This is a genomic window from Paraburkholderia sp. GAS38, assembly GCF_050434965.1.
Taxonomy (GTDB): domain Bacteria; phylum Pseudomonadota; class Gammaproteobacteria; order Burkholderiales; family Burkholderiaceae; genus Paraburkholderia; species Paraburkholderia phenazinium_A.
Genome location: NZ_JBNDJO010000014.1, coordinates 1 through 57671, shown reverse-complemented (window position 1 = coordinate 57671; position 57671 = coordinate 1). Strand labels below are relative to the sequence as shown.

The 57671-nt window shown below is 61.9% G+C and carries 48 protein-coding genes and 3 pseudogenes (1 of these 51 running past the window's edge); 18 read left to right on the top strand and 33 right to left on the bottom strand.

Annotation, left to right across the window (positions count from 1 at the left end):
* Positions 1-86, bottom strand: the beginning of a protein-coding gene (locus P3T42_RS27935; RefSeq protein WP_429307867.1) for a glutamate decarboxylase. The gene continues 1300 nt to the left of window position 1, outside the view; 86 of the gene's 1386 nt are visible here — the first part of the coding sequence; its start codon is at positions 84-86; its stop codon lies off the left edge, out of view.
* A gap of 374 nt (positions 87-460) precedes the next feature.
* Here P3T42_RS27935 and P3T42_RS27930 point away from each other — a divergent pair, with 374 nt between their 5' ends.
* From P3T42_RS27930 to P3T42_RS27915, 4 genes are all read left to right on the top strand, one after another.
* Entirely contained in the window at positions 461-733 is a 273-nt protein-coding gene (locus P3T42_RS27930) for a hypothetical protein (RefSeq protein ID WP_429307866.1), read from the top strand.
* A 60-nt stretch (positions 734-793) separates the two neighbouring features.
* Positions 794-1318 (top strand): universal stress protein, encoded by a 525-nt coding sequence (locus P3T42_RS27925; protein WP_074295986.1) that lies wholly within the window; start codon positions 794-796, stop codon positions 1316-1318.
* 233 nt (positions 1319-1551) lie between these two features.
* Positions 1552-3366 (top strand): methyl-accepting chemotaxis protein, encoded by a 1815-nt coding sequence (locus tag P3T42_RS27920; protein WP_074295987.1) that lies wholly within the window; start codon positions 1552-1554, stop codon positions 3364-3366.
* A gap of 200 nt (positions 3367-3566) precedes the next feature.
* Complete coding sequence (locus P3T42_RS27915) at positions 3567-3971, top strand: carboxymuconolactone decarboxylase family protein (protein WP_074295988.1); 405 nt, start codon at positions 3567-3569, stop codon at positions 3969-3971.
* On the opposite strand, the gene P3T42_RS27910 is transcribed toward P3T42_RS27915, so the two are convergent.
* Entirely contained in the window at positions 3968-4285 is a 318-nt protein-coding gene (locus P3T42_RS27910) for a LysR family transcriptional regulator (protein ID WP_074295989.1), read from the bottom strand. The two genes, P3T42_RS27915 and P3T42_RS27910, sit on opposite strands and share 4 nt — an antisense overlap.
* 20 nt (positions 4286-4305) lie before the next feature.
* On the bottom strand, positions 4306-4908 hold the full coding sequence (locus P3T42_RS27905; RefSeq protein WP_429307865.1) for an NADPH-dependent F420 reductase: 603 nt from the start codon (positions 4906-4908) through the stop codon (positions 4306-4308).
* A 154-nt stretch (positions 4909-5062) separates the two neighbouring features.
* On the opposite strand from P3T42_RS27905, the pseudogene P3T42_RS27900 reads away from it, so the two are divergent.
* From P3T42_RS27900 to P3T42_RS27885, 4 genes and pseudogenes are all read left to right on the top strand, one after another.
* Positions 5063-5976 (top strand): annotated as a pseudogene (locus P3T42_RS27900) (LysR substrate-binding domain-containing protein).
* Between the two features lie 472 nt (positions 5977-6448).
* Complete coding sequence (locus tag P3T42_RS27895) at positions 6449-7633, top strand: hypothetical protein (protein ID WP_429307864.1); 1185 nt, start codon at positions 6449-6451, stop codon at positions 7631-7633.
* A 228-nt stretch (positions 7634-7861) separates the two neighbouring features.
* Positions 7862-8203, top strand: coding sequence for a PadR family transcriptional regulator (locus P3T42_RS27890; RefSeq protein WP_074295993.1), 342 nt, complete (start codon positions 7862-7864; stop codon positions 8201-8203).
* Entirely contained in the window at positions 8200-9306 is a 1107-nt protein-coding gene (locus P3T42_RS27885; protein ID WP_429307863.1) for a DUF1700 domain-containing protein, read from the top strand. The genes P3T42_RS27890 and P3T42_RS27885 overlap by 4 nt, the downstream gene beginning before the upstream one ends.
* 53 nt (positions 9307-9359) lie before the next feature.
* Here P3T42_RS27885 and P3T42_RS27880 read toward each other — a convergent pair whose 3' ends face one another.
* The gene (locus tag P3T42_RS27880; RefSeq protein WP_429307862.1) at positions 9360-12470 is read right to left on the bottom strand and encodes a bifunctional diguanylate cyclase/phosphodiesterase; all 3111 of its coding nucleotides are present in this window, start codon (positions 12468-12470) and stop codon (positions 9360-9362) included.
* Entirely contained in the window at positions 12467-13261 is a 795-nt protein-coding gene (locus P3T42_RS27875; RefSeq protein WP_074295996.1) for a substrate-binding periplasmic protein, read from the bottom strand. The genes P3T42_RS27880 and P3T42_RS27875 overlap by 4 nt, the downstream gene beginning before the upstream one ends.
* 362 nt (positions 13262-13623) lie before the next feature.
* Here P3T42_RS27875 and P3T42_RS27870 point away from each other — a divergent pair, with 362 nt between their 5' ends.
* Entirely contained in the window at positions 13624-14544 is a 921-nt protein-coding gene (locus P3T42_RS27870; protein WP_429307861.1) for a LysR family transcriptional regulator, read from the top strand.
* Between the two features lie 86 nt (positions 14545-14630).
* On the opposite strand, the gene P3T42_RS27865 is transcribed toward P3T42_RS27870, so the two are convergent.
* Complete coding sequence (locus P3T42_RS27865) at positions 14631-15518, bottom strand: LysR substrate-binding domain-containing protein (protein WP_429307860.1); 888 nt, start codon at positions 15516-15518, stop codon at positions 14631-14633.
* Positions 15519-15615: 97 nt separating this feature from the next.
* On the opposite strand from P3T42_RS27865, the gene P3T42_RS27860 reads away from it, so the two are divergent.
* From P3T42_RS27860 to P3T42_RS27835, 6 genes are all read left to right on the top strand, one after another.
* Complete coding sequence (locus tag P3T42_RS27860) at positions 15616-16392, top strand: HpcH/HpaI aldolase family protein (RefSeq protein ID WP_429307859.1); 777 nt, start codon at positions 15616-15618, stop codon at positions 16390-16392.
* Positions 16393-16411: 19 nt separating this feature from the next.
* The gene (locus tag P3T42_RS27855) at positions 16412-17290 is read left to right on the top strand and encodes an amidohydrolase family protein (RefSeq protein WP_429307858.1); all 879 of its coding nucleotides are present in this window, start codon (positions 16412-16414) and stop codon (positions 17288-17290) included.
* Positions 17291-17306: 16 nt separating this feature from the next.
* Positions 17307-18458, top strand: coding sequence for a DUF5624 domain-containing protein (locus P3T42_RS27850; protein WP_429307857.1), 1152 nt, complete (start codon positions 17307-17309; stop codon positions 18456-18458).
* A 91-nt stretch (positions 18459-18549) separates the two neighbouring features.
* Positions 18550-19866: an MFS transporter gene (locus P3T42_RS27845; protein ID WP_074296002.1), complete on the top strand. Its 1317-nt coding sequence runs from the start codon at positions 18550-18552 to the stop codon at positions 19864-19866.
* Positions 19853-20959 (top strand): hypothetical protein, encoded by a 1107-nt coding sequence (locus tag P3T42_RS27840; RefSeq protein ID WP_429307856.1) that lies wholly within the window; start codon positions 19853-19855, stop codon positions 20957-20959. The genes P3T42_RS27845 and P3T42_RS27840 overlap by 14 nt, the downstream gene beginning before the upstream one ends.
* Positions 20960-21102: 143 nt before the next feature.
* Positions 21103-22206 (top strand): porin, encoded by a 1104-nt coding sequence (locus tag P3T42_RS27835; protein WP_429307855.1) that lies wholly within the window; start codon positions 21103-21105, stop codon positions 22204-22206.
* Between the two features lie 85 nt (positions 22207-22291).
* On the opposite strand, the gene P3T42_RS27830 is transcribed toward P3T42_RS27835, so the two are convergent.
* From P3T42_RS27830 to P3T42_RS27780, 11 genes are all read right to left on the bottom strand, one after another.
* Entirely contained in the window at positions 22292-22612 is a 321-nt protein-coding gene (locus tag P3T42_RS27830) for a hypothetical protein (protein ID WP_074296005.1), read from the bottom strand.
* 271 nt (positions 22613-22883) lie between these two features.
* Positions 22884-24089 (bottom strand): thioredoxin, encoded by a 1206-nt coding sequence (trxA, locus tag P3T42_RS27825; RefSeq protein WP_429307854.1) that lies wholly within the window; start codon positions 24087-24089, stop codon positions 22884-22886.
* 90 nt (positions 24090-24179) lie between these two features.
* A complete protein-coding gene (gene tldD, locus P3T42_RS27820; protein ID WP_429307853.1) occupies positions 24180-25664 on the bottom strand; it encodes a metalloprotease TldD in 1485 nt (494 codons plus the stop codon).
* Between the two features lie 89 nt (positions 25665-25753).
* Positions 25754-27112 carry a metallopeptidase TldD-related protein gene (locus tag P3T42_RS27815; RefSeq protein ID WP_429307852.1) on the bottom strand — a complete coding sequence of 453 codons (1359 nt, stop codon included), beginning with the start codon at positions 27110-27112 and terminating at the stop codon, positions 25754-25756.
* Entirely contained in the window at positions 27102-28892 is a 1791-nt protein-coding gene (locus P3T42_RS27810) for an ABC transporter ATP-binding protein/permease (protein WP_429307851.1), read from the bottom strand. The genes P3T42_RS27815 and P3T42_RS27810 overlap by 11 nt, the downstream gene beginning before the upstream one ends.
* Before the next feature lie 2 nt (positions 28893-28894).
* Positions 28895-29317, bottom strand: a complete 423-nt coding sequence (locus tag P3T42_RS27805; RefSeq protein ID WP_429307850.1) for an ExbD/TolR family protein — start codon at positions 29315-29317, stop codon at positions 28895-28897.
* Positions 29318-29327: 10 nt separating this feature from the next.
* A complete protein-coding gene (locus P3T42_RS27800; RefSeq protein ID WP_429307849.1) occupies positions 29328-30071 on the bottom strand; it encodes a MotA/TolQ/ExbB proton channel family protein in 744 nt (247 codons plus the stop codon).
* Between the two features lie 23 nt (positions 30072-30094).
* Positions 30095-30886 carry a TonB family protein gene (locus tag P3T42_RS27795; protein ID WP_429307848.1) on the bottom strand — a complete coding sequence of 264 codons (792 nt, stop codon included), beginning with the start codon at positions 30884-30886 and terminating at the stop codon, positions 30095-30097.
* Between the two features lie 271 nt (positions 30887-31157).
* Positions 31158-31622 (bottom strand): Lrp/AsnC family transcriptional regulator, encoded by a 465-nt coding sequence (locus tag P3T42_RS27790; protein WP_429307847.1) that lies wholly within the window; start codon positions 31620-31622, stop codon positions 31158-31160.
* 141 nt (positions 31623-31763) lie between these two features.
* Entirely contained in the window at positions 31764-32756 is a 993-nt protein-coding gene (locus P3T42_RS27785) for a FecR family protein (RefSeq protein WP_429307846.1), read from the bottom strand.
* Positions 32732-33283: a sigma-70 family RNA polymerase sigma factor gene (locus P3T42_RS27780; protein WP_429307845.1), complete on the bottom strand. Its 552-nt coding sequence runs from the start codon at positions 33281-33283 to the stop codon at positions 32732-32734. The genes P3T42_RS27785 and P3T42_RS27780 overlap by 25 nt, the downstream gene beginning before the upstream one ends.
* A 687-nt stretch (positions 33284-33970) precedes the next feature.
* On the opposite strand from P3T42_RS27780, the gene P3T42_RS27775 reads away from it, so the two are divergent.
* Positions 33971-36427 (top strand): TonB-dependent siderophore receptor, encoded by a 2457-nt coding sequence (locus P3T42_RS27775; RefSeq protein ID WP_429307978.1) that lies wholly within the window; start codon positions 33971-33973, stop codon positions 36425-36427.
* Between the two features lie 28 nt (positions 36428-36455).
* Here P3T42_RS27775 and P3T42_RS27770 read toward each other — a convergent pair whose 3' ends face one another.
* The 12 genes and pseudogenes from P3T42_RS27770 to P3T42_RS27715 all read right to left on the bottom strand — a co-directional run bounded on the left by P3T42_RS27770 (position 36456) and on the right by P3T42_RS27715 (position 52215).
* The gene (locus P3T42_RS27770) at positions 36456-40067 is read right to left on the bottom strand and encodes a CHAT domain-containing protein (RefSeq protein WP_429307844.1); all 3612 of its coding nucleotides are present in this window, start codon (positions 40065-40067) and stop codon (positions 36456-36458) included.
* Positions 40054-41049, bottom strand: a complete 996-nt coding sequence (locus P3T42_RS27765) for a hypothetical protein (protein ID WP_429307843.1) — start codon at positions 41047-41049, stop codon at positions 40054-40056. The genes P3T42_RS27770 and P3T42_RS27765 overlap by 14 nt, the downstream gene beginning before the upstream one ends.
* Before the next feature lie 161 nt (positions 41050-41210).
* A complete protein-coding gene (locus P3T42_RS27760) occupies positions 41211-43484 on the bottom strand; it encodes an FdhF/YdeP family oxidoreductase (protein ID WP_074296008.1) in 2274 nt (757 codons plus the stop codon).
* An 88-nt stretch (positions 43485-43572) separates the two neighbouring features.
* Positions 43573-43653: pseudogene (locus P3T42_RS27755) on the bottom strand (AAA family ATPase); the annotation flags it as partial.
* Between the two features lie 48 nt (positions 43654-43701).
* Positions 43702-44637 (bottom strand): SMP-30/gluconolactonase/LRE family protein, encoded by a 936-nt coding sequence (locus P3T42_RS27750; protein WP_429307842.1) that lies wholly within the window; start codon positions 44635-44637, stop codon positions 43702-43704.
* A gap of 9 nt (positions 44638-44646) precedes the next feature.
* Positions 44647-45615, bottom strand: coding sequence for an ABC transporter permease (locus P3T42_RS27745; protein WP_074296010.1), 969 nt, complete (start codon positions 45613-45615; stop codon positions 44647-44649).
* Entirely contained in the window at positions 45612-46544 is a 933-nt protein-coding gene (locus P3T42_RS27740) for an ABC transporter permease (RefSeq protein ID WP_429307841.1), read from the bottom strand. Before P3T42_RS27740 ends, P3T42_RS27745 begins: the two co-directional genes overlap by 4 nt.
* Positions 46541-48013 (bottom strand): sugar ABC transporter ATP-binding protein, encoded by a 1473-nt coding sequence (locus P3T42_RS27735; protein WP_429307840.1) that lies wholly within the window; start codon positions 48011-48013, stop codon positions 46541-46543. Before P3T42_RS27735 ends, P3T42_RS27740 begins: the two co-directional genes overlap by 4 nt.
* Before the next feature lie 67 nt (positions 48014-48080).
* Positions 48081-49121, bottom strand: a complete 1041-nt coding sequence (locus P3T42_RS27730) for a substrate-binding domain-containing protein (protein WP_429307839.1) — start codon at positions 49119-49121, stop codon at positions 48081-48083.
* A gap of 44 nt (positions 49122-49165) precedes the next feature.
* Entirely contained in the window at positions 49166-49918 is a 753-nt protein-coding gene (locus P3T42_RS27725) for an SDR family oxidoreductase (RefSeq protein WP_429307838.1), read from the bottom strand.
* A 35-nt stretch (positions 49919-49953) separates the two neighbouring features.
* Entirely contained in the window at positions 49954-50724 is a 771-nt protein-coding gene (locus P3T42_RS27720) for an SDR family oxidoreductase (protein WP_074296015.1), read from the bottom strand.
* A gap of 81 nt (positions 50725-50805) precedes the next feature.
* Complete coding sequence (locus P3T42_RS27715) at positions 50806-52215, bottom strand: MFS transporter (RefSeq protein WP_253190058.1); 1410 nt, start codon at positions 52213-52215, stop codon at positions 50806-50808.
* Positions 52216-52351: 136 nt separating this feature from the next.
* Here P3T42_RS27715 and P3T42_RS27710 point away from each other — a divergent pair, with 136 nt between their 5' ends.
* Together P3T42_RS27710 and P3T42_RS27705 are read left to right on the top strand one after the other, a co-directional pair.
* The gene (locus tag P3T42_RS27710) at positions 52352-53311 is read left to right on the top strand and encodes a 2-hydroxyacid dehydrogenase (protein ID WP_429307837.1); all 960 of its coding nucleotides are present in this window, start codon (positions 52352-52354) and stop codon (positions 53309-53311) included.
* 85 nt (positions 53312-53396) lie between these two features.
* Positions 53397-55220, top strand: a complete 1824-nt coding sequence (locus P3T42_RS27705) for an IlvD/Edd family dehydratase (protein WP_429307836.1) — start codon at positions 53397-53399, stop codon at positions 55218-55220.
* A gap of 16 nt (positions 55221-55236) precedes the next feature.
* Here the strand turns inward: P3T42_RS27705 and P3T42_RS27700 are convergent, their stop codons facing one another.
* The 4 genes and pseudogenes from P3T42_RS27700 to P3T42_RS27685 form a co-directional block, all read right to left on the bottom strand.
* The gene (locus P3T42_RS27700) at positions 55237-56298 is read right to left on the bottom strand and encodes a LacI family DNA-binding transcriptional regulator (RefSeq protein ID WP_429307835.1); all 1062 of its coding nucleotides are present in this window, start codon (positions 56296-56298) and stop codon (positions 55237-55239) included.
* 153 nt (positions 56299-56451) lie between these two features.
* Positions 56452-56595 (bottom strand): hypothetical protein, encoded by a 144-nt coding sequence (locus P3T42_RS27695; protein ID WP_429307834.1) that lies wholly within the window; start codon positions 56593-56595, stop codon positions 56452-56454.
* Positions 56592-57005: pseudogene (locus tag P3T42_RS27690) on the bottom strand (PDDEXK nuclease domain-containing protein); the annotation flags it as partial. The gene P3T42_RS27695 and the pseudogene P3T42_RS27690, both read right to left, overlap by 4 nt.
* A 417-nt stretch (positions 57006-57422) precedes the next feature.
* A partial coding sequence (locus P3T42_RS27685) for an electron transfer flavoprotein subunit alpha/FixB family protein (protein WP_429307833.1) occupies positions 57423-57671 on the bottom strand: 249 nt, incomplete at its 5' end.

Genomic DNA, 57671 nt, shown 5'->3' with positions numbered 1-57671 from the left:
TTCGGCAGCGAAGAACCCGATATGGTCGCGGCGTATTCGTCGGCAACGGCATCGGGCGTCGATGGCGGGGACTTGAGAAAGGTCATGGTGCGAGACTCCTGGAGTGAAATGGGTGCGGCGACGAGTACCGTGCCTGGCGCGGTGGCGATTCAAGCGGCAAGTGCGGTGAATGCGGCAGGTGCGGCGAGTGCGGCGGTTTCGCGAGCGAACACCGGAGCGAGTGAAATGGCGACGTTGAACAGACGGGAGAACTTCTGTGACCACGGTGCACGAAGGGCCGGACGAAGTCGGTACGGTGGCGTACCGCACTGCGACATTTCAGACAATCTGTTGATTGCATTACACCGCCATTGAGCGCATGGTGGTGTCATTCACTGCGCTGTTTTCCGATCGGCTGTCACGCCGTCGATATCCGGGCTGAGCTCAGCGGAACCCACCGCTCAACAAGGAGCCCATCATCATGATCATCCCCACCATGACCTACCACGGACACGAGTTGCGTGCCTACGCTCACCAGCAATTCCCGCCGTTCGACGATCCCTATGCCCCGGGTGCGCGGCGTTTTGCTTCAGTGGTGCGCATCGACACGATCCCCTCGAGCGAAACCGACGCACGGCGCTACGCAACGGTCTTCGACGCGGTGAGCCCCGCCAGTTTCGACGATGCGATCAACCTTGCGATGCAGTTCGGCAAGGACATTGTCGACGGCAAGGTGCAAGCTACGGCGCTGTGATCCCATCCCATCTCTTCGCGGGACAGGGCGCACCGTCCCCATGAATATTTCAAGGCCGATATGTATAAACGCATTCTGGTAGCGATCGACGGCAGCGAGACGTCTGAACATGCCTTCGACACCGCGCTGCAACTCGCACACGATAACGACGCGCAGTTGCAGCCCCTTTACGTGGTCGACAACCCGTTGATGGCATACGACGCGTCCGGCTACGACCCGACCATCCTGCGCGACGCCTTCGTTGAGGAAGGCCAGCGGCTGCTGGCGGATGCGCTCGCGCGGATGAAGCACGAGAACGTGGCAGGCGTACCGCGGCTGGTCGACGTAGCGCCGGTAGGCGAAGATATTTCGGAGCGGATCCGCATCTCGGCCAACGAGTTCAATGCGGATCTGCTGGTGCTCGGCACACACGGGCGACGCGGCTTCAAGCGGCTGTTTCTGGGCAGCGTGGCCGAGCGCGTGGTACGCAGCGCCAGCCTGCCGGTGTTGCTGGTGCCGAGCCGGCAAGCGCAAACCACACTCGCGGATGCGGCCATACCGGGTCACACCGAACTCGCCGCAGCGACCCAGGAGTTGCCGCGCTAACGGCGGCCCGTGAACACTTAGCCACTCCGCTGCACCGCCACTGCGCCGGTGCAGCGAAAGCCTATGCCGGTTGCCCGGACCGCCCCCCCTTCCCCCACACCCCTCAAGTTCTCGCGTTTTCCGCCGTAGACCGTAAAGGTGCTGCTAGAACCGTGACTCGGCTCGGGGTCATACCGAAGGGTCACCGTGAGTATTCCAATTCGTGCCACTCCGTTCCATTCTTCACGGAAACCATGATTTCCTCACTTCGAACCCGCATCCTGATCATTTCCTCTGCGACCGTCATCGGCGCGCTCGCGCTCTCGGGAGCGGCTGCTTATACCACCGTGCGCGCCAACACGATGGAGACCATCGCCCAGAACCTGAGCGCGATCGCCAGCGCCAATACGCTCGCTATCGACAAGTGGGTGGCGGCCAAGGCGCTGGCCGTCAAGGTGACCGCCGACGAGGTCGAGCACGGCGATCCGCAGGGCCTCGTCAAGCATATGAGCAACGCGGACGGCTTTCCGGTCACCACCGTCGGCTGGACCGACAAGACCTATTTCTCGACCAGCAGCACCACGCCCAAGGACTACGACCCGACCGCGCGGCCCTGGTACAAGGCGGCCATCGCGGCCGGCACGCTGCTGGTCACGAAGCCGTATGGCGACGTGGCGACGGGTGTGCCCTACGTTTCGTTTTCGGCGCCGATGATCCGCAACGGCGCGGCTACCGGCGCGCTGAGCGGCGCCGTGCCGCTCGACGGCGTGCGCGACGTGGTCGCCACCGTGCATCCGACGCCCTCGAGCCTCGCCTTCGTCGTGACGCGCGACGGCCAGGTGATCGCGCATCCGGATGCCAAGCTGATCCTCAAGCCGGCAACCGACATCTCCACCGCCCTCACGCCGGACGCGCTGGCCTCGCTCGCGCAAGCCGGCGCACCGATGGAGGTCAATCTGGGCGGGGTGGCGAAGCTGCTCAAGGCGCAGCCCGTGCTGGGCACCGACTGGTACATGGTGATCGCACTCGACAAGGCGGAGGCAACGGCGGGTCTCGCCAACGTCCTGCGCGCGCTCGGGGCGGCGATGGTCCTGCTGACGCTGGCCGCGGTGGGCATCGCCGCGTTCTTCACGTCGCATTCGTTCCGCAGCCTCTCGCGGGTGCGCGATGCAATGGACACGATCGGCTCGGGTAGCGGCGATCTCACGCATCGCCTGCCGGTGGTCGGCGGCGACGAGGTGGCGCAGATTTCGGCCTCCTTCAACGCCTTTGTCGACAAGATCGGCACCGTGCTGCTGGAAGTCCGCGCGGGCGTCGAAAACATGACGACCGCGACCAGCGAAATCGAAATGGGCAACCGCGATCTGTCGCAGCGCACGGAAACCTCCGCCAGCAATCTGCAGAACACCTCGGCCGCGCTCACGCAGTTGACCGCCAGCGTAAAGCAATCGGCCGAAGCCGCGATGGAAGCCACGCGGCTCGCGACCACGGCGAGCCAGGCGGCGGCGCGCGGCGGCGAAGTCGTGACGAGCGCGGTCGGCACGATGGACGAGATCGCCCGGTCCTCGGCGCGCATTACCGAAATCATCGGCGTGATCGACAGCATCGCGTTCCAGACCAACATCCTGGCGCTGAACGCGGCCGTCGAAGCGGCGCGTGCCGGCGAGAACGGCCGTGGATTCGCCGTGGTGGCCGGTGAAGTGCGCACGCTGGCGCAGCGCTGCGCGACCGCAGCGCGCGAGATCAAGGATCTGATCCAAGCCTCGGAAGCCAGCGTCGGCACCGGCGCGCAGCGCGTCCAGGCAGCCGGCGCGGCGATGCAGGAAATCGTCGCCGGGATCGATCGGGTGAATCGCGTCATCGGTGAAATCGACGGTGCGATGAGCGAGCAGAGCGCGGGCATCAGCCAGATCGACCGCAGCGTCGCCGAGATGGATCAGGCGACGCAGCAAAACGCCGCCCTCGTGGAGCAATCGACGGCGGCCTCCGCGACGCTGAACGAGCAGGCGCATGGGCTGTCGCGCATCGTGGGGCTGTTCAAGCTGCGTCACGGAGATGCCCTCGCGTAACGTGCGATGGCTGCGAGCTTGAGGGGCCACGCGACGCACACGAGCGCGGCCCCAAGATTTCACTGCGCAACGTTCATCGAACCGGCGATTGCACACTCACGGTGTGATCTGAACCTACCGGACAGGCATTCTTCGTCAAGCCTCAAGCGTGCACACTTTGGTTGCCGCCGATCTTTCGGCAATCATTGATGAGGATAGCGATGCCGCACCCCCTTCTACCCCGAGACGAATCCTACGCACGAGGCCTTGCGCTGTTCGAACGCTTGCATGGCGAACACAGCGGCAAGCAGTTGGCCCAGTCGCGCGAGCAACTGTGTCCCGACTTTTTGACGATGACCATGCAATGGGCGTTCGCCGGCGTACTCGACCGCCCAGGGCTCGACCTCGCGACGCGCGAACTGGTCGTCATCGGGTCTTGCGTCACGCTCGGCTATGCGCTTCCGCAGTTGCGTGCCCACATTGAGGCCGCGCTTGTCGCGGGGGCATCGCGTGAGCAGATTCTCGAAACCATCCTGCAGACGATGTTTTACGCCGGGGGCGCGGCCGTGAACAATGCGTTGGGCGTTGCCGCAGAGGTCTTCGGCGTGGCGGAAGAAAGCGCTTAGGCCGCTTGACCCAGGTTCGCTGCGGCGAAGTGGTCAAGCGCAAATTCGACGAATACGCGCAGTTTCGCGGGTGCGTCAGGATCGCGTGCGTAGAGCAAATAAAAATCTCTACCACGCGTTGCATATCCGGCGAGCAATCGATTCAACCGCCCCGTCATCATGTCCGTCTTCACAAGACCGAAGGGTTGCAGTATCACACCGAGACGCTCTTCAAGCGCATTGAGATGCTTGCCCACCATGCTTGGCGATAAATTCAATCGCTCAGCCGCAGCCACCAGGCTACCTGCAGTCACAATCTCGACGAATACGGTCATGCTTTCCAGACGGTCGTTAGCTATCCCAACTTGACGAGATTGAGCACCGGCAACGGGCCGCCTGGGATCTGGACCAACTGCCCCCCGCCGACGAGCGAACCCAGGTCGATGCCGAAGAAGCCGAGCCGCCCGATCAGTTCGCTCACCGCCGATTTCGCAGGCGCGTCGTCGCCCGCGAAGAACAACACGCGATGCCCGCCGTCGGCCTGGGGATCGTCGGAGATGAGATGCGCGGGTAGATGATTGAACGCCTTCACGACGCGTGCGCCCGGCACGAGGTCCGCGAATACTTCGCTCGAGGTCCGGCCATGAAGCTCGGCGGGTTCGAAGCGCGGCGCTTCGATCGGGTTGTTGGCGTCGATCACGATGCGTCCGCCGAAGTCCGGCAGGCCGTCCAGGGCGGACGGCAGCCGCGACCAGTTCACTGCGACGAGGACGATGTCCTGCGCGGCCGCCTGGTCGCGCGTTCCCGGGGTGATCGAGGGGCCGAGTTCGCGCGCGAGGTCCGCGAGCGAATCCGGGCCCCGGCTGTTCGAGATGATGGCTTCGAGGCCTTTGCGGGCCAGCGCTTTCGCGAATGCGGACCCAATGGCGCCTGCTCCGATGATTCCGATGGTGCTCATGACGATGCTCCTGGTGAAGGGTGATGACTCTGGTGATAAAGGCTGGTGACGTTCACGCCCCAAGGCGGGATGAGCGAATCTTGCCGCCTTAATTGCTCGATGATTAGCGGGTAATTGCTTGAATTATTTTCAAGTATTGCTTTAATATCCCAGCATGGAAACCTTGGCCAACCTCGAGTCGTTCGTGCGTAGCGCCGAAACGGGCAGCTTCTCCGCGGCCGCGCGGCGTCTTGCGCTGACGCCCGCAGCGGTCAGCCGGAACGTTGCGCTGCTGGAACGCAATCTCGGCGTGCGGCTGTTCCAGCGCTCGACGCGCAAGCTCACGCTGACCGAGGCGGGGGCGCGTTTTCTGGTGGAAATTGGCGGCAATCTGGACGCGCTGCAGGCCGCGATCGCGTCCGTCTCAACCGATCGCTGCGAGCCGGCCGGCGTGCTGAAAGTCAGCATGCCGCCAACCTTCGGCATCACGTACGTCATGCAGCTGCTGCCGGCGTTCCTCGCGCGCTATCCGATGGTTCGTCCGGATTGGCACTTCGAGAACCGGCAGGTGGACCTGATCGCAGAGGGATACGATGCGGCGCTGGGTGGTGGATTCGATCTCGCCCCGGGCGTCGTGTCGCGCGCGTTGACGCCGGCGCATCTCGTGGCCGTGGCGTCCCCGGCCTACATGGCCGGCCGCGCGCCACCGGCCGATCCTGGAGCGCTTGCGCAACTCGACGGCATCGCGCCGGCCGCATAAGCCAGCGGACGATGCGCGACGCAACGGGCGAGGAGATGCCCGCGCGGCTCAACGAAACCATTATGGTCAACGACCCGGGAGCGATGCGTGAAGCGGCCATTCTCGGACTGGGCGTCGCGTTGCTGTCCGTGTCGGACGTGCTGTCGTCGATCGAACGCGGGGAACTGGTCCGATTGCTACCGCACTGGTACACAGACGCCGGGGCGATCTCGATCTACTACGCGACGCGCGCGTTGCTGCCGGCGAAGACACGCGTATTTGTGGACTTCGTTGTCGAAGCGTTCGAGCGGGAGCGGTTGGCCGAGAGGTTTGCAGGAAGTGTCGAATGAGTGGAAGGTCAACAGGTTGATGCGGTTCGACCCGCACCAACATGGCGACCGCAGCGCCGTGCGCATCAGACGTTGCCCGAACGCCGGTCTCACGGTTCGCGCAAGTCGGCCACTACAGCATCGAAGACGCGCCGCATGAAATTGCCAGGCTGATCGTGCCATTCCTAACCGCTCACTGACGCCGGATAGCGGACGTTGCGGGCGCTCATCCATTGCGCTCTTGGCGTCCTTGTAGCAACCAGCGGCGCGCGCCATCACCGCCGGAGGAGGCAAAAATTTCCGGACCGACAACGTCGGGACTGCTATGGTTGTTCGACATATAGTCTTTCGCCTGGGTTATACCCGGAAACGTTATCCTGGGCCCTTCAGGACGTGCTAAAAAGAGTCGATATCCCGGATGCGCGATTGAAAGTCCCGTCCGGCGATTGGAGAATCCCACGCGGACCGTCGCACGGAATCCCGAGGTGAAAGTATGGAAAAAAAAGTGCTCGTCGCGGTAGCCGCCGCGCTGGTGTCTTCTGTGGGTGCGCTGCATCCCGAGTCCGCCCTTGCCGCTGATGCGGCAACCTCGGCCTACGAAGACTCGAATATCGACGCCTCTCTCGATCCCGGCGAAGAACGCGTCTCCGCCAACACCGACAATCAGACGCACCTGAAAGACCTGCGCTACGCGTATTTCATCGGCTATAACGCGCGCGCCAGGGAAGATTCGAAATCCTATGCAACCTTGGGTGACGAGGTAAAGCATCCGCAGAAGCAGCTTGCCGCGCCGGCCGTGCCCGCGTCGCCGAAGCCGGTTGCCGAGCGGATCGCGCCGCCAAGGCGGGTCGTAGCGCAGGCCGCGCCGCTGAGGCAGGTAGCCGCGCCGGTCGCACCGGCGAAGCCGTTGCCCGCGCCGCTCGCGTCGCCGAAGCGGGTGGCTGCTGCGCGAGCCATGCCACCCAGGCAGGTCGTTGCACAGGCCGCGCCTGTGCCGCTGAAGCGCATTCCCGCGCAAATCGCGCCCGCGCCCGCGCCGCAAAAGCATGTTTACGCGCAGATCGAGTCTGTGCCGCCGCGACGGATCGCTGCGCCGGTCGCGTCATTGAAGCAGGTGTCAGTGCATGTCACGCCACCTAAGCGGGCTGAAGTGCAACCCGCAGCTCTGAAGCAGGCCTCGACGCGGGCTACGCCGTTGAAGCTGCCGGGCACCGAGTCCGAGCCGCCCATACTGATTCCGACGCAAGCCGTGACGGCATTGCCGGACGAAAAATCGGACCATGACGACGACACGCAGGTGACGCAGAGCCGCGATTCGCAGAACGCTCAGCGGGCGGTGCCGGCCTACAACCAGGCGTCAACAGAGTCCCAGGCGTCAGGAGGATACGCCGGACGGGAATACGCACCGCCGCCCCCACCGCCTCGAGCCGTTCAGGCTAACCAGTACGCGCCTGCGCAGTATCCGCCCCCTCAGTACCAGGCGGCTTACGCGCAGTCCGCCTACGTACCTCGGCCGCCCGCTCAAGCGGCGGCACAGCAGGTCGTCATCGTGAACCGCCCGCCTGCCTACCCGGCCTATAACCAGAACCAGATGTACACGCCGCCTGAACTGCGGCGGCCGTACCCCGCCGGTTACGGCAATTCGGCGCAACCGGCCGGGTATCAGGGATGGGAATAGGCGCCCTCACTCGCATGCGCCGCCGGGCGCACTGACTCACGTATACAACGGGCCGCTACAAGCGGCCCGTTTCCATGATGGAAGCAGCATGCGTGCATTAAACAGTACCTTGCATAAAACGGTACAGGCTGCTAAAGTGCCGCCATGACATTCGGTAGGGCCTTATTGCGGCTAGATACCATGCATAACACAGTACCTGGCAACGTGTCGAATATGTTCTGAAATGCGATGAAAACCCAACTCAAGAAAGGCACACTCGACATGTGCGTCCTGGCTGTGCTGGCCCGCGGGGACAGCTATGCCTACGAGCTGGTGTCGACGCTGGCCGAAACCATGGAAATCAGCGAAGGCACCATTTACCCACTGATGCGGCGGCTGCAGGCCGAAGCGTGGGTGTCGACCTACCTTGTGGAGTCGACCTCAGGGCCGCCGCGCAAGTACTACTCGCTCACGGGCACCGGTCGTCGCAGTCTGCTGGAAATGGAAGACGAATGGCGTAGTTTCGTTGACGAAGTCAACGGCGTGCTGGCACAACAAGGCAAACAACAGGACACAGGGGAAAACCGATGAAGCAGGACGGATTCATTGAAGCGTTGCGGCGGGAACTCAGCAGTCTGCCCAAGGCCGCGATCGACGAGATCGTTGCGGATTACCGCGAATATATCGGCGATGCGCTGGCTGCCGGCCGTCACGAGGAAGAAGTGATCGCCGCGCTCGGCGACCCCGCCAAGCTCGCGCGCGAACTCACGGCTCAGGCCAACTACCGGCAGTGGGAAGCGCAGCGCTCGGTCGGCAACCTGATGCGCGTGATCGCGTCGGTCGCCCGGCTCGGGTTGCTGCAACTGCTGTTGCTTGGACCGTTCCTGCTGTATCTGCTGATGCTGACGGTGGGATATGTCGTCTCCGGCGCGCTGGCCGTGGCGGGGTTGGTCGCGATGCTCGTGCTCGGTAGTCATCATTTCTTCGGTACCGATTTCAACCTGAATCTCGGCAAAGAGACGCAAACCAAATCCACCGATCAGGTCGGCGATTTACACACCGACTTCGCCGGACTGCAGGTACTCGACAAGCGCTTCGTCTTGCGTCTGAACAACGGTGCCCGGGTCGATCTCGTCACCACGGCCGGGCCGATCGAACTTAAGCGCGACGCGCAAGGCCAACTCGAGACGGAGATACCCGATGACGCCGCGCGCAAATTGCTGACGCAAAACGCCGACGGTAGCTTCAGCATCGACCGCGACGCGGTGAACGCACTCGATTTCCGCGACACGGTGGACGGCCGGCTCTCGCTGGCGCGCAGCGGCGAGGATAAGCAGGCGCTGAGCTGGAACATCGTCGACACGGACGGCAGTCATGCGAGCTTCGACCAGGACGCAAACGGCGATACGCACCACCTGAGCGTGAACGACAACAGCGACGGCAGCCAGGTATCGATCGGCGACGGCGGGATCGCGGTCGACGACAGCCAGGATCATATCCACATCTCCGGGCTCGGCGGCAAAACGCTCGAATCCATCGCGCTACGCTACGCCGTTATCGCGTTGCCGATCGGCTTGCTCGGCCTGCTGCTCTGCATCTGGCTCACGCGCATCACCTGGCGTGCGCTGACGCGTTTCACGCAGCGCCAGATCGACGCGCTGTCGACAAGTTTCGGCCACACGCCGGCACGGTAACGTTTTAACGCCATGGAAACGCTGGTCGCGAAGACCCGCGTTTCCCCTTCCCCCTACTCGGCCACGCACTGCCCCGTCTCGAGCCGGCTCAAAAACGCTTCAAACCCCTCGACAGGAAGCGGACGGCAGAAATAGTAGCCCTGATACGCGTGACATCCCGCAGCCGCGAGGAAATCCCGCTGAGCCTCGGTCTCCACGCCCTCGGCAATCACGCCCAGCCCCAGGCTCTGCGCAAGCGCCACAATAGCTCTGGCAATCACCGCGTCATTCGGATCGACCAGGACATCGCGCACGAACGACCGGTCGATTTTCAACTGATCCAGCGGCAGACGCTTCAGATAGGATAGCGAAGAATATCCAATTCCGAAGTCGTCCAGCGAGAACACCACGCCACGCGCCTTAAGCGCCCCCATCTTGCGGATGATGTCCTCCGCGTTGTCCACCAGCACGCTTTCGGTCAACTCCAGCTTCAACCGGTCGGGTCTCGCGCGGGTTCGAGCAATGATGCTCAACACCTTGTCCACGAAATCCGGTTCGCGGAACTGCTGGACGCTAACATTGACCGCGATCGTGAGGTGCGCCGTCTCGGACCGCGTGGCCCATTGCGCCAGTTGCGCGCAGGCCGCCTCCATGACCCAGCTTCCCAGTGCAAGGATCAGTCCGGTTTCTTCGGCTAGCGGGATGAAATCGGCAGGCGGCACGATCCCGCGCGTGGGATGCTGCCAGCGCACCAGGGCTTCGGCGCCCGTAATGCAGGTGCCGTCGACCTGCGCCTGGTAGTGAAGCAGGAACTGGTTTTCCTCGATGGCATCGCGCAGGCCCGCCTCCAGCGCAGCGCGTTCCACCACCACGGTCTGCATGTCGGGGTCGAAGAAACACACGGCGTTGCGGCCTTTCTCCTTGGACTTGTACATCGCGAGATCGGCCTGCTTGAGGAGTTCGTCAATCGACGCCTGATGTCCCCTGAACACAGACGCACCGACGCTCGCCGTACTGCGGTATTCAATCTCGCCAAGTTGATATGGACTCCCCAGCACCGCGAGAATTTTCTCGCCGAGCGCTTCGGTCTGGCTGGCCGCCTCTTCCCAGTTTTCGTGCAGGCTCCCCAGCACCACCACGAACTCGTCGCCGCCCACGCGAGCCACGGTATCGCTCTCGAGCACGCTGGCAGCCAGACGTTGCGCCACTTGCTGCAGCAGCAGGTCGCCTTTGTCGTGGCCCAAGGTATCGTTCAAGGTTTTGAAGTGATCCAGGTCGATGAACAGCAAGGCGCCGCACGTTTCGCTGCGGGCACTGGCCGTGATCGCCTGCTTCAGGCGGTCCAGCAGCAAAGTGCGGTTGGGCAGGTGAGTCAGCGCATCGAAGAAGGCCAGTTCCTTGATTCTCTCCTCGGCGATCTTGCGCTCGGTGATGTCGTGATGCGTGCCCACAAAATGACTGACGACCCCATCCTCGCCCATCACCGCGGAGATCGCGAGCCACTTGGGGTAGACGTCGCCATTCTTGCGGCGGTCCCAGATCTCGCCCTGCCAGCCGCCGTCGCGCTGGATCGTTTCCCACATCTCACGGAAGAAGGCGGCGTCGTGGCGGCCGGACTGAAGCACGCGCGGCGTCAGACCCACGATCTCCTCGGGCGCGTAGCCCGTGCATTCGGTGAACGCCGAGTTGACGCGCAGGATCTTGGCGCTGGCGTCGGTGATCATCATCGGTTCCTGCGAGTCGAATGCGACGGCGGCAATCCGCAGCTCGGCCTCGACCTGCTTGCGCTCGGTGATGTCGCGCCCGCTCGTGCGAAAGCCGATGAAATCGCCCTTGGCATCGCTGATCGGCACCCACGAAACGGACAGCCAGATCAGCGATCCATCCTTGCGAATGCAACGAAATTCGAGGTCGTCGCCGCGAAAACCCTGCTGCCCTTTCCGAAACTCCGGCGCCACGCGCGGCAGATCTTCCGGATGGATCAGCGCGCCCGCGAAATCGGGCATGGCCATGCACTCCTCGACCGTATAGCCGATGTACTCCTCCACCGATGGGTTGATCCAGCGCGGCTTGCCGTCTTGCCCCCACCAGACCTCCCAGTTAACCGTGCAGTCGGCAATCGCGCGAAATTTCTCCTCGTTCTCGCGCAATTCTTTGGTCATCGCCGAGGCGAGCCGCATCGCGCGACCGCGGCCGGTCATGATGAGCCAGGTGAGGAACGCCAGCAGCAGGCTAAGGCCCGTGCCGATGCTGGCGATCAACCACGCCGCGTTACGACCGAAGCGCGCCTTGAAGTCGTCCTGGGCACTCATCGACAGGGTCCAGTCATGACCGTCGACGACCAGATATTCGTTGGCCGAAATATCCACGGGCACATGCCGCCCGGCCGCTTCAGGTGTCCGGTGCAGCAGCGCGGCGGGCGACGGTTCGACGCCATCGTAGATCGCGATGGACAGACCAGGCGGCTGCTCGCCATACAGACTGGCGATCACATCGTGCATGCGAAACGAGGCGTAGACCCAACCGACCAGGTGCGCGCGGCGCTGGGCGACGCTGTCCTGCGGTTGCCCTCGTGCGTAGATCGGCAGGTACATGATGAAACCGGGGTGAGCGCTGGCGTCGGGATCCACCGCCAGGCGGACCTTCCCGGAAATGGCGGCCATGCCGGAGTCACGCGCCTGCTCCATGGCGCTTCGCCGCACCGGGTCGGTCCAGGCATCGAAGCCGGGCGCCGCGCGATTCAGACCAATGCGCGGCTCGCGCTGGATGACCGGCGCGTAGTCTTCGCGCGAACCCTCAGGCTGAATCGCATAGCCGGACAGCCCTTGGCGCCGCATGGCGGCGACATGCTCGTCCTTTTGCGCGGCCGGCACCCACTCGACGAGGCCAATGGTCTGAATGCCCGAGAAGGCGGCGTCGAGATCGAGCGTGCCGACGTAGTCGCGAAAGTGCTCGCGGTCCACCTCGCCGGTGGCGGCGAACATGCTCTGCACGCCGCGTAGCAGGAGCTCATAGGTGCCCATCCGCTGCTCGATCCTGCTGACCGCGTCGCCCAGCGAGTAGTCGAACTGGGTGAGCAGTTCATGGCGGGCCGCTTGCCGCTCATGGTCCCACAGTATCCACGTAACACTCAGTGAAGCGGACAGGACCAGCAGCGGAAGGAGAACCAGGCGCGCCCAGCTCACGGTGGCGTCGGGAAATTGACCATCGACTCGGCGAGGTCGGGTTTGAAATACTTCTCGAAGATCCGCCGTACGGTACCGTCGGCACGCATTTCGTTGACCAGGGCGCGCCACTTGTCGCGCTCCGCGGGCGACAGCGCCTTCTTCGACATGATGAGGCCGTGCGGAACGGCGGGGTCGTTGAACTCCACGATCGCGGTCACGTCGCGGATTTGCTTTTCGTCGATGGCGGGGTAATCGAAGGGCTCGATGATCATCCCCTGGATGTGCCGGAGCAGCAGCGCCTGATACAGCGGATCCAGACCGCTCGCCTGGGTGACGCGGTTTTCGGCCGCCAGGTCGTCGACCAGCCGGTTGGCCGACTCGCTATAGCGGAAGCTGCGGATCACGCCGAGCTGGAACTGGTCGTTGTGCTCGAAATCGGCCAAGCGCTGAATGCCCGCATCCTTGCGTACCAGCAGATAATATTTATTGCTGAAGTACCACGCAAAATCGGCGTACTGATTGCGCTCGTCGTTAGCGATGCCGGAGAGGCTGAAGTCGAGTGCGCCGGATTCGATCAGCTTCCAGATCCGCGCGCGCGACATGAGGCTAACCCGGATCTGGCAACCGCTGCGGCGGATCAACTCGTCGGCGAAGTCTTTGTCGATGCCCGAATCGGTGTCGACCGAATACAGCAGACCGTGATCGTGCAACGCCAGCGTAAATGAACGCGAACAGGTGGGACCGGCCGCCATAGCGCTGCCCAGACAGCTTAACGTCAGTAGCAGACCCCCGAGGCTACGTCGAATCACAGCGTCTCCATCGTGCGAAGGTGACTAGGATACAGCCTTTAATATTGTCAAAAGTGTCGCTGACTACGCATTTCCCTGCCCTGCCCCTCTCACGGGTGCGAATAGGATACCGAGTTTCCGGCTTTTTTTTGGGCGGGTTTTTCGACGTTTTTTTCAGCTTGTCAGCTTACACCTGTGATCGAAGCCGTCGCAACCTTCAATCGGCAAGTACTCCATACGCACTATCGGCAGCGCGGCGCCGTTCTTAAGGGCGTTTGAATTTTTCCGTGCTGCAAGTCCTGGCCGATCCAGAGAGGGATGTCGCTTCCATGTACGCTTCGGCTTGTCGGTTGGCAGACTAACCCATCGTTAAAGGAAGAGTAATGGTCGAGCTGGATGATATGCGCCTGTTCCGCGCCCTGGGGGTGTCGCCCTCGCTCGCGGCAGCCGCCCGGCGCCTGAATCTCACCCCGCCCGCGGTGACGATCCGGCTGCAAAGACTGGAGGAACGCCTGGGCGTCCGCCTGGCCATCCGGGAAGCGCGCGGCTTTTCGCTCACCGATGAAGGCCGCCGCTTCCTCGACGAGGCGAAGGAACTGCTCGAACGGATAGAGGCCATCCCGGCGAGCGTATCGGGCAAAACAGACCATGTGAGCGGCAATCTGCGGGTCGTCGCGCCACTGGGCTTCGGTCGCGCGTATGTGTCGTCGATCGTCGGCGATCTGCGCCAGTCCCATCCCAGGCTCGCCATCTCATTGCATTTATCCGAGAGCCCGCTCACCGCCGCCGCGGGAGCCGATGTTGTCGTCAGCATTGGCAATCTCAGGGCGTCGTCATGGATCGGGCACTTCCTCGCGCCCAACGACCGTTTGCTATGCGCCAGTCCCGCGTTCGCGCACCGCCTCCGGCAGGTCAAGCATCCCTCCGAGCTTGCCCAGTTCGAATGCCTGTGCCTGCGGGAAAACGACGAAGACCTGCCACGCTGGCGGTTTACGCCGCGCGACGGCGGTGCAAAGCACGCACAAAAACCGGTCACCGTACGAATCTCCGGCGCGCTTTCCACCAACGACGGTACCGTCATCAGGGACTGGGCGATCGACGGGCTCGGCATCGCCGAGCGCTCCGAGTGGGATGTGTCCCATTTGATCGCGGAAGGTAAACTCGTCCGGGTCTTGCCCACGTGGAGCCTGGCGCCTGCACCGGTCATGGCCTTGCTGCCGACGCGCCAGGGGGTGTCGGTCCGGCAGCGGGTGTTCCTCGAGGCGGCCAAACGCGCACTGAATCCCGCTCCCTGGCGCGCCTGACGCGAGCGAAGCAAGCGCGCCCATGCGTGTGGCCATCAGCGCTTCACGATGGCCCGGCGAATACCTATCGTCATCCTAATGAAATACTAACGAAGCCCCAGGGCCAGCTCCACAAACTGCATGGCCCGGGCGTTGGCGTCACGATAGCGATGCTCGATGTACAGCGTGGTAATGGTGTCGGTCTCGTCCAGATGCCGGAACACGACGCCCGGCACCGCAATGGTCTGCAGCGTTGAGGGCACGAGGGCAATGCCGAGCCCCGTGGCGGTCAACCCAATCAGCGTGGAAGCCTGCTGCGCCTCCTGCACGACCTGCGGTTCGAAGCCGCGCTTCGCACACAACGCAACCGTCTGTTCGTACACGGCCACCCCTGCCTGGCGCGGATACGCAATGAACGGCTCGTCGCGCAGATCCGCCAGCTTGATGGAGGCCACCTCGGCGAGCCGATGCCCCGCGTGCATCGCCAGCAGCAGAGGTTCTTCCAGCAACGGCGTGAACACGACATCGGTGGGGAGCGCGCTTTCCGGCAGCCGCAGCAAGCCGACGTCGATCTCCCGCTGCTCGATGGCCTCGATCTGCAGGGACGACGACAACTCCAGCAGCGCGATGTTGACCTTCGGCCGTTGCGTCCGGTACGCATGAATCAGCCGCGGGAAAAACGGCGACAGCGTCGACGCATTGGTAAACCCGACACGCAGCCGCCCAACCTCGCCGCTGACGGTATCCCACACGCTCTCCTTCGCATGTTCGACGCGCGCCAGAATCGCCCGCGCGTCGTCGAGCAGCGCGAACCCGGCCTCGGTCAGCGCCACGCTGCGGCGCGTGCGGTGAAAGAGCCGTGCGCCGAGATCCGCCTCCAGCGCCTGGATCGCGAGGCTCAGCGGGGCCTGGGTGATGCCCAGCCGCTCGGCGCTGCGCCGGAAGTGCAATTCCTGGGCAAGGACGACGAAATACTCAAGATGCCGGATGTTCACTGATTCACTCTGCAAATCAATAAGTTGATTTCAGAGAATAGATCAAAACTGTTCCAGCGACGATACTGTATTCCACCAACACAACGATGGAGACAGCATGAACGGTGCGGAACTGGTCGAACGCCTGCGCGAGCGGCACAAGATCATTGCGCTGGGCATCCGGGCCTCGCGCACGACGGACGTCGTGCGCTGGGCCAAGGCGGCCGGCTACGACACGATCTGGATCGACATGGAGCACAGTTCGCTGCCCGTCGATACCGTCGCCCAGCTCGCCTCGTGCGCCGTCGACCTCGGCCTGATGCCGTGGGTGCGCGTGCCCGAGCGCGATTACGGCACGATCAACCGGGTACTCGACGGCGGCGCGCTCGGCATCATCGTGCCGCGTGTCGAAACGGCCCAGCAGGCGCGCGATGCGGTGATCGCCACGCGCTTTCCGCCGCTTGGACAGCGTTCGCAACTCGCGACGCTACCGTATGTGAACTTTGAAAAGCTCGCACCGCGCGAGATGAACCGGCGCCTCAACGAGGCGACCGTGCTCAAGGTGCTGATCGAAAGCCGCGCCGGCGTCGAGGCAGCCGACGCGATTGCCGCGGTCGAAGGCGTGGACGTGCTGGCGCTCGGTTGCAACGATTTGTCAGCCGATCTGGGGCACACCGGCGAATCGGCCCATCCCGAGGTGGTCGCCGCCTGCCGCCAGGTGATCGCGGCGGCGCAGCGGCACGGCAAGGTCGCGATCGTCGGCGGCATGCCCGAGTGCGAGGCGCTGAACGAGCTGCGCCGCGAAGGCGCGGCCCCGTTCATCTTCGGCGGCATCGACAGCGATGTTTTCCTTGCGGCGCTGCGCGAACGCGCGGACCAGGCCCGCGCTCTTTAAACTCCCCTACTTTCAGACCATGGCAGAGACTCCCCTGATCTCCACCCCGATGCGCGACTTTGAAACGCTGTCGCGCCCGTCGTTCACGATGCCGCCGCTCGCCTGCGATGCGCACATGCACGTATTCGGTCCGCTGGACAAATATCGACACGTCGAACATCCGCACTACACGCTGCCCGACGGCAAGCTCGCGTACTACCTGCAGTTGATGGGCCGCTTGCAGCTCAAGCGCTTCGTGATCGTGCAGCCGAGTTTCTACGGCACCGACAACCGCTGCATGATCGATGCACTGCATGTGGCCGGATCGATCGCACGCGGCGTGGTGATGATCGACGAAGGCACGGATGCCGCGACGCTCGACAGTTACCACGCGTCCGGCGTTCGCGCGGTGCGGCTGGACCTGTTTGCGCGCTCCGGCTTGCCGACCGCGGAGATCCAGCAATACATCACGCGCATGGCGCGCCTTTGCGCGAGTCTGGGCTGGCATGTGCAGTTCTATGCGCCGGGCTGGGTGGTGCGCAACCTGATCCCGTTTCTCGCGGACGTGCAGACCGACTTCGTGATCGACCACATGGGTTATATGCTCGAAGAAGATGGCCTGACGCCCGCCGATTTCGAACGCCTGCTGAGTTTGCTGAAAGACGGCCAGTGCTGGCTGAAGCTGAGCGCGCCGTACCGGATCGCCAAACATCGTGGCTATGAAGCTGTGGCGCCGATGGCCGAAGCCATCGTTCAAGCGGCGCCGCACAAGGTAATCTGGGGCTCCGACTGGCCGCACATTCCGGATTCGACGCGCGACACCGGCGAGTTGCTGAACCTGCTCGGCGCATGGACCGACGATCCGGCGGTGCGGAAGATGATTCTCTCCGACAATCCCGCACGCCTGTTCGATTACTGAGGCAGTCAAACCTATCATGCCCTACCAACCCAACGCAGCGTTTGCCGGTCTCTTTCGCGCGTTCACATCGGACCCGCAGAGCATCGGCGCGCACCTGACCGGGCAGATGACGCGGCAGGACGCCGACGCGCCGCTGCTCGTGTCGACCGGCAGCGATATCGTGCTGTTTCCCGGCGCAGGCCGTGCGCCGGCTATTGAGAGCTTTCGCAAATCGACGCGCGGCTTCATCGAACTGACGGCGGTGTCGCATCTGCCGCTGGCCGTCGCCTACCTGGCGCGCATGCGCGAACTGTCGCCAGAGGACGATAGCTGGCAAAGCGATGCGGCGCGCCTGCGGGGTCACGCGCAGGAAACCCGCGCGGCGAATTCGCTCGCGTTGTGGCGCGATCATGTCGCTGTCGCCAGCTTCGCGGGCCACGAGCAGAAGATCGCCGATCTGGTCGACTACACCTGCGGCGTCACGATCGACCTGCTCGAGCGGATCGGGAAGGATCACTCGCTGCTGAACTTCGCACGCCTGAACGACGAGTACTTCGCCGCGCCGCCCACGGACGCCTTTCCTGTGTCGATGAACGATGTGATGTTCGCCACCTTCGGGCTCGCCTTTCTCGACATCGTCTATCGCATCGGCAACTGGTTGCGCGCGCAAGCACTCGACTGGAGTCGCCTGATGGTGCTGGTCAGCGGACGATCGGGCCGGCCGACGGCCGGCGCCACGTGGGCGACCAACAACATGTGCTATCTGGTGTGGTGCGCGTCGAACCGCACGCTTCTGCCGGAGCGCGTGTTCGTCGCGCCGCATGCGCCGTCGTTCTCGGTCGCCGAACTGCCCGACGCGGCGGGACTCGCGGAACTCGAACGCAGCTACAGGGCGTTGTGGCTGAACACGCGCGCGAGTATCGACGTCGCACGCGCTCTCTTTCCCGAGCAGCGTCCGTACCGCTTCGATCCCGCGCCCGCCGACGGCATGCCGCCGATCAGATCGGTCGACGATCGCGAAGCCACCACGGCGCGGCTGCGACGCATCATGGAAGACCCGAGCCAACTCCTGTCGAATTGCGTCGCCGATTACATCGTCGATCAGTTGCACAGCAACGGCAACCAGCCGCAACAGGTGGAGATACCGGGCTTTACGAACGTGAGGTATCCGCACGCGGAACGGTCCTAGAGACGATCAAAGGCGAAAGCCGACACGACCCGCGCGGCAGGGCATCCGCGCGGACCATAAGAAAACGCCCTTGATGAAGGAGACAAGCTTCATGAACCTACTTGCACGAGAGCCTGCTGCAGGTCCACCGGTCAGCAACGTGCTGAGCATTACGCTGGTGTGCTTTGCGGTCTCGATGATCGACGGCTTCGACACGCTGATGCTGTCGTTCGTCGCGCCGTTGCTCGCGAAGTCGCTGCAGATCGATCACGCTACCCTGGGCCGCGTCTTCGGTGCGGGATTTATCGGCACGGTGCTGGGGTCGCTGATCGTCGGGCCGCTGGCCGACCGCTTCGGGCGGCGGCCAATGCTCCTGCTGGCGCTCGGTGTGACCGGCGTGTTCACACTCGGCTGTGCATTTGCCACATCGGCGACGATGCTGGCCGCGCTGCGCTTTATCGGCGGTCTCGGGATGGGCGGCGCCATTCCGCCGGTTGCCGCCATCACCGCGGAAAGCAGTTCGCCGCAACGGCGCTCATCCCTGGTCATCCTGATGTTCATCGGCTTTCCGCTTGGCGCGGTGGTCGGCGGCGCGATTACCGCGGCCTTGATGGTGCGCTTCGGCTGGCCATTCGTCTTCCTGATGGGCGGCGCCTTCGCCCTGCTCGTGCTGATCCCCGTGCTGCTCGTGATCCCGACGCACGCGCTCAGCCGCGACGAACGGGCCGCCGCGCGGCAGCAAGCGGCGGCACGCGGTCTGCATGTAGTGAGCGGCGTGTTCGCCGGCGGCCGGCTCCCGGCAACCCTGGCGCTGTGGTTCGGCGTGTTGTCGAGCATGATCCTCTCGGGCTTTCTCGTCAGCTTCATGCCTACCATGCTCAACATGAACGGCGTCGAACCGGGTCGCGCGGCGCTCGGCTCTGTCGTGCTCAACTTCGGCGCGATCGGCGGCGCGCTGGTGCTGTCGGCGATGGTCGGCAAACGCGGCCCCTTCGTGCCAGTGTCGCTGTCGTTCATTGGCGGCGCGCTGTTGACGGCGGCGCTCGGCCACCTCATCGGCGCGGGGAACCTCGCGCTGGCGATGCTGTTCGCGGTGGGCGCGTTTCTGGTCGGCGGGCAGTTGACGTTTCCGGCTATCGCCAGCCATCTCTTTCCCGCCGACGTGCGAGCGGCCGGCATCGGCTGGGCGCTCGCCATCGGCCGGCTCGGTTCGATCATCGGGCCGGTGGTCGGCGGCATCCTGCTGTCGCAGCATCTGGCATTCGACACGCTGTTCATGCTCGCGGCGCTGCTGGCGGTGGCCGCTGCGCTCGGCATCGCGCTCGCCAATCTGCTGCGTCCACGCGAAGAGAATGGGCCGCTCCCGCCGGCCCGGTCTTTTGCAATCCCAGGTTCTGAGTTAGGAGAAGCCGGTAATGGCAAACATTGAATCGGGCGGCGGCCTGCTGACGCCGCTGCAGCAATTGCCCACAAGCGGTGCGCGGGCGGCGGAAGTCTTTACGACCGACGAGGGTCTCTTTCTCGGCGTGCCGCAACTGGCCCGCGACGTAGCGGGCGAGCCGCCCTATATGAACGGTGGCGACAGCGACATTGAAGCGCCCATCTACCGCTGGCTGGACGGCCGCTTCGTCGAGCATGAAGCGCTGCCCTTACCCGGCGGCGAAGATCTGGAATACTTTGAAATCGACGGCCGGCGTTTTCTCGCGGCCGCCGGCATTCGAACCGGCAAAGGACCGTACGACCTCGACACCCACGCGGTTGTCTACGAACGCATCGCCCACGCATGGGTGCCGCTACAAGACTTCCCGGCATTCGCAGCGAAGCAGTGGGTCGCCTTCTCGTTCGACTCGCGACACTTTCTCGCGCTGGCGCAAGGCGTGGTGGTGGATGGCATGGTTCCCCGCCATCCACGCGACTCGCGCCTGTTCGAATGGAACGGCGAACGCTTCGAACCGTTTCAGACCCTCGACGGACAATGGGGCTACAACTTCGCGTTTGTCAGTTTCGAAGGCGAGCGCTATCTCGCGTATGCGGATCATGTGAGCGGTTCGTCGGTGCTGCGCTGGAACGGCGAGACCTTCGCGCCGCTGCAAAGCTTCGACGAAAACGGTGGACGTGCCTTCCGCTTTTTCGAAGCGAATGGCGCGCTATGGATGCTGCACGCCAATCTGCTCAAGCACACCACGCTTTATCGATTCGACGGCGCCCAGTTCGTCGCCACACAAACCCTGGGCGGCGCGGGTGGACGCGAGCTCTGTCTGATCGACGGCAAGCAGGGACGCTATCTGGTGCGCGTGTGCTTTATCACCGGCACGCCTAAAGCACCGGTTGTCGAGACGCGGTCGGAGATTTTCAGGTGGCGGGACGATCGCTTCGAGCGCGTCGGCCAGTTCGCCACCTCGGGCGCCACCGACGCCGCCACCTTCACCGTCGACGCGCAGCGCTACCTGGTCGTCAGCAATGCCCTGAGCGCCGGTGTGCGCTTCCGTACTGACTCGACGCTTTATCGCTTCGACGGCTAGCGGCCAAACACGGCCCGTACGACGGCCACGCAGCTATCGCATTGACGCCCGGCGGCCCGCCGGGCATTCCCCAACGGGAACCGATATCCCTTTAGCCAGGGAGGGCACCGTTTTGCCTGAAAAATAATGACTGGAGACTAGCAATGAAAAAGTTTGCCTTGAGTACCGCTGCCCTGCTCGCGCTGGCGAGCCCGTTAGCCCACGCGCAAAGCAGCGTGACGCTGTACGGCATTATCGATGCGGGTGTCACCTATTTCAGCAACCTGAACGGCCATTCCGCCTTCGTTGCCAACGACGGATCGATCCAGTCGAACCGTTGGGGCCTGCGCGGCATGGAGGATATCGGCGGCGGCTCGCGCGTCATCTTCGACCTGGAAAACGGCTTCAATCTTTACTCCGGGAGCATGGTGCAATCGGGCGTGCTGTTCAGCCGCCAGGCGTGGCTGGGCATCGCCAACGACCGATTCGGCCGGCTCACGCTCGGCAAGCAGTACGACTTCTTCTGGGACGATCTCACGCAGTTCGCGATGGGCTCAGTCGCCGGCCAATACTCCTGGCACCCCGGCGATTTCGATCACCTGGCCGGCACTTTGCACATCAACAACGCCGTCAAGTACACCTCAGCGAACTACGCGGGGTTTCAGGCCGGCGCACTGTACGCGTTTCCTTCGCAATCCGTATCGGCAGGAACAGGACGGGTGATTGCATTCGGGATGCACTATTCGAACGGGCCGCTGGATCTCGGCGCGGCGTACACCGATACGCACGACCTCGGTCTGAACGGACCCAGCCAGGCGGGCACCACGTTCTTCCCCAATCTCCCTGCCACGCCCGTGCTGGCGAACGACGTCAGCAGCGTCGGGGTGGGCGGCGACTATCACTTCGGCATCAGTACGACGCGGCTGCTGTTCACCGATACGCATTTCCGCATCGCCAACGACAACGGCTCGATGCCGACGTATGAAGTGAACGAAATCCTCCAGGTCACACCGGCGACCACGGTAATGGGCGGCTACTGGTACAGCAAGCTCGAAGCGCAGAAGTGGCAGAACGCGACGCTGCTGCTCGATTACGCCCTGTCCAAGCGCACCGATGTCTACACGAGCGCGACCTATCTGCGCGCCTCGGGCGGCGCCGCGCCGGTCTTCCTCGGCGGCGGGGCAGCGCCGGTGTTTGCCAACGGGATCTATGTCGGCACCGGCCAGTCTTCCACGGCGGTACGGGTCGGCATCCGCACGTTGTTCTAGTCCAGGCACACTACATATGTGAGCGCGGCGCGTCGGACGCCGCGGGCGGTTGCCCAACACAACCCGCTCGCGGCTTTAAACAGTACTACTGACTTGCGCCCTGACCGATCCCCGCCTTCTTCTGCGCGTTCTGCAGGTCTTGCGGATAGTTCGGATCGTTCTGCGCCGGGTGATAACCGGCATCTTCCAGCTTCTTCAACTCGGCGTTTTTCTTTGCCCGAGCCTGCTTGCGAGCGGCCTTCCGCTGGGCCTTGGTCGTCTTTGCCGCCGGAGCGGAGGCCGCCGGCGCGGCGTCGGCGGTACTGCCGCTCGCGCTGCTTTGCGCGAGTGCGGGAGTGATCGATCCGATGACGAGCGCGGCCGATGCAAACAACACAGCTATTTTCTTGGAAGGTGAGAAGGTCATAGGTTTATCTCCAGACGAATGCCAGGATTCGGGAGCATCGCCCATCAACGCGGCGCAGACAGCGAGGGCTGACGTGTCGGCTCATGGATCGATGCTTCGTTTGATTCCCAATGAAGACACAACATGGGAACCATGAATGTAGCCGAAGAAGCGGCATTCTGTCATTGAGGAGGCTACGCTGCCGCTATCGCGTCATCATCCGCGCCCCTGCACACTCGCGATGCGCCATTCGCCACGTCGCCTCAGTCCCCGGGTCGCCCAAGGGCAGGCTTCACGCTGCGGTGAGTTCGATAAGCGTCCGGCCAGTTGCCTGCCCGAACCGGCGTGCCATGAGCGAAGCCTCCTCGGACTGGGCTTCGTAACGCGCCGCCAACGCCGGCTCCTGTTCCCTGAACGTATCCATGACCCTCGCATCCTTCTGTGCGATACCGTTCTGCGCCGCGCGCTCGCAGATCTCCCCGATCGTCTTCTCAACCTTGTTGTCGTCTTCCGCGCCCCAGTGCATCGCGACCTTCGCACGCGTGCTGACCAGCAAGCCCAGTTGCAAAATCGCACCTTGAAGCATGGACTCGTCCGTGGCGAGGGGCCACGCAACGACACTAAGCATCTTGATGATGCCAGCGCGCCCGCTCCCGGTGTCATCGGACTCCGCCAACTTCGACCGAAACGCCGACCACTCGCGCTCGGCGGCGGGCTGTCCCGCAAGCGTGGCGCGATGCAAGCCGAGCAGTCCCTCGTAAATCGGCTTCAGGTCCTGTTCGACATCCACGATTTCGCGCAACCACGGACTATCGACAATCGCGACTAAAAACGCCTGTGCAAGCGCCGAATAATCTGCGCCGGCCCGCACAGTCTCGAGCCAGCGAACCGCGAACGCTGCACCTGCGATCGACGTTCCGTAGTAAGTGCTCAGTAGATCCACCGCGCCAATCAACGGAGGCGGCAAACCGAGCTCGTTCGCGCATTCGACCGGTTCGGACTTTCCGGTCGCGCATCCCATCGGACTGCCTTCCTTCCCGTCCCAGAAGGTCAAACCAGTGGCCCAAACAGTCTGGGCTGCGATATGGGCATGCAGTTGCGCAACGCAGGCAGTCTTCCTGTCCGGATTGCTGTCGAATGCGTTGCGCGGCGTTGCCGTGCGCGGCGGCTCGTCGGAAGCGAGTTCCAGATGGGTATTCAGGAACGACTTGATCTGAGCAGCGGGACGTGCCCCGGTCAAACGGGCAACGATCACGCCATTACGGATTAGAATCATCGTCGGGATGCCTCTTACGCCGTACTGCTCACGCACCTGCGGGTTTTCGTCGACGTTGAGCTTGGCGAAATCCACTACGCCCTCGAATTTCTCCGCGAGCCCTTCGAGCACCGGCGTCATTGCCTTGCACGGACCGCACCACTCGGCCCAGAAATCCACCATGACCGGACGCTCGCTGGCAAGCACCCGATCGTTGAAGTCAAGATCGCTTACGGATTTCATATGTATTTCCACCTTGTACGTTTTTGCGTTGCGGCAGGCTGGCGCTTCTTCGCCAGCCGCATGCCATTCATGAGACCGGTCGTGCCAGGACTAGGCGGTGCCTCCTACGGTCATTTCATCCACGCGCAGGGTGGGTTGCCCAACGCCGACCGGCACTGTTTGTCCGGCTTTACCGCAGGTCGCCATTCCGGTGTCGAGCGCAAGGTCGTTGCCGACGAGGCTGATTCTCTGAATCGTCTCCGGACCATTGCCGGTGATCGTCGCGCCTTTGATTGGCGCGGTGATTCTGCCGTTTTCGATCAGATAAGCTTCCGTGGCTGCGAAGACGAATTGACCGCTCGTAATATCGACCTGGCCTCCCTCGAGCCCCGCAACGTATATTCCATACTTCACCGACGCGACAATCTCTTCAGGGTCACGGTTGCCGTTTAACATGAACGTGTTCGTCATTCGCGGCATAGGCAGGACGGCATACCCTTCCCTGCGCCCATTGCCGGTCGCCTGCTGACCCATAATCCGCGCACTCAGCGAGTCCTGCATAAAACCGCGCAGCACACCGTTTTCGATCAGCATGGTCCGCTGGGTCGGGCACCCTTCATCGTCGATGTTCAGAGAGCCGCGCTGGCCGGTGAGTGTGCCATCGTCCACGATGCTGACGTCTTCCGGCGCGACCCGCTCGCCGACCCGGCCCGCGAATGCGGAGGTTCCGCGGCGGATGCCGTCGGCTTCGAGACCATGTCCCACTGCTTCATGCAGGAGAACGCCGTTCCACCCAGGTCCCACCACGACGCTCATGGTCCCCGCAGGGGCCGGCCGCGAATCCAGTTTCACGAGAGCGGCGTCCACCAGTCTGTTGACGAACGCGCTCAGTTCCTCGTCGCTCCACGACAGCGCGTGGTAGCGCCCGCCAATCCCCGCGCGAGCAGCTTCCACGTGAGTACCCGATTTGACGCGCACAAGGACCGACAGTGAGAGCAACGGACGCACATCGCCGGCATACAGGCCGTCGCAGCGCGCCACCCAAACCGTCTCGTGGGTTGCCGTGAGATTCGCATTGACCTCGGTGACCCGCGTGTCGCGGGCACGCGCGAACCGGTCGACTCGCTGCAAAAGTGCGATCTTGTCTGCCGCCTCGAGCATCCCGAGCGGCGGATCGGTCTCGTAGAGCGAGCGGCGCGCACGGGACGACGCGACGGGAAGCGCAACCGCCCGCCCAGGCTGCGAGCCGCCAACGGCGCTTCGCACCTGCCCGGCGACACGTCGCAGCGATTCGACGTCGATGACTTGCGAGCTCGCGAAAATCGCTTCCTCGTCGCGCAACACCCGAATCCCGAAGCCCTCGTCGCAGCGGTAGGAGCCGCTACGGACAGCGCCCCCTTCCAGCCCCCACGACTCGGCGATCGTGCCCTTCAGGTATACGTCCGCAAAACTGCCGCCCTCGCCCATCGCAAGCGTCAGGACCGACGACAGATGCGCCTGGTCGATGCCGTGTTTCATCAGCAAATCGATACTCGCGCGAAGATGGACCTCGTCGGTCGAGGGCAATTTCGTTCGTGGGTTGAAACCGTCGTTCATATCCTGCCTGCCTTCGAATCCTGGTATAGGTGCAACTGGGGAAACGCCGTTACCCTGGCGCAACGCCAGACTTGAGCGCGGTTTGAAAATCAGCTCCCACCAACTTTCATGGCTTCGATCAGCCACGTTCCCGACCGCGCGGAGCCCCGCGTGAGTGCGTCACTGCCGATTGCCTGCAGCCCATGGAACATGTCGTTCAGATTCGAGGCCAGCGTCACACCCGACACCGGAAACCGGATCGCTCCGTCCTCGACCCAGAAGCCCTTGGCCGCCCGCGAAAAACCGCCGGTCAAACGGTTCACTCCGCCGCCGATCATCTCGGTCACCAGCAACCCACGATTCAGCTTCTTGAGCATTGCTTCGAAGTCGTCGCTCTCCTCAGTGCGTGCACTGCGAATTTCCAGGTTGTGCGCACCATAACCGTTGCCCGTGGACTGCATCCCGAGGCGGCGCGCCGCGTAAAGATCCAGGAAGTACCCTTGCAGGCAGCCGCCGCCAATCACGTCACGCTGCAGACCGGCAATGCCGTCGAAATCGAAACAACGGCTCGCCATGGCGCGCTTGAGGTAGGGATCCTCACGAATCTCCACATGCTCGGGGAACAGCCGCTCGCCAAGCCGGTCGGCAAGGAACGAACCGCTTCGCCATAACGCGTCGCCTGATGCCGCGGCGACAAATTCGTCCAACAGGTCAAGCGCCGCGGTCGGCTCGAACAACACGGCACATTGCTGCGTGGGAATCTGTTTCGCGGCCATGGCGCCAACCGCCAGCCTGGCGGCGACGGCGCCTACATGCTCGGGCGCCGGCAGGTCGTCGAACGCGCGGGCCGAATCGCCCCAGAAGCCGGCCTGCATTTCGCTATCGCTGCTGGCCACGGGGGCGCATGAAATGGAATGAACCGACCAGGGCATACTCCCGGAGAAGCCGCGCGATGTCGCCACTAGCGATACGCCCGACGCGGTGCTGATACCCGCGCCATGGCTGCCGCGAATCGACCGGTCGAACGCGAACGCGGCCGCTTCGGCGCGCTGAGCGTACGACACCAGTTCGTCGAATGAGGCGTCCAGTTGATGGTGCAGGTCCAGGTTCACGATGCGCTGCGCCAACTGGTCGGCGTCTGCGACACCGGCCGCGGGATCGGGCGCGGTTACCGCTGCGATATCCAACGCTGCGCGTACCGCGCGTTCCAGTCCACCGCGAGTCAGGTCCGACGAACTCGTCGCCGCGCGTCGTCCAGCCCTGAACACCGTGATTGAAATCGCAGATGCGAGTCGAAAGCTCTTTTCCGTCGGCAACTGATTCCTGACCGTCGCAGTGCGCGTTTCGGATTGCGATAGCTCTACCCGTGCGTCATCTGCGCCTGCATCCCGTGCGATCGCCAGCGTCGTCGCCGCCGCATCCTGCAACCCGGATACCACGGCGTTCACGCACAAACCGTTAGCCTGCATAGTTTTGCTCCACGACTGAAAATGACCCACGCGAATCGAGTCCACTGTCTGACTGGAATCCGGCACCGCTCGCATCGTTCGAGAGATCGAGCGTAGAGTCGTGGAATTCCGCCACTTCCTTGCGATGCGCGACACTGATGATCGACGCGTACGGCAGGCGCTCGACCAGAAGCCGATAGAGTTCGCGCTCGCTCTGCGGATCCAGAGCGGAAGTGCATTCGTCGAGAAACAACGTCAGAGGCATGGACAGCAAGACGCGCGCGAATGCAACGCGCTGTTGCTCCCCTCCCGAAAGACGTCCGCTCCACCGGTCGATTTCATGCAGCGCACCGGCGTACGATGCGAGCCCGCATGCCTGCATGACTTCCTCGCACCGCGTATCCGCGTACAGGCTCTCATCGTGCGGATAGACAAGTGCAGCCTTCAGGCTTCCGGCCGGCATGTAGCTGCGCTGCGGAACGAAGACCACGCGGTCCGACGGACGTATCACGCTGCCTTCGCCGTAAGGCCAAAGCCCCGCTAGCGCGCGCAGCAGCGTACTCTTACCGCACCCTGAGCGGCCGCGAATCAGGCAACGCTCTCCCGACCCGACGACGAAATCGGGCACCGAGGCAATAACCGAACCCGCTGGGCTGTAAAGCACGAGACCTCTCGTGGCAACGATGCCTTCGCTGCCTGTCTCGACCCTCACGTTACCTGCCGGCCTGCGCTCCTTGACATGGAGAAACTCGCGCAGACGGTTCGCCTCGGCCCGCCATGCGGTGAACTGCGGATATACCTGCGGAAAGAAAGCCAGTTCCGAGGTCAATGCCCCGAATGCGTTGTTCGACCTCATCAAGCCACCCAGCGACAATCCACCCGTCATCAGTTGCGGCAAAACCAGCACCGTAGGGATGACGGAGCTGACCTGGCCTACGACATTCGAAAACATCGAGAGGCGGGTACTGACCCAGAGTACCGAGTAGAAGTTCGCGACGATGTTGCGAAATGCGTCGGCCAATCGAACGCGTTCCGCGCCTTGGCCCCTGAAGAACGCCACCTGTTCCGCCGATTCGCGGATGCGGACCATCGTGACGCGAAAGTCCGCTTCGAGCCGCAATTGGGCAGCGTTCAATACAATCAGCTTCTTGCCTAGAAGATGCGTCGCCGAAAAAATCACGGCCTGGTACACGAATGCCGCTAGCACCAGGTAACCTCTTACCGTGTAAGTCGATCCGAGCAGCGTGATGTGCAAAGGGCCGCCAACGTTCCAGAGCACGACTGCGAACGTCACAATGCTCACAGGTACCTGGAGTATCCCCATGAAAATGGTCAAGCTGTCGTTGACGAAAAGTTTGACATCCTCCGCAATACGCTGATCCACGTTTTCCAGAGAAGCGTCTCTCTCGACGCTGTAATAAGTGTCGTCGCTCAACCATGCCTCGGCGAGCCATGCAGTCAGCCATGTTCTCCAGCGGATCTCGACGACCGAGCGGCATAACAACGCGGCGATCTGAAGAGCCGCGCCCACCATGGCAACCAGCAGAAACATCAGTAACAGGTGGGGCAGCGCGCCGAACCTCTGTCCGCCAATGACGTCGTAAAACGTGCCCGTCCAGCGGTTGAGCCAGAACGCAAGATAGGTCGTGATCCACCCCACCGCGAGCACGAGCAAAAGAATCTGCAGCGAAACGAGCCCTGATCGGGTCTTCCAGTACGGCAGCAGCACCCTCGTGGTGGAGGGCAATATCCGGCTGGCATGGCTGTCCTCGGCCCGGTCTTCCGGGAAGGCGCGATTCATTGTCATTGCTCCGCCCCAGGAGGCCGCATCACGAAGTTGATCTTGTTGAGGCCGCCACCCTGCAGCGCTGCAAGCACACTCGCGACCTTCCCGTACTCGACATGCTGATCGGCGTCGATATTCACAGCGGGCGGTTCGGCCTCGGTGGCGGCCATTGCGATGTGCTGCTTCAAGGCGGCCTCGTCGACCACCGCCTTGTTCCAGGCCACGGTCCGGTCGGCAGTGATCGACAGGTCGACGTCCTGGGTCTTCGACTCCGCAGGCTGCGCAACCGCCTGCGGAAGATCGACCTTCACGGCCTTGTTGATAACGGGCAGCGTGACGATGAAGATGATCAGAAGCACCAGCATGACGTCGATGAGCGGCGTCATATTGATGTCGTTCATCAGGCCTTCGTCGCTGTTGCCATCCATGAGAATAGACATGACAAGCTCCTTAGCAGGCAGTCACGTTCGCGCTGGTTCGGTCGCCGGCGAGCCCAGCCGCAGACGTCTGGCGAGCATCGTTACGTGCTTTCGCACCGGTCACGAAGTACACGTGCAGTTCCTGTGCGAAGCGGTTCAGGCGCTGGCTCACCCGTTTGTTGCCGCGATTCACGTAGTTGAACCCGAGCACCGCCGGAATCGCCACAAACAGGCCAATTGCTGTCATCACAAGCGATTCGCCAACAGGGCCGGCTACGTGGTCAAGGCTCGCCTGGCCCGAAGCGCCGATTGCCATCAGCGCGTGATAGATGCCCCAGACCGTTCCAAAGAGCCCGACAAATGGAGCCGTACTGCCAATCGAACCAAGGATGGCGAGACCATTCTGCAAACGGGCAACTTCGTCGTCGCAAGCATTACGGAGACCGCGAGCGACCCACTCGCCCGCGCTAAGACCGCCCTGAAGCGATGCCTGGCTACTCGTCTGCTGTTCGTTCGCTTCGCGACCGGCCAGCGCAAGTGCGCGATACGGATTGTCGCCGCCGGTGCCAAGCGCTTCGATTCCTTCGTTTATCGACTGGGTCGACCAGAAACGTGTCTGCGCACGCTTTCCCAGCCTCTCGATCCGACGGTTGGTGAGTCCCTTCGTCAGAATCGCGATCCACGATACGACGGACATCCCCAGAAGGAAGACGAATATGAAACGGGTAATGAAGTCCCCCTGTTGCCATACGTTGGCAATGCCGTGCTGTTCCATGTGTTGCTCCAATTAGTGCTAAGTCAATCGTTCAGATTGAACGTGATGGGCTGGGTGGCCTCCACCGTGTGCGCAATGCCCGCCGACACGTATGACCGGCAGTGCCCCGCTCTTATGGCGTCGAGCGCGGACGCATCCAGTAGTGAAGAACCGCTGCTCTGGGCGACGCTCGCGGAAGCGACGGCGCCATCGGTTCCGATGATCAGCCGCACCACGACCGTGCCCTCCTGCTGGAGTCGTCGCGCCTTCGGCGGGTACTGAGGCTGTGGCATCTGGCATCCAAGCTCCTTGAGTTCGCCTGCGCCGATTTCCTTCGGTGCAGCGAGCAGGTTCGGTACGGGTGCCGCGTCCACCGGTGCAGCGGGCTGGACAGGTTGTGCGGATATATCCGACGGCGCGGCGACCGCAGGCGCCGCAGCCTGAGCGGCCGGCTTCGCTGGTTCGGGAGGCGCTGTCTCCAGGGAGCGACGGTCCGGCGCATGGGAAGACAGAATCAGGACCTTGGGCGGCTTGCGCGTCGGCGCCTCGATCGCCGGCTTCGGAGCCGTCTTTACTTCGGGCTTGAGCACGGACCGCGGTACCGGCGCCGCGACCAGATGCACCTGAACCGAGCCGTCGGCAGGCTTGCCGGACTCGAGGTGAAGCACGACTGAGCGCTGATGTACCCACTGATAGAGTGCGAGCCCGTGGGCCAGGACGACCGCAGCCGCCACCACCCGGTCGCGAACCCACCACCCCGCAGCCCAACGCGGTTCGGCCATGGCCTCGGCTTCCGGGTCACTCCATGACGGTATTTCTAGGGGTTCAGAGATCATAGATTGCTTTGTGTTCACGTCGAATCCATTCCATTCGCCGTTGTTGTCCGATACCGGTTTCATAAGGTCTACTACTGGTTTACCGGTAGCGTTGCCGCGTGTCATCGGGGTATTGCATGGTGCTGATCACCCACAAAAGGAGTCTATCGTTTGGCCCTGAAAAGTTTTTTTAAAATATTTAGTCTTTCGAGGAAGAAGCGGAATGCTTTTTCATCCGTGTCGATTCCATTGGAAAAATCGTTCGCCATGCACGCACAATCCTGGAACAACTTCATGAAACATAGCCTAGAGGCAGTTGCGTGGTGTGTTTGATGGTCTCCATCGAGAAGCTGGAACTGACGTCAAAAATGTCGACTTCGCTGATCAGGCGCTTGTATACGCCGTCGTAGGCCGCGATATGAGGCACAACCACCTTGAGCATGTAGTCGATATGGCCGCTCATCCGGTACACCTCCACAACCTCGGGGATATCGGCCACGACCTCGCAGAAACGCTTGAGCCAGCCCGCCGTATGCTGGGCAGTCTTGATCTCCACGAGGACCGTGACGCCCACATTGAGTTTCTGGGCGTCGAGAAGCACGACGCGGCGGGATATCACACCGTCCTGCTCGAGCTTCTGGATGCGTCGCCAACAGGGCGTCGTAGACAGATTCACGCGATCGGCAATATCCGCAACCGCCAGCGTGCTGTCCTCCTGCAGTAGGGCCAGGATCGCCTTGTCGATATGGTCAATCACACTTCCTCCTCTCGTACATGCTAGAAAGCGACTGCGCCAACGCGCCTCGCATCTACTTTGTGCAACGAGCGGAGAAAAGTGTCACCGCAAAAAAGAAAGTTTTTTGCAGGGAGAGAACGGCGCGGGAAGCGTCGGTGGCGCTCAACGCGCAGAGATGATGACCACGCAGTTGGCGTAAGTGGTGACGTCCACCGAGATAGTCTGGGATATCTGGTCCAACGCCTGACGTGCGTCGTCGAGCCGGAAGACCCCGCTCACGCGGCGTTGCCCCGCCTCGGGGCTGATGCGTATCAACCCGCGATAGTAAGGGCGCAGCGCGTCGATGACCGTCGAAAGCGGTACATCGGACGCAACGAACAGGCCCTTGATCCAGGCCGGCCCAGCCGACAGGGAGGTCGCGATCCGTCGAATCGAGTGACGGCCAAATTCGACAACGTCGCCGGGTTGCAGTATGGCCCGCAGGCCACCCAAGGTCTCCACCGTCGCGCGCGACCGGCGGACGGTCACACGCGTGCCGCCGGTCGCGCTCGCCACTTCGAGTGCGGCCTCTGCGGTGCGAACCCATCCGTCGCTGGTTTCGATACTGAAAAACGTGCCGTGCCGGTCCGGGGCGACGTCCGCGTAGAGCTTGCCGCTGCGCAACAACACCTGCCGCGCGACTCCCGCACGAACCTGAACAGCGCTTTTGGCATCGATAAACAGATGCGTCTGATCGGCCAGCACGATGTTGCGCCGCTCGCCGGTGACGGTTTGGAAATTCGCGGCAAATTGCGCGTTGCTGCGCCGCTGTAACACCAGGTACCCCGTCATGCCGGCCCCGCCGAGTGTCGCAACAACGCCTATGCCGTTGCGCAAAAGCTTGCGCCGGGCCCCGCTCGTGAGGACGAGCGCCTCCCGGGCGGCCTGTGCGCTGTGAGCCGCAGTGCGCGCAAACGGTGTCAGCACCACCTGGAGCCGTTGCCATGCCGCGCGATTGCGGTCGCTATCGCTCATCCAGCGATCAAAATCGCGCTGCTCGTCGGCACTCATTTCACCGGAACGGAGCAGGACTGCCCACTCGACGGCGCCGCGTGCGGCCTCGTCTAACTCCGGGGGCGTTGCCGGAGTCGTCATGCTCCTGCCGCCAGATAACACGCCGTGAGCGCCGTTATCATGTACTTGCGGACCATACTGGCCGACACCGACAAACGTGCCGCGATTTCTGCGTAGGTCAATCCGTCCAGCTGGCTGAGCAGGAACGCTTCCCGCGCTTTGGGAGAAAGGCCGGCAAGCGCCGCGTCGACGGCTAGCAGCGACTGGACAATCTCGTACAGGTCTTCAGTTGAAATACTCGCAGCTTCCGGCTTTAAGGCAAGGGATGCGAGGTAGTTGCGCTCAAGCGAACGCCGACGCCACAGATCGGACGTCAATCGCTGGGATATCGTGGTGAGCAGGGCCCGCGGCTCTCGAATGGACGCCTTGTCGCGAATCTCCGCGATCTCCGCGAATGTGGCCGAGGCGATATCTTCCGCATCGAACGAACAGCCCAACCGCCGCCACAAACGATTTAGCAGCCAGTCATAGCTGCGGCGAAACTCCGTGCTGAGAAAGTCCGTCTCGCGCGGCCCGTTCCCGGCCCACTCTGCCTGATCACTGATGGATGCGGCACTTCTGTCGTTCATCTTCTTCCCTGCCCCCGATGCCCCAATCGGTTCGCCACACCGAAAAATTGCCTGGCCAGAGATGGCTGCGCAGTTCATCGGTCTCCAGCGGCCGCTACGTCGCCGTTCCAATGATTGGGTTGATGATAGAAGCATATTGCGCAACAAGCGAGAAGAACAAAAAGCTCCCCCTGCTGAAGCGTGGGGGCGACTTTAACAAACGAAGACGATGTCGGCAAAGCATCAAACGTCTGAAGGATATATGGCTGAAGAATGGGGGCAGCCCGGCAGCACCGCGCAGGCAACCCATGCCATACCCCACCCGAAAACTATTTTGGTGGTCCGGGTGTCACTTTTTCGCGCTCGTTGGACAAAGAGATCAAGAGAGCACGTCCGGCCCCGTGGGCAAGATCGCAGTTGGCGCGACGAGCAATGGGGCAAGCGGATCCGGTGTGCTGGAACAACTCCGGAATGCCATTCCAGACGGACGCGGAAATGTGGAATCGAGAACTCAGGAACGACGATTCGGCGTTTTTTTTCGACAAACTTTTCCAGACCCGGATAGATACACTGATCCCACTGCCGTTCACTCGTGTAAGCGTTCGTAGTAGATGGATCGGCAAGCGGTAGCCATCCATCGTCTATCGATTAGTACTCCAACGTTTAAAAAAACAGATTTTTCTATACGAAATAGCAAGGGAATTGGAAATGACCAGCAAAAGATCTCTGTCCCCGCGTCGCCCCGCACTTCGTCGCATCGTCCTGGCCGTTTCATTGGTGCCGATGCTGTTCGCCGGAAGTGCATTCGCACAGGAGACGACGAAGCACACGTATCGTCTCGCGGCAGGACCGCTTGACCAGACGTTGCTCGAAATTGCAAAAGAAAGCAGCAAGCTGGTCTCGTTCGATCAATCGCTCGTCAAATCGCTGAAGGCCGCGCCCGTCGACGGCGATCTGACGGTTGATCAGGCGATCGACCGGGCCCTGCAAGGAACGGGGCTCGAGCGCGTCACCACCGCGAGTGGTGCGATCACGGTCAGGCGCAGCACGGGCGCGGGTGCGCCGGCGGCATCGAGCACCGTGGCCGCATCGAGCGCTGCCGCGGCATCCAGTACCCCGCCGACCAGCAACGCGGTCGATGTCACGCTCCCGCTCATCAGCGTCGCTGCGCAACGCGATTCAGGCGGTGCGGGCTTCGTCACGGAGTCATCGAGTACGTTGACCCGTACTAACACGCCATTGAGCGAAACGCCGAACACGATTTCCATTGTGAATGCCGCTGTCATTCAAAGCCAGTCGGATCAAAACCTGACGCAGATCCTGCAGAACGTCGCCGGCGTGGTTTCGCAACCGGGTCCGCTCGGCGGGGCGGATTATGCGGTGCGCGGCTTCAACAGTGCAGCCATCCTGACCGACGGTCTGCAAAGCACCGCGAATGGGGAAATTACTTCGGCATCCTTGACGCCTACCATCGCGATCTCGAGCGTCGAAGTGATGAAGGGTCCGGCAGCCATCCTCGCGGGGGATGCGCCGGCAGGCGGTGTCATCAATATCGTCAAGAAGACACCGCAAGCCGACCCGTTTCATGAAGTGCAATTCAGCTATGGCAAGTACGGAGACGTGACCGCGTCGTTCGACAGCACTGGCGCCATCACCTCGGATAACAAGCTGATGTACCGCTTTGTTCTGTCAGATGAACAGCAAGGTCAGAATTCGATGGGGTATGACGGGTTACGTAATTTCTACTTCGCGCCGACAATCGAGTATAAAGACCGGACAACGGACATTACGGTTGGCTATAGCCGTACCGCTTCTTCCGATCCCGTGCCGTCCTACACGATTGCGAAGACCGATGGCGGCATTCTGGCGGATGGGGTCAATCATCCCTTGGGAAACCCGAGTGATGGCTTTACCGTTCGCGAGGACGATGTCTTCTACAAGCTGGAACAGAAGATCGACGATCACGTTACCCTCGTGAGCAGGGCCGATTACTCCGATGCACACTCCCTGCAGCGGGGCTGGTCGCCTGCAACCACCGTGTCCTCATCAAACGACGCCCTATTTCTGGCCTTCGACACGACTGAGGACACCTACAACCTGTCGCTGGAAAACTACCTGCGTGCGAAGTACGACTTCGGGCCGGTCAAAACGACCACGCTGGCAGGTTGGGACTATGAAACCACGCACTATAACGAATTCGAATGGAATGACGGCGGCGAGGTCGTGGAACTCAGCAACATCTTTGCGCCTTCATCCTTTCCCGCGCTTACAAGCCAGGGGTCCGGCCTCGGCGGCGTGATCCGGGGGGACGTCACGGATTCGGGTCTGTTCCTGCAGGAACAGGCAAACTATGGCCGGTTCCACATTCTTGGATCGATTCGCGACAGCGAATACTGGGAGTCGGCTACCTCTACGTTGTTCGAGGGATCGACGACCTATACGGACCAGACGCGCGGCCTTCACCAGAATGCCTGGACGCCCAATATCGGCGTGCTGTATCAACTGACGGAAGATATCTCCGCCTACGCGGATTACGTAAAAGGCTTTCAACCTAGCGCGGCGCTCACTTATACAGGCGAGACTCTCGCTCCGCAAACAAGTGAGCAGGTGGAAGTCGGCGTAAAGGGCAACTTCCTTGACGACAAACTATCCGTCACGGCTTCCGCTTATCGCATTTCCTACGACAACCAGAACGTCTCGGATCCCGAACATCCGGCGTTCTTCCTGGCCGCCGGCGGCGCCGTGAGTCGAGGTTTCGAACTCGAAGCGGCGGGTCAAATCGCCCCCGGGCTTAACCTGATCGGCAACTACACGTATAACGACTACGTTCAACCTTTTGAGCCAACGGTCAGAGTCAACCTGCCGCATAACACCGCAAGCCTCTGGACAACCTATAACTTCCAGAATCAGACCTTGCACGGCTTCGGACTCGGGCTGGGATTGTATTTCACCGCCGATCAAGCGGTCGGCACAAGCGGCGACTACCGTATCCCGAGCCAGTTGGAAACCGACGTCAGCGCGTTCTACCGGTACAAGAAGTTAGGATTGAATCTCGCGGTCAAGAACGTCTTCAACCGTAATCTCTACTACAGCAGCACGAGCACCGAGTTCATCCCGACGGGTCCGACGCGAACGGTTCTGTTGACCGGCACGTACGACTTCTAAGGCAAGTCGCCTGACACCGGTCAATGAACTACTCACCGGTGTCAGGCATTTCTTCGTGAAAGAAATGATCGTAGAGCTTACGGCAAGTGACTATTTCCGCCGCTGCCTGTACGTCCCCCTCTCGTTGAAGACGCACGAAGCTTCGTCGCGATTCGAGAAGATAAAGCCGGGCGAGATAAGTTGAACCAAAAGATGTCAAGGCAGCACCCAGGTTTCGACATGCCACAGCGGCGCCATGTTCGTCGCCTATCTTGCGAGCCAGCGCCATCGACTTCTGAAAATATCGCTCCACACCCTCCACATCCCCGAGAGCCCTCGACACAAATCCGAGCTCGTCATAGAGCATGGATTTCAGATCGTCATCAATCCCCGCAGCGGGCAGTTCATTGTATGCCGCTGAGCGCAGAAAATTTTCACGCGCGCATTCCAGCAGCCGGCTTTGCTCGTCCGTTTCGCTCGCTTCATCAGCGCTCCGATAGAATCTCTTGACGCAAATACAGCCAAGATAAAAAAAGGCCGCCGCACAGGTTGGCACATCAACTTCGCCCTCCTGATCGAGCACTCTCATCAAACATGCTTCAGCTTCCTCCAGTTTGCCCGTCCACGTTTCGTCGGGCGGAGCACCCCCGTAGCAGAGTTTGGCCAGGCTCAGCAGTGCCTGCGCTTGCAGGCGCGGCCGGTCGATTGCGAAGGCCATATCAGCGGCCTCGCGCAATGTTCTCTCAAGGTAGGCGACGCCATTTCTCGCAAGCATGTCTTCAGCGCTGAGAACCGCATGGACATAGCGAAACCTTGCCTGAACGGCCTCCGGTGACCGCTGCGATGCGGGGTCTTGCATGGTGGAACGCATCCATTGCTCGCAAAAGCTGAAGTAGTGAGCCCTTGCCCTCTGCGATTCACTCGCTCCCTCGGACGCTGCAATTGCCAACTCCAGCCACACGGCCTGGCTAAGCGGCGGCAAGCTGGAGCCTTTTGCGAGCTGCGCCTCAATGGCAGTGCGTGCTCGTAAGAACATCCCCAACCATTCGTTGGAAGTTGGTGCGTACTGCGACTGGATTTTTATGGCGAAGAGAAGTGCGACTGCCGATTCCAAGTCCTTTAAATCGAGTGCATAGTCGAATGCGGCGACGAGATTGGATATTTCAAGCGCAAACGCGTGAACCGCCGCGGCGCGACCGACGTCGGCCCTGGACTGCAGCCAGTCGCCCAATTCGACAGCCGCCTTCACATAAGCGCCGACAGCGGCCATCCCCGTCTCGTCAAATGCCGAACGTGCAAATTCTCCGAAGTGCTCTTCAAACCAGCGGACCAAAATTGCTCGGCCAAAGGGATGAATGGCATAGGCTTCGCTTCCCCAGGACTGCAGCAGATAATCGCTCTCCGCGCGCTGAAGCAGATCGTCCCAATGCCACTGCGAGTTAGCGTGCGCGTCAACTTCGAGACTATCCAGTCCACATTTCAGGTTGCGGAGTGTGACCAGTTGGAAGAATCCTTGAAACAGCGCGATGAGAGCGAGATCTCTTCGCTCGCCGGCTTGATATCGCCTGTCGATGGAAGCGCACAGTGCTTCATAGACACTGTTCGGCTGCCTGGCGTCGAAAATGCCGTTCACCACGAAGCCTTGCAGCAACGCATCCAACGCTTGCTGGAAGGACTGCGTTGTCCCTGTGGAATTGATACGCGCGCGATCGATGATCCATCGGATAACACCGGGCAAGCCTCGTGACGCCGCAACGAGAAGTGAGAGCAAGCGGTCGTCGTCAACGCACTCCCGGGAAAGACACTCGCCCGCCAGGGCCCGCGAGGCGTCTGGACTCAGACGTCGCAGGGAGAACGCTACTGTCGATTTCTCGGGAAGGAGCGACTGGGCTGGACTTCTCGATACCCAGACAATCCTGAGCCCCGCATGGAGCAGCGAGCGAATGAGATCGCCGAGCTTGCCGCCACCTGAACTTCCGGGCTTATCACCGGAAACTTTGGATGACGCCACCTCGACACTGCAATCCACGATCAGCAACGTTGATTTCAGGAGCTGCTTGCTCGTCGCGGTAGTGATGGAAAACGAATCATCCACCGCGATAGGCAGTGCCCTGCAAATGCTATCGCACAGCGTGTCCTGCGCGGCTAACGCGCCGACAAACTCCCGATAGATGACCTTTTCGAAGGGCGCGACCGCTCCGTGTCCGCCAGGATGATGCGTGAGTGAACACCAACGCGCAAACTCTTGAGCAAGCACGGACTTTCCCGCGTACGGCGGCCCGACGAGCATGACAGCCTGATACTTCACGAGGGCTCGGTCAATCGCAAGCAAAGCATAGTCCTGGCCGATCACGCCACCTTCCGGAGCAGGTGGGATGCCGTCCGAAAACATGTTCCGATGCTTCCCGGACCGCGCGCGCCGTCGACCGACCGTCGATTCATTCGTCCGGAATTGCACCGTCTTGCTTTGAACAAGGACAGGCAACTGCCAGCATTCGGAGGCCGGCTGCTGGCCGTGTGCGAACGCTAGATCACGTCTTGCGTCGGAGAAAATATCGGCAAGCTCGCCACCTTGGCTTATACCGTCGTACAACTGGACGACAAACTGCGCTGCGGTTTCGACGCCAACGTTGTAACGCATGGCGATGACGCTATCCACACCGTTGGCGGCAACTCCGTAGGCAACGGGCATCGCCGCATCCGCAGCCATGGGCAAACCGTCAATGCCCCGCGCCGATAACGCTCCACTGGATTGCGTATAGGCGGAACGGCACGCGTTCATGATCAGCAGCTTGACGGAGCCGGCGTTCAGCGCCATTCCCAGCTTGTCGCCGGGGACAAGACTCCGGCCTTGCAGTTCGGGTTCAAACAAGGCATATCCACGAAAGCCGCTGCTGCCCTCGAGATGCTCCCATGTTCCATGTCCGTCAAAATGAACGATCTGGTAAGGTCGACCCGCATCGGCCGCCTCTTTCAGTACTACGCATAATCTTCGGAACGTAGGGGGACGCAGCAGGTCAAGCGTGATTCCCAGGTGGTTTCTCTGTTCGAGGGCGGCAAGTACCGGACGAGCGACGGCCCTATATTCGACGTCACTGTCGTCGAACGGACGACAGATAACGAACAGCACACGATACGGGCGCGATTCATCTAATTCTACGGCCCGCCTCGCGCCATGACGCATTAACGTCGGCCTACCCGGTTTCGTCGAAATATGGCTCTGCGCAATGCGGAACACGAATGAGCTGACAGCGAGCGATACAGACGCCGCGTTGCGTTCTGGACGCAGCAGTTCCCATGGAAACAACCTTGTCCGCGGATCCGCCTCCTCGATCTCGACTCGCAATCCGCGAAGCGCCTGTGAGACTTCGGCCCAAAGTCGACGGGTGTCCTCGCCGCCATCAAAGACCTGCCGAAACAGATTCACCCCGATATCGGCCATGCGGTCCAACGCCACGTTCGCGAGTCGCGGAACGTGGCCGTCTCGCCCCGTGAGAAAGTCCTCAAAATACCAGCGATGAAGCCTCCAGTCGTCTTCGGTCCAGACTGGTGCGAGGTCGGCAGACGCGGTCTTTGAACCGTTGGCGTGGAGGTAGGTGATCGCCACCCTCATCACGCCGCGGCTGCCGAAACCGCACTCCTTGATCTCAAGGACGCTCATGAACGACGGTGGCCTTTTTCCGGCTCACCGGAGGTTCGACGCGTTGTACACCGAATGCCAGGTAATTGTGGTTGATAAGCGTCTTGCCGTCAGCCTTACTGACGATCGCTGCCTGTTCTGGAAGATAAACCCATGCGCTCCAGTCGAAAGCCTGCTCAACAGACTGAGGTACCTGCACGGCCAAATAAGAGCCCAACGCCAGGCGCGCTCCGAAAGGCGGTGTTTCGAAGTCGAGGCCCATGCGGAACTCCTGGACCTTTCTGTTCCGCCGGGTTCGTTTGAGAAACGCACCTGTCGTTGCGGCCACGATTTCCGTGAATGGAATGATGGCCGGGTTAATTGCGGCACCGACGAGCTTTAGTCCATGTCGAAAAGTGCCTGAATTCAGAACTTGCAGGAATTCCTCGTCAAGTTCGTTCTTGACGTTGACCGTCTGACAACGAAGCCCGATACCGATGTCACCCACCTTGAGCCCCGAAAAAAGGGGATCGCCCGCTACGCCAGCGGATTGACCGTCGAGTACGTTGTAGGATCGGCTAAACCGTAGCTCGCGCTCTTTGAGGCGCTGGTCGAACACCCCGCAGTCGAGCAGAATCTGATGTCTGCCGTTGCCCGGATATTTAGCCACCCGCAATTGCTGCAAGGTAATGTGCACATGAGCGCCGACAAGCGAGCGGTCGGCTACGATGTTGGAGGCATCCACGATGGCCACTGACTGCGTTGTCCCGGCGGACAACCTGGGAATATAGCCGAACACATGAGCCGTGTACTGCCACGGCGGCGCGTCGCCGCCGAGTATCTGGGGCAGTTGGAATCCGAAGTCCGTCGCGGCTATCGCGAGGCTACCCTGTCCATCCAACTCCTTCCGAAGCCATGCAATCGCTTCGTGGTCGCCAATCTCCTCCAGGACAGCAAGGAGTTCATCGGCGGGCAAGTCCCCCATCACGGGGTCGTTGGCATCGGTGTACTCATTCAGTGTCATCCTGCTTCCCCTTTGAAAGGCGAGGCTCACCTACCCGGATCCGAAATCCGTCCAATACAGTGTAGGGTATGGATAACAGCGCGCCATAGGGGAAAAGACGCGAGGCGGGATAACCGCCATTCGCGCTGCCCCAGTCGACAGACTGGCGCGCTCTACCAGAATCAAACTACCGCTGAGCGGACCACACGAACCGGCGTCGACTTGTAGGACGGCGTGCCGCTTTCCTTGTCAATGTAGTCGAGCGGCACCAGAACGTTCGCTTCCGGGTAGTAAGCGCCCACCGAACCTGGCGCGATGTCGTAGGCGATCGCCGTGATCTTCTCCAGGCGAAGTTGGCGGCCAGGCACAGCCGTCTCGATGTCGACCAGATCCCCATGTTCAAGCCCGCATGCGGCAAGATCGGCCTCGTTCATAAACAGCACGTCACGCCGGCCGAACACCCCCCGGTAACGATCGTCCAGGGCGTAGATGGTCGTGTTGTACTGGTCATGGCTGCGCAGCGTCACGAGGCGCAGGACGTCGTCGCCATCCACGTCCGCGTCTTCCTTCACACCGTGGTAAACCGAGAACATCGCCTTGCCGGTCGGCGTCGGGAAAACGCGCCCGGTCGGCGGCAGCGGCATGCGGAAGCCACCCGGCACGCGGATGCGTGCGTTGTAGCGCTCGAAGCCCGGAATCGTCTCTTCGATCAGGTCGCGGATCTTGTCGTAATCGGCGACCAGCTCCATCCAGTTCACCTTGCTGTCCGGGAGCGTCGCGGCGGCGATGCCGGCCACAATTGCGGGCTCCGAGCGCAGGAACTCGGAGGCGGGCGTGAGCTTGCCGGCCGACGCATGGACCATCGACATCGAATCCTCAACGGTGATCGACTGGCCCATGCCGTTCTGCATGTCGAGTTCGGTGCGACCGATCACCGGCAGAATGTAGGTTTCCTTCGCGACCAGCAAGTGCGAGCGGTTGAGCTTGGTGCCGAGATGCACACTCAGATCGAGCGCCTTCATCGCCGGGAAGCACTGATCCGAATCCGGCAGCGCGACCGCGAAGTTGCCCCCGAGGCACAGCAGCGCCTTCGACTTGCCCGCAATCATCGCCTGCATGGCCGCGACTGCGTCGTGGCCATGCTCCGCGGGTGGCTTGAAGCCGAGTACTTCCTCGATCTTCGCGAGGAATGCCGCGGACGGTTTCTCGGTGATGCCGACCGTACGGTTGCCTTGCACGTTCGAGTGGCCACGCAGCGGGCAGATACCACCGCCTTCTCTGCCCATGTTGCCGCGCATCAGCAGCAGGTCGCAGATCAGGCGCACGTTCGCGGTGCCCTTGTTATGCTGCGTGACGCCCATTCCGTAAGTGATGATCGTCGACTTCGCTTTCGCGTACGCGTCCGCGACGTTCGCGAGTTCATCGCGGGTCAGGCCGCTTTCCGCTTCGATGTCTTGCCACGAAGTGGCCTCGATGTCCGCCACGAGCGCATCAATGCCTTCCGTGTACGTCGCGATGAACTCGCGGTCGAGTACGTCGCCGCGCTCGGCGTCGAGCGCGAGCAGCGCCTTGATCACGCCCTTGAGCGCAGCCGCGTCGCCGCCAGCTTTCACCTGATGATAGGTTGACGCGATGCGAGTGGAACCGAACGTCGCCATCTGTAGCATCGACTGCGGATCCTGGAAGCGTTCCAGCGCGCGCTCGCGAAGCGGATTGAACACGATGATCGGGACGCCGCGACGCGAAGCTTCCCAGAGCGTGCCCATCATTCGCGGGTGGTTGGTGCCCGGGTTGTGGCCGATCGAGATGATCAGGTCGGTCTTCTCGAAGTCGTCGAGCGACACGGTGCCCTTGCCGATGCCGATCGATTGCGGCAAGCCGACGCTGGTCGGTTCGTGGCACATGTTCGAGCAATCCGGGAAATTGTTCGTGCCATATTCCCGGGCGAACAGCTGATAGAGATACGCGGCCTCGTTCGAGGCCCGGCCGGACGTATAGAACTCGACCTGGTCGGGCGACAGCCCGCGCAGGATTTCGCCGATCCGGCCGAACGCCGCCTCCCATTCGACGGCCCGGAAGGTGTCCGTTGCACGGTCGTAGACGAGCGGATGCGTGAGCCGGCCCATATCCTCCAGTTCGAAATCCGACCGTTCCAGCAGCGACGACACCGTGTTGGACGCGAAGAACTCTGGGCGTACCCGCTTGGTCGTGGCTTCCCAGGTGACCGCTTTGGCACCGTTTTCGCAGAACTGGAACGTCGACTTGTGCTCCTTGTCGGGCCATGCGCAGCCAGGACAGTCGAAGCCATCAGGCTGATTGGTCCGAAGCAACGTGAGGGGAGCCTTGATGGTCTCCATCTGCAGCCGGATGGCTTGCGATGTCGCTTTGAGCGCCCCCCAACCACCCGCTGGGTCGTCGTACTCCCGAATACCGGGCACTTCGCGTCGATTCGTCATCTGCGGCTCCATGAACTGCCCCAGAGACCCGGAGACTGTCCTGCCTGGGGTTACGCCGCGTCGCGGCGTACGGTTAGGATAAGGCTCAGTCTACATGGGCGTTCCCGATCTCGTCGAGCAACACCATGCCATACGGACGCCGCCGGACGCACTCGGTCAACTGGCCGCCGCGCAGCTCAGGCTACGGGGCCGATAGGGTTCGGTGCTTTCAACACCCCTACGGTCGTTGTATGCCCTGTGCGTTCACTTTCAGCCGGTACAGAGACGTCGACGCCACGATAAACATCTCGTCACGGTTCTTGCCGCCGAACGTCAGGTTCGCCACCTTCTCCGGCACCGGGATCAGCGCGAGCCGGGTGCCGTCGGGGTGGAAGACCTGTATGCCGATCGCGCTGCTGGTGAAGACCCAGCCGCGGCTGTCAAGGCGAAATCCATCCGGCAAGCCCTCCCCATCGGCAATGGTCGCGAAGATCCGGGCGTTGCTCAAAGACCGGCCGCCTACGACGTCGAACACCCGTATGTTGTGGAAGCCCTCGTCTCCATACGGGATCGTTGACGTATCCGACACGTAGAGCAGTGACTCGTCCGGCGAAAATGCCAGGCCGTTCGGGCAAATCAGAAGATCGGTCATGACATCCAGCGTCTTGTCGCGCGGGTCGAATCGAAACACATGGCAGCCGCGCATTTCCTGAGCAGACTGATGCCCCTCATAATCCGACAAGATGCCGTACGGCGGATCGCTGAACCAGATCGTCCCATCGCTTTTCACCACCACGTCGTTGGGCGAATTCAAGCGCCGGCCATGATAGCGGTCCACGACGATCTCATCGACCGGCCGGCTGAGATTCGGGCCGAATCGCGTGCGAATCACCGCACGCTGCCCGTGAGAACAGTGCAGCAGGCTGCCGTCCGCTTCACGATAATGACCGTTCGTGAATTCCACGCGATCGCGCCAGACGCTCACGCCCTCTTCGGGATGCCAGCGCATCATCCGGTTGTTGGGAATGTCGCTCCATAGCACGGAGTTGTCCTCGTGCATCCAGACCGCGCCTTCGCTCCATATGCAGCCGCTCGCCAACTGCTCCAGCTTCGCATCGCCCGCCAGCAATTCCCGGGCGCGTTCGTCATAGATCTCTATAGCCGAATGATTCATTTCGCTTTCCTAACGTGTTCGCCGTTTTTCCGTCAATGCCACCACCATCACGATGATGATGCCCGTCAACAAGGTTCGCAAACCCGCACTCGCTCCGGCACTGTTCAGCAAGGCGACCAGCAGAAACATGAACAACGCCCCGCCCCAGATGCCGCCGATAGACGCCCGGCCGCCGGCAACCGAGGTACCGCCAATCACGACCACCGCTACCGTCAGCAGCAAATATTCATTGCCCTGATCCAGCGAATTCCCGCCGGAGTAGGAAGCTATCAGGCATCCGGTCAAGCCGGCCAGGGCGCCGCTGATTGCATACGTCAGCAGGACATGGAAGCCCGTTTTCACGCCGGCCAGGCGCGCCGCATTGCGATTCTGACCGATTGCACAAAGCGCCCTGCCGTATATCGTGCGGGTGAGCAGTAGCCAGACCAGCAAGGTCAGCACCATCGCGAAGAGCGCAAATACCGGCACAGCACCGATGCGCGCCACCAGCATCTCCGCCAACAAGGCGGGAGGCGGCGTACGCATGCCGCGTCCGTAAGCGATGGCGCAGGACAAGACGATCAGGGCACTCGACATCGTGGCGATAATCGGCGGAATCCGCAGCAGGCGGATCAGCAGAAAGTTCACGATCCCCACCACCATTCCGGATGCGAGCGCGACCAGAATGCCCACTGCAATGAGACTGTTCGAGCTTTCCATTGCACTCATCGACAAGGCGCCCGATAGCGCGATCACCGACGGTATCGACAGGTCGATATTGCCGGGCCCGCTCGTAATCACCAGCATCTGCCCCAACGAAACCAGGACGGTGAAGGTCGAGAAGCTGAGTGCCGTCGTCAGCAGGGAACCCATGCCGGGGCCCCCTTTGCCTGCGTTGAACAAGGCCGTGGCGACAAGCGCGAGAATCGCCGCGAGCCAGGTACTTAGCCAGTAGGTATTGCGTAGCCGACCCCACGCGGAAACACGGACGTCGCTCATGCTGGTTTCCCCGAATAGTTGATCACGGTCCGCAAGCTCAGCGCCACGACGAGAATCACGCCTTGCATGGCGACTTGCCAGTCCGAAGACACCTGGTAGAAGTTCAGAAACGACGTCGCCAGCGTCATGGTCAAGGCGCCGAACACGCTTCCCAGCGCATACACCTTCCCGCCGACGAACTCACCGCCGCCCAGGATGACGCTCGCAATGGAAATCAGGGTATAGCTGGTGGCCTGATTGGCGTCGGCCGACGTGGTCTGTCCCAGCAACAGCAAGCCGGAGACGATGCCGAATAGCCCTGCCAACGCGTAGACGGCGGCGTGAATACCGAGGCTCGAGCGGCCGCTTCGCTGTATCACTTTGGGGTTGCCGCCAAAGCCGCGCACGACAATACCGAAGACGGTGACATTAAAGATCACATACGCGATCAGCGCCGCGAGCAGGGCAAACAGGACAGGCAACGGCACGAATGGGGGTTGCCACGCCATCAGATCGACGAGGTATTGAGGCGCCTGACCACCTGGACTCGGCACCAGCAACAGTGCGAAGCCCAGCCAGATAAACGACAAACCCAGCGTAACGACAATCGACGACAACTGCCGCACCTGAATCAGGACACCGCAAAACACGTACACGCCAACCGCCAGAACATACAGTAGGACTGCGAGCCAGGGCGAGGTGGGCAGGATGACCGCGCCGATCGCGGCGCACATCGAAATGAACGGCCCAATGGACAGATCCAGGTCGCCTACCGACACCATCATCATCTGCGCGAGGGTTGCGAACACGATCGGGACAGAGGCGCCCAATAGCAGTGTCAGTCCCATATACGACAGCGCCAGCGGCTGATTTCGATAGATCAGCCCCAGCAGGACCGCAAAGGTGAGCGCAGACAGCAAACGGGAGGTATTGGCGCGGAGATTTCTCATGCCAGCTCCTCGAAGGACATGCGGAACAGCTCGCCTTCACTCAAATCCGCATTCGCGATTTCGCCCACAATTTTGCCTTCGTTCATGACATAGATGCGGTCGCAGTGATAGAGCTCCTCGAACTCGGTGGTGTACCAAAGGAACGTGCGCCCCTGATGGGCTTGCGATCGAATGATGTTATAGATTTCAAACTTGGTGCCGACATCCACGCCGCGCGTCGGATCGTCCATGAGGATGACCGGCGCATCCGCTCCCAAGGCACGCGCAAACAATACCTTCTGCTGGTTGCCGCCGGAAAGCGAATCGATGGGGAGATTCATGTCGGGCGTTTTCACCTTCAACTTTTCCATCCACTGCCTGATCAGGCGGCCTTCCTCCTTGAAGGAAATCAGCCCTGCCCGCCCGCATTTTCCCAGCCAGGACAAGCTCATGTTTTTGGCAATCGACCACAAACCGAATACGCCGTCGCTCTGACGATCGCCGGCGACAAAAGCCGTGCCGGCACGCCGTTCATTGCCGAGCCGATCCGCACGCCCCTTGTGCAACGCATGAACCAGCTTGAGCAAGCGGGTTTGGCCGTGCCCGGCCAGCCCCGCCAGTCCGATGATTTCGCCCTCGAACGCCTTGAGCGGCAAACTTTCCGCAGACAGGCGCGCCTGTATCTGCAACTCACCGGCTTGAAATTGCCGGGCGGTTGTCGCTTTGTCGCCCTGGTTCGTGTGACCGTGGCCCATTGCGTCGACCACGCGCTCCACGTCGGTTTGTGCCGTAGGACTTTCGTAGACGACAGCGCCTTCACGCATCACGACGACGCGGTCGCTGTAATTCATGACCTCTGCCATCTTGTGCGAAATCAGAATGCAGATGCCGCCGCCACGCACAAACTCCCGCAAGTAGCCGAGCAGTTGCTTCGCCGAGTGTTCGTCCAGCGAAGAAGTGGGCTCATCGAGAATGACCAGCTTCAGGGGGTGGTCGCCGGGCGTAAACGCCATGGCGATCTCCACCATCTGACGTTTCGTGATCGGGATGTCCTCGATGATCTGGCGTGGGGCGAGGCCATGCCCCGGGAATATCCGGTCCAGCGCATCCAGCAACTGCGCACCGGCCTGTTTGCGCCATCCCAGCCCGTTGCCGTGCGAAGTCCGCAGACGCATGTTCTCGGCAAGGCTGAGATTGGGGCAGAGCGACAACTCCTGGAAGACGCAGCGGATGCCGTGCCGGATGGCTTCGTGGGTATTCCAGTGATGCTCCACCTCGTTCCCACCCACGAACAGCGCGCCGTGGTCGTTTTTGAATACCCCCGAGAGGATATTCATCAACGTCGATTTACCGGCGCCGTTGTGTCCGACGATACCCACGCACTCCCCCGGATAAAACGCCAGGCTGACATCGACCAGCGCCCGCACGGCACCAAAGGTCTTGCCGATCGTCGCGGTTCTGACAAATGCTGCATCTGCACTCAATGCCATAACACTCCCCACTCACCCCGAATCAACCCAGATGGGATATCACACCCGCGTTGCCGGTACGCATGCGTTAGTTTGCGGCATGGCTCTTGACGTAGTCCATCACTTGCTGCTTGGTGAATGTCTGGTCATAGACGCCACCCTTCGGGGTACTTGCCATTGACTGAACCAGATCGTTCTGGGTAATGACGGAAATCGGCAGATTGATTTCCTTCGGCAGCTTCGCACCGGCCAGCACCTGCTGCGCGTACCAGAACGCAAAGGTCGCGGCACCCGGCACGATAGAAGCGGACTCCGTCTCGTAGCCGTTCTTGTCGTGCTCGTTCTTCCACAACTCCAGTTCGTCATAGCGGTTGCCCATGAACACCACGGGCAATTTTCGGCCAGCGTCGATAAAGGCCCGCGCCGTACCCGCGCCGTCGCCCCCCTGCGTGGTCACCGCCACCACATCCGACAGGGTAGGCAGGAGCCCGGCGACGGCCTTCTGCGCGACCGTCTGCGTGTAATCGCCGTTGACCGAGCCGACGACCTTGAACTCCGGATATTGCTTGAGCCCCTCTTCGACACCGCTGTGGATCTGGTTGTCGACCACGAAGCCCGCCAGGCCTCGCACTTCAAGCAGGTTGCCCTTCAGGTTTCGTTTGTGAAAGTAGTCGATCTGCATCTGGCCCATGCGCTTGAAGTCGATACTGATCTTGTACGCACAAGGTTCCGTGACAGTGCCGTCGAACGACACCACCACGATGCCGGCGCTGCAGGCCTGTTTGATCGCCCCATTGACTGCCGTGGGCGAAGCCGCGTCGACGACGATCGCGGTATAGCCCTGCAGGATCATGTTCTGAATCTGCTGAGACTGCTCGGTCGCCTGATTCTGCACCGTCGTGAAACTCGGCGCCGCGGCGACGACCTTGTTGGCCACCGCCTGTTTCGTGACCTTGTCCCAATCCTGCAGCATCTGCTGGCGCCACGAATTGCTCGCGAACGAGTTGGATAAAGCGATCTTTGCATTCGTCGTGGGCTTTTCCTGAGCATGGGCATTGACGCCCGCCAACAGGATGGCGCCCAGACAAAGCAGATTCCGTGCGCAGTGTGCCGTTTTTTCTTTCATCATTCGTCTCCAGAATAGTGTGCACCAGTGGCTGCGGCCGACTGTCGTTAGCCGCGGCCGACAAAAGGCATATGACTCGCCATCACCGTCATGAACAGAACGTTTGCATCTAGCGGAAGGCTATCCATGTACAGGATCGCCTTGACCACGTTGTCGATAGACATGCGCGGCTCGACCCTGGTCGAACCGTCGGCCTGCAGCGTCCCTTTCGCCATCAGTTCGCTCATATCGGTTGCCGCATTGCCGATATCGATCTGGCCGCACGCAATGTCATAAGGCCGGCCGTCCAGCGCAGAAGCCTTGGTCAAGCCGGTGATGGCGTGTTTGGTTGCCGTGTAAGGCGCGGCCTTGGGACGCGGCGCATGGGCGGAGATCGAACCGTTGTTGATGATGCGCCCGCCACGTGGCTGCTGCTTCTTCATCAAATGGAACGCGCCTTGCGTACACAGGAATGCGCCGGTCAGGTTGACATTGACCGCCTGCACCCATTGTTCGTAACTGATGTCTTCCAGCGACGCTTGCGGCGTGAAGGTGCCGGCGTTATTGAACAGCAGATCCAGACGGCCCAATTTTTCTTCGAGCTGTCCGAACAGATGCTTGACGGCATCCGGGTCGGTAACATCGCAGGCCATCGCGTGCACGCGTGTCGCGTTCGAGCCGGACATGTCGGCCGTTTCAGCCAACGCCTGCTCCTTTCGTCCCGCCAGCACGACGGTGTAGCCGTGACTCAAAAGGCCCAAGGCAACGTGACGGCCGATTCCCGACCCCGCGCCCGTGATCAGCGCAACTTTCCCATCCATCGTCGTTCCTCCAGATCAGTCGCCGCAGCGCGGCATCAGTTCGACCAGCCGCCATCGATAACGTGAATCGCGCCGGTGGTGAACGACGATTCGTCCGAAGCCAGGTAGGTCACCAGCGCCGCGATTTCTTCGGCACGCCCCACCCGCCCGATAGGTTGACGCGCGATGAAAGCGGCCCGTACCTGAGCTTCGTCCTGCTTCGACGAGACCGCTTGCGCGGCGATCCGTTGATGCAGCGAAGGCGATTCCACGGTGCCGGGACAGATCGCATTGCAGCGGATGCCCTGGCCGACAAAATCCGCTGCGACCGCTTTGGTCAAGCCGATGACCGCCGCTTTCGATGCGCCATAGACGAACCGGTTCGGCACGCCTTTCACGCTCGATGCGGCCGACGCCATGTTGATGATCGAGCCGCCCTTTCCCGCCTCGATCATGTGCGGCAGAAACGCGCGAATGGTCCGATACATCGATTTCACGTTCAGATCGAAGCTGAAGTCCCAGTCGTCCTCCGAGCACTTCAGGATGCTGCCGTCGTGCACGAAACCAGCGCAGTTGAACAGCGCATCGAGCGCTCCGGTTTCGCGCGCGAAAGCCTCCACGTCTGCCGTATTGCGCACGTCAAGCCGCGCCGTACGCAGCGAGCCGGTTCCCTGCGCCAAGGTCTGCAGTTCGGCGAGCGCGGCCTCGTCGACGTCAGTCGCCCATACGCTTGCGCCTTCGGCCGCCAGCATCAGCGCACTAGCCCGCCCGATGCCCTTGCCGGCGGCTGTCACCAGCATGTTCTTTCCCGCCACGCGTTTGCCCATCTTGTCGCTCCGCCCTTATGTTGAAGTCGCAGTTCGCCGCCGGTTGAACACCGGCCAGTGTCAATCGTTCAGGATGACAATCTAATGAATTGCATCGTTGAGGTCCGTCAGATCGCGGCCGCGCGTCTCTGTCGACAGCGCGACGCCGATCAAGGTCAGCGTCGCCAGGACAGCCGTATAGACGCCCATGACCCAGAACGCGCCGCCCGCCAGTCCCACCAGATAGATGCCGAGCACCGGCGCGAGACCGCCCGACAACACCGCGCCAATCTCACGCGCGAGCGCGACGCCGGAGTATCGGCAGCGGTTGCCGAACAGTTCGGCGAAGTGGGCGCATTGGGCGCCGAGCATGCTGTTCGCACCGATCGCCAGACCGCCGAACATCGCAACAGCAATCCATAGCGGATTGCCCGTACTGACCATCCACCACGATGGAAGCGACCACAGCAGCATGAAGATCGCGCCGGCGCGATAGACCGTAATGCGGCCGATACGATCCGACAACGCGCCGAACATCGGCGTTGTAATCGCGCTCGCGAGCGTCGCGATCAACGCACCTGTGGTACCGATTGTGGCGAGATCGGACGAGCGCACGCCCATCCGCGTCGCCACCGTGCCGCCCAGAAATGCAATCACGATGGTCGTATAGATCGTCGAGCCGCCCTGCTCGGCAAAGCGCATGAGCACCGCAGCCAGGACGGGCCGGCGCGCCGTCGTCATGACGGTTTTCATCGGAGAACGAACGACTTCGCGTGCCCCTTCGAGATTCAGGAACACTGGGCTTTCGCGCAGGCGCAGCCGGATCCACACCGCTACGCCGATCAGCACCACGCTGGCGAGAAACGGCAGACGCCATGCCCATGCAAGGATTTCGTCGTTGCCGAGGGTGTGCTGCATCACGCTAAAGGTTGCCGTCGCGAGGCCGAATCCGGCAAAGATGCCGACGAACGGCAGTGCGGCAAAGAAGCCGCGCCGCGGAACCGGCGACACTTCCGCCATCAGCGTCGAAGCGCCCGCCTGTTCGGCGCCGGCGCCGAAACCTTGCACGAGACGCAGCGCGACCAGAACGACCGCGCCGACAGGACCGCTCGGCAGCAAACCGACCAGCATCGTGGAGACGCCCATGATGGCGATGGTCAGCAGCAGAACAAACTTGCGCCCTTTTCTGTCGCCAAGCGAACCGAAGAACAGACCGCCGAACGGCCGGGCGAGAAAGCCCGCGCCATACGTGCCGAAACTCGCGAGCAGGCCCGCGTTCGCACCGAGCGTTGGGAAAAAGATGTGCCTGAAAACAAGGGCTGTCGCCAGACCGAAGATCGCGAAGTCGTAATACTCGAGCGCGCTGCCGACGCCGCCGGTGAGAATGGCGCGCCGCAGTTGCTCCGGCGAGACCGGTGCCTGGCTAGCCGCCTGATCAGCTCCTGCATCATCTAGCGAGATGCTCTGGATCGGCTCTGCCGCATAGCCGGATCCATATGCCTTCATACCCATTTGCGTCTCCTGTGCAAACGTATGTGCATCTGGAATTCTGTCGTTCTTTTATTCGTTCGATGTGCTGGACACTGGCGTTTGGTTAAGCTATGGTTACCGGTAACCAACGAGGCCCACTCTAACATGAGGAGATAGCATGCACAAGGCTGAGGTACTGGTAGTTACCCGGTATCCCGACGCAGATATGGCGGCGCTGGCGCAGCATTACACGCTGCACGTGCTTGCCGACGCGGAAGACCCGGATGCGTTGCTCGCGGAGATCGCACCCCGTATCCGGGCACTCGCGACGAATGGCGAAGCCGGCGCCAGCGCGAAGCTGATTGACGCACTGCCGCACCTGGAAATCATCGCGTCATACGGTGTGGGGGTGGATGCAATTGACCTGGAACGCGCCGCGCAGCGCAACATACGTGTCACGTACACGCCGGACGTCCTGACCGACGACGTCGCCGACCTGGGGATCGCCCTGCTGCTTTCGGTGGCCCGAGACATTCCGCAGAACGATGCGATTGTGCGTGCGGGTGAATGGGGACACGTGCAGATTCCGCTTGCCACCCGCGTGTTCGGCAAGCGGCTGGGAATTCTTGGACTCGGACGCGTCGGCCGTGCGGTCGCCAAACGGGCAGCGGGGTTCGATATGGTGATTTCGTACCATGATCGCAACCGCTTCGACGACAGCCCTTATACGTTTCATGAAACTGCGGTCGAGCTAGCGCGTCATAGCGATTTCCTCATCATCTGCGCGGCTGCGGACCGAAGCAATCGCGCGTCGATTGGCCACGAGGTGCTGGACGCGCTCGGACCGGATAGCTTCCTCATCAATATCGCGCGGGGCAGTATCATCGACGAGCCGGTTTTGTTGAACTATCTAACGGAGCGGCGCATCCGCGGTGCGGCACTCGACGTATTCTGGAGCGAACCCGCCATCGATCCGCGCTTTTTTGCGTTGCACAACGTCGTGCTGCAGCCGCACCGGGCCAGCGGGACGGTAGAAACCCGCGCGGCAATGGCGCATCTGGTACGGAACAATCTGGCGGCGTTCTTCGCCGGCGAGCCGCTCATCACCGAATACACGGCCCACAAGGCGCGCACCTGACGCCGACGACTCACGCTCATCCCCGATAATTGCCTGGAAGGACTGACGATCCCTTCCCCGCGCCCACATCTCTACGGACAACATCATGTCTCACGATAACGCCCCCCACGATAACCCGAAGAGCGACGCAGGCTCGCCCGAACGACGCCTGCGCAGCCGTCGCTGGTTCGACGATCCCTCGGATCCCGGCATGACCGCGCTGTATCTCGAGCGTTATATGAACTACGGCATTACCCGCGAAGAGCTGCAATCGGGTAAGCCGATCATCGGCATTGCACAGACCGGCTCCGATCTCGCGCCGTGCAACCGCCACCACCTGCAGCTCGCGCAGCGCGTACGCGACGGCATTCGCGACGCGGGCGGCATTCCGCTTGAATTTCCGGTGCATCCGATTCAGGAAACCGGCAAACGGCCCACCGCCGCGCTCGATCGCAATCTCGCGTATCTGGGCCTGGTGGAGATCCTCCACGGCTACCCGATCGATGGCGTGGTGCTCACCACAGGTTGCGACAAGACCACGCCCGCGTGTCTGATGGCGGCCGCCACCGTCAATATCCCGTCAATCGTGCTGTCCGGCGGACCGATGCTCGACGGCTGGTGGAAAGGCAAGCTCGCGGGTTCCGGCACGGTGATCTGGGATGCCCGCAAGCGCCTGTCGGCCGGCGAAATCGGCTACGAGCAGTTTATTGAGGAGGTGTCGTCTTCGGCGCCATCCGCCGGTCACTGCAACACCATGGGCACGGCGCTGTCGATGAATTCGCTCGCCGAAGCGCTCGGCATGTCTCTGCCTAACTGCGCGGCGATTCCGGCGCCTCATCGCGAACGCGGCTGGATCGCGTATCACACCGGCAAGCGTATCGTCGACATGGTCGCGGAGAATCTGCGCCCATCCGACATCATGACAAAGGGCGCATTCGAAAACGCGGTCGTGGCAGCGGCGGCGCTCGGCGCCTCGTCGAACTGTCCGATTCACATGATCGCGATTGCGCGTCATATGGGTGTCGAGCACACGCTCGACGACTGGCAGCGTCTCGGCCCTGACGTACCGCTGCTGGTGGACTGCCAGCCTGCGGGGCGCTTCCTCGGCGAAGCGTTCCATCGCGCGGGCGGCGTGCCTGCCGTGATGCGCGAACTGTTTGCCGCCGGCAAGCTGGACGGCAGTGTGCGCACCGTCACAGGCCGTACGCTGGAGGAGGATCTTGCCGCGGTGCCGGAACCGGACCGCGAGGTGATTCGCGCCTACGACAATCCCCTCAGGGAAGCGGCCGGCTATGTGGTGCTGTCGGGCAACCTGTTCGACAGCGCGGTGATGAAGATCAGCGTAATCGATCAGGCGTTCCGCAAACGCTTCCTCTCGGACCCCGAACATCCCGACGTGTTCGAAGGCAAGGCGATCGTGTTCGAAGGGCCCGAGGACTATCACGCGCGGATCGAAGATCCGGAACTCGGTGTCGACGATCATTCCGTCCTGGTGATTCGCAACTGCGGACCGGTTGGGTATCCGGGCGGCGCGGAGGTCGTCAATATGCAACCGCCCGCAGCCTTGATCAAACGGGGCATCGACACGCTGCCGACCCTGGGCGATGGCCGTCAGAGCGGCACATCCGCGAGTCCGTCGATCCTGAACGTGTCGCCGGAAGCCGCGGTAGGCGGCAACCTGGCACTGCTGAGAACCGGTGACCGCCTGCGCATCGATCTCAACTCGCGCAAGGTCGACGTCCTGATTCCGGACGAAGAAATGGCGCAGCGCCGGGCCGCCTACACGCTGCCCAAGCTGGAGCACAAGACGCCGTGGGAAGAGATCTACCGCAGCATGGTCGGGCAGCAAGGCACGGGTGCGTGCCTCGAACCCGCCACGCTATATCTGAACATCATCGAAACCCGGGGAGAGTCGCGACACAATCATTGATGCCGCCGGGGGCGCCTCAAGCGCTCTCGCGCTGCACGACCTCGTAGTGGATCTTGACGAGCTTCGGCGTTTCGCGCCGCTCGCGCGCCGGCGCTTCCTTCTCGCGGCGTGATTTGCTTGGTAACTCGCCGTGGTCGATCTCGTCGACCGCGGTGAGCAGCGACTCGCCGGCCGCATGACCAATGCCGTAAGGATCGACGGCGATCGTGGTGATGGTCGGGTAGCAGTGCCGCGACACCTCGAAATCGCCGAACCCCGCCACCGCGATATCGCGAGGCACGACGAGGCCGCGCCGATGGCAGGCCATGATCACACCGAACGCGTGAATGTCGCTCGCGCACATCACCGCGTCGGTATCCGGCCAGCGTTCGAGCAACTGGCCGAGCGCCGCTGCACCATGGCCCATTGCAAGGCCGTGAGCCATGTTGGTGGTCCATTCGGTTTGCGTGATGTCGCGCGCCTCATGGCGGGCCTCCGCACGCACCGCGTTCAGGTACCCACGGCGCCGCGCGATACCGCGCAGGTCCAGTTTTGACGCACTACTGACGAAGCCAATGCGCTTATAACCGCGTGCGTAGAGATAATGCACCATGCTGCTCGCGGCTTCGGCGTTCGAGAAGCCGACAACGCGGTCGATCGGATGGCGTGGCAACTCCCACGTCTCGATCACCGGAATCCGCGCGCGCGTCAGAAGCGAGTGGGCCTCCTCGGTGTGGTGGCCGCCCGCCAGCACGATGCCGCGCGGCTGATAGCGCAGCAGCGTCTTGATCAGCGCCTCCTCGCGCTCCAGCATGTAGTCGGTGTTACCCAGCAGCAACTGCAGATTGCGCGATTCAACGACGTCGTTGATGCCACGCACCATGTCGGAGAAGTTGGAGCTGGAGAGCGACGGCACCAGCACGACGACAAAATTCGACCGCCCTGACGATAGCGCACCGGCGCTCGCGTCGGCGACATAGCCGGTTTCCGCGACCACCCGCAGTACGCGCTCCCGCGTCTCGGCCCCGACGTGCTGCCCCGTGAGAACCCGTGAGACCGTCATTTTCGACACGCCTGCGAGGCGCGCGACGTCGGCCATCCGAATCGGCCCAGACGACGATAGCGGAAGCTGGGATTTACTGTCTGTACTCATACCGGCGTGAATAGAATTCGATCAGTAGATGGTACAGGAACGTTGTATGGAATTGCGTATGAACTGATCGCGGATGCGGTGCCCGCTTTGCGAAAGCGATCATACGGCGCGGGAAGCTGCATTCAGCGCGGCGGCTTCGGGTTCAGTCAGATAGAGGCCGCGGAAGCGCTTGTCGACGCGCTCCCACATCGGGCCCAGAACAACCAGGCCAATCGAGATATGTTGCCTCTTTTGCGAAGTCACGACTCGTCCCCTTTGCCGTCCTGCAGACGTCGCCGATCCTCAAGTTCTTGCCGCGAACGCTGCAATGCATCGGCAATCAGTTGCTCGTCGGGCAGCACCGTCTGGTACTCTGCCGCCAGAACCTTATTGGCCAGATTGTCGAGGGCGTAATGTGCCTCGGCCGCCCCCTTCTCGGTGCACAGAATAAAGCCCACGGGAGGATTCTCGCCAGGCAGCATCCCATGTTCCCTGGCGTAATTGAGGTAGAGATGCATTTGCCCGGCGTCGGCATAGCTGAAACGCCCAGCCTTCAGATCGATAATGATCAAACAACGAAGACGGCGGTGGAAGAAGACGAGATCCACACGAAACCATATGTCATCGATGCGCAATCGACGCTGACGTCCAACGAATGCGAATTCATCGCCCAGTAATACTCACCTCGTCATTAACTGTTCACCGTCGGGTACCCCGCCAATGCAACCTCGGTTTGCGGCGTTTCACCCACATTTCCAGTAGAAATTCTGCGAGGCAAAACCGATGTGCACGCGCGTCCGCTCCGCGCTAGGCGCTGCGATACGGCCTACTTTGATATTACGGTTTCCCTCGCGATCCGGATCGCTGTATCGAAGCTGCTATCCGTGGCAACGTGTCTGTTATCGACGCTCACGAGCCAATTTTCACCGCTGCAGCACCAGCGAATTCGCCTCTCTTCAAGGAGTAGAGCGAACCACCGCCAAATGGAAGCATCTTCGGCGTTAGCGGCCAAGGCCGCCACCGCTCGGACATGCCCCATCTCGCTCAGATTGCTCACCTGTCACCTCTTTATACGTTGGCCTTCCCTCGCACTACACTTGAGACAGTGTTGCCTCGAACTCCGGCACCACCGTGAACAGATCGCCCACCAGACCGTAATCGGCGACGCTGAAAATCGGCGCTTCCGGGTCCTTGTTGATTGCCACGATGACCTTCGAGTCCTTCATGCCGGCCAGATGCTGGATCGCACCCGAGATGCCCACCGCGACGTACAGTTGCGGCGCGACGATCTTGCCGGTCTGGCCCACCTGGTAGTCGTTCGGCACGAAGCCTGCGTCGAC

What these genes read in the sequence shown, in the direction of transcription:
- P3T42_RS27750 (WP_429307842.1), bottom strand. Translation starts at nt 44,637, where the DNA reads ATGAATCATTCGGCTATAGAGATCTATGACGAACGCGCCCGGGAATTG.
- P3T42_RS27765 (WP_429307843.1), bottom strand. Translation starts at nt 41,049, where the DNA reads ATGACACTGAATGAGTACACCGATGCCAACGACCCCGTGATGGGGGAC.
- P3T42_RS27735 (WP_429307840.1), bottom strand. Translation starts at nt 48,013, where the DNA reads ATGGCATTGAGTGCAGATGCAGCATTTGTCAGAACCGCGACGATCGGC.
- P3T42_RS27885 (WP_429307863.1), top strand. Translation starts at nt 8,200, where the DNA reads ATGAAGCAGGACGGATTCATTGAAGCGTTGCGGCGGGAACTCAGCAGT.
- P3T42_RS27830 (WP_074296005.1), bottom strand. Translation starts at nt 22,612, where the DNA reads ATGACCTTCTCACCTTCCAAGAAAATAGCTGTGTTGTTTGCATCGGCC.
- P3T42_RS27715 (WP_253190058.1), bottom strand. Translation starts at nt 52,215, where the DNA reads ATGGGTATGAAGGCATATGGATCCGGCTATGCGGCAGAGCCGATCCAG.
- P3T42_RS27720 (WP_074296015.1), bottom strand. Translation starts at nt 50,724, where the DNA reads ATGGGCAAACGCGTGGCGGGAAAGAACATGCTGGTGACAGCCGCCGGC.
- tldD (WP_429307853.1), bottom strand. Translation starts at nt 25,664, where the DNA reads ATGAACGACGGTTTCAACCCACGAACGAAATTGCCCTCGACCGACGAG.
- trxA (WP_429307854.1), bottom strand. Translation starts at nt 24,089, where the DNA reads ATGAAATCCGTAAGCGATCTTGACTTCAACGATCGGGTGCTTGCCAGC.
- P3T42_RS27705 (WP_429307836.1), top strand. Translation starts at nt 53,397, where the DNA reads ATGTCTCACGATAACGCCCCCCACGATAACCCGAAGAGCGACGCAGGC.
- P3T42_RS27760 (WP_074296008.1), bottom strand. Translation starts at nt 43,484, where the DNA reads ATGACGAATCGACGCGAAGTGCCCGGTATTCGGGAGTACGACGACCCA.
- P3T42_RS27845 (WP_074296002.1), top strand. Translation starts at nt 18,550, where the DNA reads ATGAACCTACTTGCACGAGAGCCTGCTGCAGGTCCACCGGTCAGCAAC.
- P3T42_RS27800 (WP_429307849.1), bottom strand. Translation starts at nt 30,071, where the DNA reads ATGGAACAGCACGGCATTGCCAACGTATGGCAACAGGGGGACTTCATT.
- P3T42_RS27805 (WP_429307850.1), bottom strand. Translation starts at nt 29,317, where the DNA reads ATGTCTATTCTCATGGATGGCAACAGCGACGAAGGCCTGATGAACGAC.
- P3T42_RS27850 (WP_429307857.1), top strand. Translation starts at nt 17,307, where the DNA reads ATGCCCTACCAACCCAACGCAGCGTTTGCCGGTCTCTTTCGCGCGTTC.
- P3T42_RS27915 (WP_074295988.1), top strand. Translation starts at nt 3,567, where the DNA reads ATGCCGCACCCCCTTCTACCCCGAGACGAATCCTACGCACGAGGCCTT.
- P3T42_RS27815 (WP_429307852.1), bottom strand. Translation starts at nt 27,112, where the DNA reads ATGCAGGCTAACGGTTTGTGCGTGAACGCCGTGGTATCCGGGTTGCAG.
- P3T42_RS27870 (WP_429307861.1), top strand. Translation starts at nt 13,624, where the DNA reads ATGGTCGAGCTGGATGATATGCGCCTGTTCCGCGCCCTGGGGGTGTCG.
- P3T42_RS27745 (WP_074296010.1), bottom strand. Translation starts at nt 45,615, where the DNA reads ATGAGCGACGTCCGTGTTTCCGCGTGGGGTCGGCTACGCAATACCTAC.
- P3T42_RS27855 (WP_429307858.1), top strand. Translation starts at nt 16,412, where the DNA reads ATGGCAGAGACTCCCCTGATCTCCACCCCGATGCGCGACTTTGAAACG.
- P3T42_RS27795 (WP_429307848.1), bottom strand. Translation starts at nt 30,886, where the DNA reads ATGATCTCTGAACCCCTAGAAATACCGTCATGGAGTGACCCGGAAGCC.
- P3T42_RS27725 (WP_429307838.1), bottom strand. Translation starts at nt 49,918, where the DNA reads ATGGATGGGAAAGTTGCGCTGATCACGGGCGCGGGGTCGGGAATCGGC.
- P3T42_RS27895 (WP_429307864.1), top strand. Translation starts at nt 6,449, where the DNA reads ATGGAAAAAAAAGTGCTCGTCGCGGTAGCCGCCGCGCTGGTGTCTTCT.
- P3T42_RS27910 (WP_074295989.1), bottom strand. Translation starts at nt 4,285, where the DNA reads ATGACCGTATTCGTCGAGATTGTGACTGCAGGTAGCCTGGTGGCTGCG.
- P3T42_RS27890 (WP_074295993.1), top strand. Translation starts at nt 7,862, where the DNA reads ATGAAAACCCAACTCAAGAAAGGCACACTCGACATGTGCGTCCTGGCT.
- P3T42_RS27730 (WP_429307839.1), bottom strand. Translation starts at nt 49,121, where the DNA reads ATGATGAAAGAAAAAACGGCACACTGCGCACGGAATCTGCTTTGTCTG.
- P3T42_RS27925 (WP_074295986.1), top strand. Translation starts at nt 794, where the DNA reads ATGTATAAACGCATTCTGGTAGCGATCGACGGCAGCGAGACGTCTGAA.
- P3T42_RS27930 (WP_429307866.1), top strand. Translation starts at nt 461, where the DNA reads ATGATCATCCCCACCATGACCTACCACGGACACGAGTTGCGTGCCTAC.
- P3T42_RS27810 (WP_429307851.1), bottom strand. Translation starts at nt 28,892, where the DNA reads ATGAATCGCGCCTTCCCGGAAGACCGGGCCGAGGACAGCCATGCCAGC.
- P3T42_RS27775 (WP_429307978.1), top strand. Translation starts at nt 33,971, where the DNA reads ATGACCAGCAAAAGATCTCTGTCCCCGCGTCGCCCCGCACTTCGTCGC.
- P3T42_RS27920 (WP_074295987.1), top strand. Translation starts at nt 1,552, where the DNA reads ATGATTTCCTCACTTCGAACCCGCATCCTGATCATTTCCTCTGCGACC.
- P3T42_RS27905 (WP_429307865.1), bottom strand. Translation starts at nt 4,908, where the DNA reads ATGAGCACCATCGGAATCATCGGAGCAGGCGCCATTGGGTCCGCATTC.
- P3T42_RS27840 (WP_429307856.1), top strand. Translation starts at nt 19,853, where the DNA reads ATGGCAAACATTGAATCGGGCGGCGGCCTGCTGACGCCGCTGCAGCAA.
- P3T42_RS27860 (WP_429307859.1), top strand. Translation starts at nt 15,616, where the DNA reads ATGAACGGTGCGGAACTGGTCGAACGCCTGCGCGAGCGGCACAAGATC.
- P3T42_RS27700 (WP_429307835.1), bottom strand. Translation starts at nt 56,298, where the DNA reads ATGGCCGACGTCGCGCGCCTCGCAGGCGTGTCGAAAATGACGGTCTCA.
- P3T42_RS27835 (WP_429307855.1), top strand. Translation starts at nt 21,103, where the DNA reads ATGAAAAAGTTTGCCTTGAGTACCGCTGCCCTGCTCGCGCTGGCGAGC.
- P3T42_RS27710 (WP_429307837.1), top strand. Translation starts at nt 52,352, where the DNA reads ATGCACAAGGCTGAGGTACTGGTAGTTACCCGGTATCCCGACGCAGAT.
- P3T42_RS27780 (WP_429307845.1), bottom strand. Translation starts at nt 33,283, where the DNA reads ATGAACGACAGAAGTGCCGCATCCATCAGTGATCAGGCAGAGTGGGCC.
- P3T42_RS27770 (WP_429307844.1), bottom strand. Translation starts at nt 40,067, where the DNA reads ATGAGCGTCCTTGAGATCAAGGAGTGCGGTTTCGGCAGCCGCGGCGTG.
- P3T42_RS27740 (WP_429307841.1), bottom strand. Translation starts at nt 46,544, where the DNA reads ATGAGAAATCTCCGCGCCAATACCTCCCGTTTGCTGTCTGCGCTCACC.